The 56,989-nt window shown below is 57.4% G+C and carries 53 protein-coding genes and 6 pseudogenes (1 of these 59 cut by a window edge); 19 read left to right on the top strand and 40 right to left on the bottom strand.

The window, feature by feature from the left end:
• The 3 genes and pseudogenes from BM216_RS24735 to istB all read left to right on the top strand — a co-directional run.
• Positions 1-288: IS3 family transposase (locus tag BM216_RS24735; protein ID WP_143102854.1), on the top strand; the 288-nt coding region annotated here is incomplete at its 5' end.
• Positions 289-362: 74 nt separating this feature from the next.
• On the top strand, positions 363-1,649 hold the full coding sequence (gene istA, locus BM216_RS24740) for an IS21 family transposase (protein WP_093001906.1): 1,287 nt from the start codon (positions 363-365) through the stop codon (positions 1,647-1,649).
• Positions 1,649-2,449 (top strand): annotated as a pseudogene (gene istB / locus BM216_RS24745) (IS21-like element helper ATPase IstB). Before istA ends, istB begins: the two are co-directional and overlap by 1 nt.
• Before the next feature lie 740 nt (positions 2,450-3,189).
• On the opposite strand, the gene BM216_RS24755 reads toward istB, so the two are convergent.
• From BM216_RS24755 to BM216_RS24805, 11 genes and pseudogenes are all read right to left on the bottom strand, one after another.
• Positions 3,190-4,092 carry an alpha/beta hydrolase family protein gene (locus BM216_RS24755; protein ID WP_093001908.1) on the bottom strand — a complete coding sequence of 301 codons (903 nt, stop codon included), beginning with the start codon at positions 4,090-4,092 and terminating at the stop codon, positions 3,190-3,192.
• A gap of 543 nt (positions 4,093-4,635) precedes the next feature.
• Positions 4,636-4,922: pseudogene (locus BM216_RS24760) on the bottom strand (3-methyl-2-oxobutanoate hydroxymethyltransferase); the annotation flags it as partial.
• Positions 4,923-5,087: 165 nt separating this feature from the next.
• A complete protein-coding gene (locus BM216_RS24765) occupies positions 5,088-5,597 on the bottom strand; it encodes a GNAT family N-acetyltransferase (protein ID WP_093001909.1) in 510 nt (169 codons plus the stop codon).
• Between the two features lie 121 nt (positions 5,598-5,718).
• Positions 5,719-6,306 (bottom strand): hypothetical protein, encoded by a 588-nt coding sequence (locus BM216_RS24770; RefSeq protein ID WP_093001910.1) that lies wholly within the window; start codon positions 6,304-6,306, stop codon positions 5,719-5,721.
• Between the two features lie 48 nt (positions 6,307-6,354).
• The gene (locus BM216_RS24775; protein ID WP_093001911.1) at positions 6,355-6,684 is read right to left on the bottom strand and encodes a hypothetical protein; all 330 of its coding nucleotides are present in this window, start codon (positions 6,682-6,684) and stop codon (positions 6,355-6,357) included.
• A gap of 33 nt (positions 6,685-6,717) precedes the next feature.
• Complete coding sequence (locus BM216_RS24780) at positions 6,718-7,494, bottom strand: molybdopterin-binding protein (RefSeq protein ID WP_093001912.1); 777 nt, start codon at positions 7,492-7,494, stop codon at positions 6,718-6,720.
• Positions 7,491-8,345 (bottom strand): cytochrome b/b6 domain-containing protein, encoded by an 855-nt coding sequence (locus BM216_RS24785; RefSeq protein WP_093002030.1) that lies wholly within the window; start codon positions 8,343-8,345, stop codon positions 7,491-7,493. Before BM216_RS24785 ends, BM216_RS24780 begins: the two co-directional genes overlap by 4 nt.
• A 106-nt stretch (positions 8,346-8,451) precedes the next feature.
• Positions 8,452-9,078: a hypothetical protein gene (locus tag BM216_RS24790; protein ID WP_093001913.1), complete on the bottom strand. Its 627-nt coding sequence runs from the start codon at positions 9,076-9,078 to the stop codon at positions 8,452-8,454.
• 69 nt (positions 9,079-9,147) lie between these two features.
• Complete coding sequence (locus BM216_RS24795) at positions 9,148-9,738, bottom strand: TetR/AcrR family transcriptional regulator (protein WP_093001914.1); 591 nt, start codon at positions 9,736-9,738, stop codon at positions 9,148-9,150.
• Between the two features lie 244 nt (positions 9,739-9,982).
• On the bottom strand, positions 9,983-10,672 hold the full coding sequence (locus BM216_RS24800) for an amino acid racemase (protein ID WP_093002031.1): 690 nt from the start codon (positions 10,670-10,672) through the stop codon (positions 9,983-9,985).
• A gap of 426 nt (positions 10,673-11,098) precedes the next feature.
• Entirely contained in the window at positions 11,099-12,010 is a 912-nt protein-coding gene (locus tag BM216_RS24805) for an alpha/beta fold hydrolase (RefSeq protein WP_177230899.1), read from the bottom strand.
• Positions 12,011-12,090: 80 nt separating this feature from the next.
• Between BM216_RS24805 and BM216_RS24810 the strand changes: the two genes are divergently transcribed.
• Positions 12,091-12,687 (top strand): TetR/AcrR family transcriptional regulator, encoded by a 597-nt coding sequence (locus tag BM216_RS24810; protein ID WP_093001915.1) that lies wholly within the window; start codon positions 12,091-12,093, stop codon positions 12,685-12,687.
• A 324-nt stretch (positions 12,688-13,011) separates the two neighbouring features.
• On the opposite strand, the gene BM216_RS24815 is transcribed toward BM216_RS24810, so the two are convergent.
• The 3 genes from BM216_RS24815 to BM216_RS24825 form a co-directional block, all read right to left on the bottom strand.
• Positions 13,012-13,764 carry an alpha/beta fold hydrolase gene (locus BM216_RS24815; RefSeq protein ID WP_093002033.1) on the bottom strand — a complete coding sequence of 251 codons (753 nt, stop codon included), beginning with the start codon at positions 13,762-13,764 and terminating at the stop codon, positions 13,012-13,014.
• A gap of 253 nt (positions 13,765-14,017) precedes the next feature.
• Positions 14,018-14,968 (bottom strand): alpha/beta fold hydrolase, encoded by a 951-nt coding sequence (locus BM216_RS24820; RefSeq protein ID WP_093001916.1) that lies wholly within the window; start codon positions 14,966-14,968, stop codon positions 14,018-14,020.
• A 30-nt stretch (positions 14,969-14,998) separates the two neighbouring features.
• Positions 14,999-16,201, bottom strand: coding sequence for an MFS transporter (locus tag BM216_RS24825; protein ID WP_093001917.1), 1,203 nt, complete (start codon positions 16,199-16,201; stop codon positions 14,999-15,001).
• A 101-nt stretch (positions 16,202-16,302) separates the two neighbouring features.
• Between BM216_RS24825 and BM216_RS24830 the strand changes: the two genes are divergently transcribed.
• Positions 16,303-16,902, top strand: a complete 600-nt coding sequence (locus tag BM216_RS24830) for a TetR/AcrR family transcriptional regulator (RefSeq protein ID WP_093001918.1) — start codon at positions 16,303-16,305, stop codon at positions 16,900-16,902.
• 10 nt (positions 16,903-16,912) lie between these two features.
• Here the strand turns inward: BM216_RS24830 and BM216_RS24835 are convergent, their stop codons facing one another.
• The 6 genes from BM216_RS24835 to BM216_RS24860 form a co-directional block, all read right to left on the bottom strand.
• Positions 16,913-17,410 carry a (2Fe-2S)-binding protein gene (locus BM216_RS24835; RefSeq protein WP_093001919.1) on the bottom strand — a complete coding sequence of 166 codons (498 nt, stop codon included), beginning with the start codon at positions 17,408-17,410 and terminating at the stop codon, positions 16,913-16,915.
• On the bottom strand, positions 17,395-18,255 hold the full coding sequence (locus tag BM216_RS24840) for an FAD binding domain-containing protein (RefSeq protein ID WP_093001920.1): 861 nt from the start codon (positions 18,253-18,255) through the stop codon (positions 17,395-17,397). Before BM216_RS24840 ends, BM216_RS24835 begins: the two co-directional genes overlap by 16 nt.
• A complete protein-coding gene (locus BM216_RS24845) occupies positions 18,252-20,633 on the bottom strand; it encodes a xanthine dehydrogenase family protein molybdopterin-binding subunit (protein WP_093001921.1) in 2,382 nt (793 codons plus the stop codon). The genes BM216_RS24840 and BM216_RS24845 overlap by 4 nt, the downstream gene beginning before the upstream one ends.
• A gap of 112 nt (positions 20,634-20,745) precedes the next feature.
• Entirely contained in the window at positions 20,746-21,531 is a 786-nt protein-coding gene (locus BM216_RS24850) for an enoyl-CoA hydratase/isomerase family protein (protein WP_093001922.1), read from the bottom strand.
• 13 nt (positions 21,532-21,544) lie between these two features.
• Complete coding sequence (locus BM216_RS24855) at positions 21,545-22,315, bottom strand: cyclase family protein (protein ID WP_093001923.1); 771 nt, start codon at positions 22,313-22,315, stop codon at positions 21,545-21,547.
• A 23-nt stretch (positions 22,316-22,338) separates the two neighbouring features.
• On the bottom strand, positions 22,339-23,697 hold the full coding sequence (locus tag BM216_RS24860) for an MFS transporter (protein ID WP_348272015.1): 1,359 nt from the start codon (positions 23,695-23,697) through the stop codon (positions 22,339-22,341).
• 166 nt (positions 23,698-23,863) lie between these two features.
• On the opposite strand from BM216_RS24860, the gene BM216_RS24865 reads away from it, so the two are divergent.
• The gene (locus tag BM216_RS24865; protein WP_177230900.1) at positions 23,864-24,493 is read left to right on the top strand and encodes a TetR/AcrR family transcriptional regulator; all 630 of its coding nucleotides are present in this window, start codon (positions 23,864-23,866) and stop codon (positions 24,491-24,493) included.
• 15 nt (positions 24,494-24,508) lie between these two features.
• The gene (locus tag BM216_RS24870) at positions 24,509-25,048 is read left to right on the top strand and encodes a RidA family protein (RefSeq protein WP_244530313.1); all 540 of its coding nucleotides are present in this window, start codon (positions 24,509-24,511) and stop codon (positions 25,046-25,048) included.
• A gap of 158 nt (positions 25,049-25,206) precedes the next feature.
• Here BM216_RS24870 and BM216_RS34710 read toward each other — a convergent pair.
• Positions 25,207-25,494 (bottom strand): annotated as a pseudogene (locus BM216_RS34710) (type II toxin-antitoxin system ParD family antitoxin).
• Between the two features lie 132 nt (positions 25,495-25,626).
• Positions 25,627-26,514: a LysR family transcriptional regulator gene (locus tag BM216_RS24880; protein ID WP_093001926.1), complete on the bottom strand. Its 888-nt coding sequence runs from the start codon at positions 26,512-26,514 to the stop codon at positions 25,627-25,629.
• Between the two features lie 107 nt (positions 26,515-26,621).
• Here BM216_RS24880 and BM216_RS24885 point away from each other — a divergent pair, with 107 nt between their 5' ends.
• From BM216_RS24885 to BM216_RS24895, 3 genes are read left to right on the top strand one after another with little or no spacing between them, the layout of a single operon-like run.
• Positions 26,622-27,455, top strand: coding sequence for an enoyl-CoA hydratase/isomerase family protein (locus BM216_RS24885; RefSeq protein ID WP_093002034.1), 834 nt, complete (start codon positions 26,622-26,624; stop codon positions 27,453-27,455).
• 15 nt (positions 27,456-27,470) lie between these two features.
• Positions 27,471-27,866, top strand: coding sequence for a nuclear transport factor 2 family protein (locus BM216_RS24890; protein ID WP_093001927.1), 396 nt, complete (start codon positions 27,471-27,473; stop codon positions 27,864-27,866).
• Positions 27,867-27,878: 12 nt separating this feature from the next.
• Positions 27,879-28,280, top strand: a complete 402-nt coding sequence (locus tag BM216_RS24895; protein WP_093001928.1) for a carboxymuconolactone decarboxylase family protein — start codon at positions 27,879-27,881, stop codon at positions 28,278-28,280.
• A 206-nt stretch (positions 28,281-28,486) separates the two neighbouring features.
• Here BM216_RS24895 and BM216_RS24900 read toward each other — a convergent pair whose 3' ends face one another.
• A complete protein-coding gene (locus BM216_RS24900) occupies positions 28,487-29,587 on the bottom strand; it encodes an aldo/keto reductase (RefSeq protein ID WP_093001929.1) in 1,101 nt (366 codons plus the stop codon).
• 99 nt (positions 29,588-29,686) lie between these two features.
• On the opposite strand from BM216_RS24900, the pseudogene BM216_RS24905 reads away from it, so the two are divergent.
• Positions 29,687-30,602 (top strand): annotated as a pseudogene (locus tag BM216_RS24905) (LysR family transcriptional regulator).
• Positions 30,603-30,791: 189 nt separating this feature from the next.
• On the opposite strand, the gene BM216_RS24910 reads toward BM216_RS24905, so the two are convergent.
• The 10 genes and pseudogenes from BM216_RS24910 to BM216_RS24955 all read right to left on the bottom strand — a co-directional run bounded on the left by BM216_RS24910 (position 30,792) and on the right by BM216_RS24955 (position 40,806).
• Positions 30,792-31,223: a hypothetical protein gene (locus tag BM216_RS24910; protein ID WP_210217065.1), complete on the bottom strand. Its 432-nt coding sequence runs from the start codon at positions 31,221-31,223 to the stop codon at positions 30,792-30,794.
• Positions 31,224-31,408: 185 nt separating this feature from the next.
• A pseudogene (locus BM216_RS24915) lies at positions 31,409-31,576 on the bottom strand (plasmid stabilization protein); the annotation flags it as partial.
• Between the two features lie 149 nt (positions 31,577-31,725).
• Entirely contained in the window at positions 31,726-32,451 is a 726-nt protein-coding gene (locus tag BM216_RS24920) for an SDR family oxidoreductase (protein WP_093001930.1), read from the bottom strand.
• A 37-nt stretch (positions 32,452-32,488) separates the two neighbouring features.
• Positions 32,489-34,123, bottom strand: coding sequence for an FGGY-family carbohydrate kinase (locus BM216_RS24925; protein ID WP_093001931.1), 1,635 nt, complete (start codon positions 34,121-34,123; stop codon positions 32,489-32,491).
• A gap of 71 nt (positions 34,124-34,194) precedes the next feature.
• Positions 34,195-34,926 (bottom strand): SDR family oxidoreductase, encoded by a 732-nt coding sequence (locus BM216_RS24930; RefSeq protein WP_093001932.1) that lies wholly within the window; start codon positions 34,924-34,926, stop codon positions 34,195-34,197.
• Positions 34,927-34,966: 40 nt separating this feature from the next.
• A complete protein-coding gene (locus tag BM216_RS24935) occupies positions 34,967-35,953 on the bottom strand; it encodes an ABC transporter permease (protein ID WP_093001933.1) in 987 nt (328 codons plus the stop codon).
• Positions 35,943-37,445, bottom strand: a complete 1,503-nt coding sequence (locus BM216_RS24940) for a sugar ABC transporter ATP-binding protein (RefSeq protein ID WP_093001934.1) — start codon at positions 37,443-37,445, stop codon at positions 35,943-35,945. Before BM216_RS24940 ends, BM216_RS24935 begins: the two co-directional genes overlap by 11 nt.
• Positions 37,446-37,512: 67 nt before the next feature.
• Positions 37,513-38,424, bottom strand: coding sequence for an ABC transporter substrate-binding protein (locus BM216_RS24945; RefSeq protein WP_093001935.1), 912 nt, complete (start codon positions 38,422-38,424; stop codon positions 37,513-37,515).
• A gap of 105 nt (positions 38,425-38,529) precedes the next feature.
• Positions 38,530-39,414, bottom strand: coding sequence for a helix-turn-helix domain-containing protein (locus tag BM216_RS24950; RefSeq protein WP_093002035.1), 885 nt, complete (start codon positions 39,412-39,414; stop codon positions 38,530-38,532).
• A 345-nt stretch (positions 39,415-39,759) separates the two neighbouring features.
• Positions 39,760-40,806 (bottom strand): NAD(P)-dependent alcohol dehydrogenase, encoded by a 1,047-nt coding sequence (locus BM216_RS24955; protein ID WP_093002036.1) that lies wholly within the window; start codon positions 40,804-40,806, stop codon positions 39,760-39,762.
• Positions 40,807-41,200: 394 nt separating this feature from the next.
• Between BM216_RS24955 and BM216_RS24960 the strand changes: the two genes are divergently transcribed.
• From BM216_RS24960 to dhaL (BM216_RS24995), 8 genes are all read left to right on the top strand, one after another.
• Positions 41,201-42,679 (top strand): sugar ABC transporter ATP-binding protein, encoded by a 1,479-nt coding sequence (locus BM216_RS24960; protein WP_093002037.1) that lies wholly within the window; start codon positions 41,201-41,203, stop codon positions 42,677-42,679.
• 55 nt (positions 42,680-42,734) lie between these two features.
• Positions 42,735-43,739, top strand: a complete 1,005-nt coding sequence (locus BM216_RS24965; protein WP_093001936.1) for an ABC transporter permease — start codon at positions 42,735-42,737, stop codon at positions 43,737-43,739.
• Between the two features lie 84 nt (positions 43,740-43,823).
• A complete protein-coding gene (locus BM216_RS24970; RefSeq protein WP_093001937.1) occupies positions 43,824-44,810 on the top strand; it encodes a substrate-binding domain-containing protein in 987 nt (328 codons plus the stop codon).
• Positions 44,811-44,884: 74 nt separating this feature from the next.
• Positions 44,885-45,658 (top strand): SDR family oxidoreductase, encoded by a 774-nt coding sequence (locus BM216_RS24975; RefSeq protein ID WP_093001938.1) that lies wholly within the window; start codon positions 44,885-44,887, stop codon positions 45,656-45,658.
• A gap of 9 nt (positions 45,659-45,667) precedes the next feature.
• Positions 45,668-46,660, top strand: a complete 993-nt coding sequence (locus tag BM216_RS24980; protein WP_093001939.1) for a dihydroxyacetone kinase subunit DhaK — start codon at positions 45,668-45,670, stop codon at positions 46,658-46,660.
• A gap of 9 nt (positions 46,661-46,669) precedes the next feature.
• Positions 46,670-47,317 carry a dihydroxyacetone kinase subunit DhaL gene (gene dhaL, locus BM216_RS24985; protein ID WP_093001940.1) on the top strand — a complete coding sequence of 216 codons (648 nt, stop codon included), beginning with the start codon at positions 46,670-46,672 and terminating at the stop codon, positions 47,315-47,317.
• A gap of 231 nt (positions 47,318-47,548) precedes the next feature.
• The gene (locus BM216_RS24990) at positions 47,549-49,573 is read left to right on the top strand and encodes a bifunctional sugar-binding transcriptional regulator/dihydroxyacetone kinase subunit DhaK (RefSeq protein ID WP_093002038.1); all 2,025 of its coding nucleotides are present in this window, start codon (positions 47,549-47,551) and stop codon (positions 49,571-49,573) included.
• Positions 49,574-49,615: 42 nt separating this feature from the next.
• Positions 49,616-50,260: a dihydroxyacetone kinase subunit DhaL gene (gene dhaL / locus BM216_RS24995; RefSeq protein ID WP_093002039.1), complete on the top strand. Its 645-nt coding sequence runs from the start codon at positions 49,616-49,618 to the stop codon at positions 50,258-50,260.
• 170 nt (positions 50,261-50,430) lie between these two features.
• Here the strand turns inward: dhaL (BM216_RS24995) and BM216_RS25000 are convergent, their stop codons facing one another.
• From BM216_RS25000 to BM216_RS25030, 7 genes and pseudogenes are all read right to left on the bottom strand, one after another.
• On the bottom strand, positions 50,431-51,537 hold the full coding sequence (locus BM216_RS25000) for a Fic family protein (protein ID WP_093001941.1): 1,107 nt from the start codon (positions 51,535-51,537) through the stop codon (positions 50,431-50,433).
• 401 nt (positions 51,538-51,938) lie between these two features.
• Positions 51,939-52,750 (bottom strand): annotated as a pseudogene (locus tag BM216_RS25005) (HipA domain-containing protein); the annotation flags it as partial.
• Complete coding sequence (locus BM216_RS25010) at positions 52,743-53,039, bottom strand: helix-turn-helix domain-containing protein (protein ID WP_093001942.1); 297 nt, start codon at positions 53,037-53,039, stop codon at positions 52,743-52,745. The gene BM216_RS25010 and the pseudogene BM216_RS25005, both read right to left, overlap by 8 nt.
• Before the next feature lie 602 nt (positions 53,040-53,641).
• On the bottom strand, positions 53,642-53,920 hold the full coding sequence (locus BM216_RS25015; protein WP_093001943.1) for an NAD(P)-dependent oxidoreductase: 279 nt from the start codon (positions 53,918-53,920) through the stop codon (positions 53,642-53,644).
• 136 nt (positions 53,921-54,056) lie between these two features.
• Positions 54,057-54,731: an amino acid ABC transporter permease gene (locus BM216_RS25020; protein ID WP_093001944.1), complete on the bottom strand. Its 675-nt coding sequence runs from the start codon at positions 54,729-54,731 to the stop codon at positions 54,057-54,059.
• Positions 54,732-54,821: 90 nt separating this feature from the next.
• Positions 54,822-55,619 (bottom strand): ABC transporter substrate-binding protein, encoded by a 798-nt coding sequence (locus BM216_RS25025; RefSeq protein WP_093001945.1) that lies wholly within the window; start codon positions 55,617-55,619, stop codon positions 54,822-54,824.
• A gap of 142 nt (positions 55,620-55,761) precedes the next feature.
• A protein-coding gene (locus BM216_RS25030) for an aspartate aminotransferase family protein (RefSeq protein ID WP_348272013.1) crosses the window boundary here: on the bottom strand, positions 55,762-56,989 show its 3' portion. It continues 236 nt past the right edge of the window; 1,228 of the gene's 1,464 nt are visible here — the last part of the coding sequence; its start codon lies beyond the right edge, outside the window; the stop codon is at positions 55,762-55,764.

Raw genomic sequence — 56,989 nt, forward strand, 5'->3', positions numbered from 1 at the left:
GGTGCCCATTATCGCTGGCCCGGCTGGTTGTCCCGTATGCAACGAGCTCAACTGATCCGGTCTATGTCACGTAAAGGGTGCTCGCCGGACAACTCAGCCTGCGAGGGGTTCTTTGGGCGGCTAAAAAACGAGATGTTCTATAATCGTACTTGGATCAATACGACCGCCGACGACTTCATGCAACAGCTGCATTCCTACATCCAGTGGTACAATCAGCATCGCATAAAGCTCTCACTCGGCGGCTTTAGCCCCGCCGAATACCGCCAAAACCTCGGAACTGCAGCATAAGCAGTCCAAGAATTTGTCCGCACCTCCCCTGGCGACATCATGATCTGCCCCCTCTCGAATGAGAGGAAAGATGGATGGCAATTGAGATTTCGGTGCAACCTGCATTGTCGAGAACGGTGCAGGACGAGACGATGCTTCAGGCAGAAGAAGTGGCGGCCATGCTACGGCTCCATGCGAATGGTTGGGGTGCGAAGCGGATCGCAAAAGAATTCGGCTGCGCGCGCAATACGGTTCGCCGATATCTTCGGGAAGGCGGCATGGTTGCCTATCGTGGCTGCATACGTGCCTCCGCCCTGGATGGCCTTGATGATTGGTTGCGGGAACGGTTTTTCCGCCACGACGGCAATGCTGATGTTATCCGGCAGGAGCTGGCGCATGAGCATCGCATTGTACTAAGCTTACGTACGGTTGAGCGACGGGTTCAGGTTTGGAGGCGGGAATTGAAGGCACAGAAGCGGGCCACGGTGCGCTTCGAGACGCCGCCCGGCCGTCAGTTGCAGATCGACTTCGGCGATACCAAGGTGTCGATTGGCGGCCTTCGGGTCCGGATTTATGTGTTTGTTGCTACGCTTGGTTACTCACGACGCATATTTATTCGAGTGTCGCAACGACAGCGCCAAGCGGACTGGTTCGAAGGTATCGAAGGGGCCTTCCTCCGGTTTGGGGGGATTCCGGTGGAGGTGCTGCTCGATAACGCCAAGCCTCTTGTCGAGCACCATGATGCGGTGACGCGAGAGGTAAGGTTCAACACCAGGCTGCATGCTTTTGCCCAGTATTGGGGCTTCCGGCCGCTGGCATGCGCACCCTATCGAGCACGAACGAAAGGGAAAGACGAACGCGGAGTTGGGTACGTCAAGAAGAATGCCATCGCTGGCCGCCGTTTTGAGAGTTGGGCCGAATTCGAGGCTCATCTTGATCAATGGACACGCGAAGTCGCCGATCAGCGCGATCACGGCACCACTGGCGTCAAACCAGCAGAGCGCTTTGCTGCTGAGGCCGACGCGCTACGCCCTCTTTCCGGACGTGCGCCTTTTGGGCAGCTGCGGGACCTCATTCGTAAGGTCCAAGCTGATTGTGCCGTCGATCTCGACACGAACAGTTATTCTGTACCCTGGCGTCTGATCGGTGAGAGCGTGCAGGTTGTCGTTATAGGCGGCCGCGTCATTGTGCGCCATGCTGGTCAGGTGGTCGCGGACCATGCGCTATGTCTCGGCCGACGACAACGGATCGTGGATCGTGAGCATTTTGTTGGCGTTGCCGGTTTCGAGGGCGCTGTGCACGCTGAACGTATCGAGATCGAACCAGCTGTGCTGTTGCGCCCGCTTGCAGAGTATGAAGCTGTTGTTGGAGGAGGCTGGTAATGACGACAGTAGATCATGACCTCTTGATCGCAACGCTTGACCGGCTGAAGCTAACGGCAATCCGGGACCAGCTGGATACACTCCTCGATGAAGCCGCGCGTTCGAAGATGACGCTGCGCGAGGCTCTGGCTTTCCTGGTGTCGCGAGAGATTGCCCGTCGTGACGAACGGCGGATCTCAATGTCGAGCAAGATCGCTCAATTCCCCTTTGTGCGCGAATTGGACGGCTTTGACTTCGACGCGCAGCCATCATTGGACAAGCGGCAGATACGAGAACTCGCGGCTTGCCGGTGGATAGCTCACGGTGACACGGTCTTATTCCTGGGACCGCCGGGCACTGGGAAAACCCACTTGGCCGTGAGCCTTGGTCGCGAAGCAATCCGGCAGAACTATAATGTCCAGTTCATCACGGCCGCCACTTTGGTGGCGACACTGGCCAAGTCCCATAACGACGGCGTTTTGGACAAGCAGTTGACGCTGCTTTCCCGGCCAAAGCTGCTGATAATCGACGAACTGGGATATTTGCCGTTCGAGGCCAACGCCGCACATCTGTTCTTCCAGCTCGTGTCGCGGCGCTATGAAAAGGGCTCGATCCTCATCACGTCCAATAGAAGTGTGGGAGAATGGGGAAGTGTCTTTTGAGATCCTGTTGTCGCCACGGCCATATTGGACCGTCTACTTCACCACTCGACGGTGATCACTATCCGCGGAGATAGCTTCAGACTTCGTGAAAAGCGCCGCTCCGGCCTTCTGCAGAAGGCCGGAGCGGCGCTGGAACCCAGCGAAACGACCAACCAATGAGGGGGTCAATTCGTGATGTCGCCAAGGGGGTTAATTCCTCACGTCGCTTGACAGAACTATCAGCCCCCCAAAGGAATGACCGACCAACACGTAGGGCGGCTCTGCGCCTGCAGCAGAAAGTAGATGGCGCAGATCGGCAACCATTTCGTCCGAGGTACGTGGACGGGTGACCGGGTCGCTCTCGCCCCGTCCCAACCGATCGTACCAAAACACGGATGCACGATCGGCCAGAGAACCTTCCACCGCAGCCCATTCCCCGCTCTCTGCACCGAGACCGGTTTCGAGAACAACCGTAGGCCCCTCCGCGGCTGTCAGATTGTAACTAAGAGATCTTCCATTAATCGTTTGCTTAAACATGGATCACCTTGGATGTCTAATTACTCGGCCTTTCGAAGTCGATGATTGTAGCGTCATCGTCGGACATCTCGAAAAGCGCTACTGGTGGGTTTGGCAAGGCGCGTCTAACCCACCGGTGGGACTTGGAGCGAAACGCGAAGTCGCGAAACACGCTTCGACGAGGGTACCCTTGGCATTAGGCGAGGCCGCTACGCAGACATGCCGAGTGAGCACGGCCTAGACCGAGTTCCTGCCGCCGAAGATGTGAGTGCCCAAAGATCCAAAACCTACATTTTGTAACGGTCAGCCACGACCTTGCTCTCAGCGATGCGTCTAGGGCTGCGCGAAACCACGTGTAACCTCCGCGCGGGCGGGCATCTTAACTTTTGCACAGTGAACGAACATCAGAAATGGGCTACCAGCCAATCAATCGTTCGAGGTATCAGCACGTCCTCGATGACCTCCGCGGTTGCTCCAGCATTCCAAAAATGGTCTGCGTCAACAGCAAGTAACTCCTCTTCACCTTGGTGACTATCGAGCAGGCTCTGACCAGCTGCCGGTTGGGGAGAAACCAAATCATCATGGTCTCCGACAACGACCAGGAGAGGGCCCGGATAGCGTGCGACCGCGTCCAGTGGCGCAAAGTACGGGAGCTCATGAAAGAACGAACCTCTCAGTTTGGTTTCGCCGCCCCAAATCAAAGGAGCGGTGGTAAGCGCATCTTTTGGGCCGGAAATCGCATCTGTGACGGCCTCGTGGCCCATGATCTTGGTGTAGGTCGCAACCGGATCCACCACCGGGGCCCACAAGACAATCGAGGACGCCTCAGGTTTCGCGGCAGCCAAATGCGCGGCTATAAGGCCTCCTTGGCTGTAGCCAAGGACTGTCACTTTTGAACCATCCACGCTTTTCAAAGCCTGCAAGTAACCGAACGCAAGAGCAGCGTCGTAAAGCTGCCCGGTGAAAGTGGTGTCTTCCCATTTGCCTTTGCTTTCACCTGATCCGCTGAAGTCGAGCCGGAAACTAGCAACACCCGATTCCGCCAGCCGTTCAGCGGCAAGAGCGAATAGCCTTTCCTTGGTTGATGGTATTTCAAAACCATTCTTGTCGTTCGTAAAGCCGCTTAGCATCAGCACAACCGGCGGATTACCAACCCCTGCCGGCAAATTTAGGATCCCGATTAGCCCGCGCCCCTCTCCATCGACCTGAACTTTCTGCTCAGCGGCACTTGCGTATGCCGAGATGAATGAGATCCAGATGAATGCAACGATCGCCGGCCAGTACAGACAGATTTTTCGTATAGACATGAGTGTACTCTCGATATTATTTCGTAATAAAAAGGGGCGGATAACCGAATATGAAATTAGCCACTTGAACGTAGAGCTATGAGCTGGAAAATGTACGACCTTCCTCAGCGGGTGAGTGAGGTGATAGTCTCACAGAATTAACTTATCCGTGCTTCTCGCCTAGGCCTCGCAGCAGGCGGCGATTACTGTAGGTCTGGTATTTTGTGATGATAACGGTGACTTGCGCCACTTACTTCAAGGTAAGGTGAGACCGCGCCTGGTTGCCGGGTCGCTTGGAATTCATGTCCGATTGAATAGCGTGCGAGCCAGGTGTCAGGGAGGATCCAAGGCTTCAGCAGCAATCCTCTTTGTTTCCAACCGAACCGAAAAACGAAACGAGCGCAAGGGCCTATCTTCCTATCAAATTCGCAGGTCGTCTAACCGAGGAATGTTTCGCCACTGCTTCACTGTTCGATTTTCAGACTACGGCTGTAACCTCGCGAGGGTCGTTGCACTTCCCGCTAAAGAGCTCCCGAAATGAACGCAGCAACGTTGATCGATGCGCTATCCGCGACGTTGAAAGGTGTGTTCAGTGGACGGGAAGCTGTGAGAGCGAACGTCACTAGCGTGGGCTGTCACCGCACTGTCGATTCTCTTTTCCTTGTCCTCGTAGCGCTTCACGAAACGGGGGTGAAGTCGGAGAGGAGCCCAAGCATGTCGTCGGACACAAAAAACTGACCGTCGAAAGACAGGGACGCCCCAATTCCTATCGTGGGCGCGGCTAGCTGTGTCGTCACTTCTCGGGCGAGCGCTTCCACCGTTCTCTCAACAACGACTGCAAACGCGGCGGCTAATAGCTTGAATGAAAGAGTGAGATTCGTCGTCAGCGCTTCGCGGCACTCCGAATTGAAAGCCTGTCAGCTACAATCGGACGTCCCAAATAGCACTTCGAGCTTTTTGCTGACAAGGCACGAGTGATCGCCCGCGTCGACATACAGAGTTTTGTCATTTCCATGCTATCGTATTGAAGCGTGACGCATGACAAGTAGTTCCCTCCCCGGTCGGTGGCCGCGTTCACCCGTTGATCGGAAACCCAGCTTCTGTAGCAGTTTCCAGGAAGCCGCGTTTTCTAATCTGCATTCGGCAGTGATTTCCAACGTGCGGTACAAGCGCTTTAGTTCAGCTATCACCGCCGAGGCCGCTTCATATGCATACCCCTGCCCTTGGAAGCGGGTGCCAATCCAGTAGCCAATTTCCAGAAAATCTTCGCCGTGCAGGTGGATTCCAACGACCCCGATCAAGTCCTCATTACGCCATGCACCGAGAAAACAGTTGTTTTCGTTCTGCGTACCAAGAAGTTCCAGGGCATCACGCTCTGTGAACGGCGTGGGAAGGAAATGAACGACGTTCGTGATCGATGGATCGTTGGTTAAGCGCTGGAGTGCGGTTACGTCGAGCGTGAGCAAGCGCCTGATCCTAAGACGCTTGTCCGAAACCGGAGGAAAATCTAAAAGGTTCTTATGCATGGCTTGGCACTACCGCTTGAAGGTGAGGGTTGGTTGGCATCAGCGATAGTATCTCCGTCTCACAAGTGGTTCGGCCAGGTAATGTGCCCGCTGTAACCGCAAAAGATAACACGCAGAAACCTCAAATTTCTGCTTTGCGCATATTGCGACGCGAAATGGTTACGCTCAACCATATCGCGGAGAGAAGGAAATAGAATGCACCAAGCCCCGCGTAACCGACGACAGTTGAAATCGAAGGCTGCTGCGGCATTTGCGCTTGAAACAAGAAAAGCGTGCCCGCTACGGCCGATTGGCCTCCGCTCAAGACCATCGCCCACTGACCGCCATTAGTCTTCCAACGGCGAAGCGCAGTCCCAAGCTGCATCAGCCCAGAAAAGATCGCCCACAGGCCAAATGCTCCAAGAACCCAGTTCATGTTCATAGTCAACGCCACAGCGACAGCGATCGTCATAACTGAGCTCGCCACGACATTGATCGCCTGGCTTCGATTGTGTCCCCACCCACCGCTCCTCGCCGCGTCTACAGCGTTTGCAACCGCATCCCAAGCCGGGTAGATAATCAACAGGGCTGCGGCAACTGCGAACGTCTCCTGTCCGACAGTCAATGCGGCCGCGACCCAAATCACTGAAAAAGCTGCTCGGGTAAAGTAGTACCGCTTCAGCCACTGTTCATTGCTGTTCTCGGTAGCGATATTCTGTTCTTGCACCATTGTGCTCTTCCTTGCTCTTGAATGATAAATCTCTTCACTCGATTTGTGTCAGAGGAAGCCGACGTGCTCACCAAACGGAGTGTTCTCGTCCCACTCGGTTCGGCCGATACGGTCGCTCTCGCCCGACAGGGTCCCATCGGTCTTGTCTGAAATTCCGGAATCCTGCGGTTTATCGAGCACCGCTATCTCTGTCCTATCGACCAGATCGCTCTCAACCCGTACGCGGCTCTCAAAGCCATCGTTGATAGCCCCTTGGCGCTCGGCGACCCATCGGCCGTCTGGATCAGACAGAATCGAATTAGTTTGGCTGACCCCGACCGATCGTGAAGAGGCAACAGCTGAAATCGGCATCACCTTCTGAACTCTGCGTCTGCTCATAATGGGTCACCCTTCGTTCAGTAGTAGGTGGGCTCAGATACCTGCGTACCATTCGTACCCGCGGTCCTCCCAGAAGCCGCCATTACCACCCCAGAGGGCAGCGAAGCTGTCGACCAGCTCTATGCGCATGATGTATTTTGCCTGTTTGTAACCAAGCTGCCGTTCGACCCTGAGACGCAACGGGGCACCGTGCCCGACGCTCAGGTTCTGACCGTTCATCTGGTAGGCAAGTATGGTTTGGGGATGAACCGCGTCGATTAGATCGATGCTCTCATAGTAGCGACCGCTTCCGTCTAGAGTCTTCTCGAGTTCATCGGCACAGTGCAATACGACATAGCGTGCAGTAGGTTTGAGCCCTGTCAGTCGCAAAAGACTTGCAAGCGGCACGCCCGTCCATTTACCAATAGCGCTCCAGCCCTCCACGCAGTCATGGCGCGTGATTTGTGTACGAGCCGGTAGCGCCTTCAAGTCGGCGAGCGAAAACTCTCTAGGCTGGTCGACAAGACCATCGATCTTCAACCGCCATTCCGCAAATTGGGTTTCCACAAGTGCGGCATATTCGTCGCTGTCGGGAGCGCTCGTACCGTTGACCCGAAACGACGGCGAAATGTCCTTCTCATCGAATTCACGTGCTAGGGCGGAACGCCCCTGAAGCAATCTCTGTGCCTTCATCGTAAGCTGCTCTGCCGAACGAAGGACGGTAGCGATGTCCGCATTCTGGTCCAGCAAGTCACACCCAGAAAGGGTAAGCGCGCTCGCGCTCAGTGTGCTGCCAATTAGAAAACGGCGGCGGGTGAAGAGGTTGCTCATATTTGCGGCCCGTTTTGCTTGATCGCATAGCGACCAGTGATCATGGAGCGGATATTGTTCCAAGTGCCCGACAACACGACCATCACCACATGCACTATGACAAAGATCACAAGGGCCGACGCTGTAAGAAAGTGAATAGTACGCGCGGACTGACGTCCGCCAAAGATCTCGACCAGAATGGGAAGCGCGGAATCGACACCGGGTGACATGGTCAACCCTGTTAGGATCATCAGAGGGAGGAGAACGACGATGACGGCCAGATAGGTGAGCTTTTGAAGCGCATTGTAATGTCTGGCGTCTTCCCCTTCGGGAAAGCGTAGGCGGGCGTGATCGAGAACTTCGCGACCAAGATGCCTTGGTGAGAGCTCACGCGCTGTCGGGGCGAGATCGCGCCTGAAATGTCCGCTCAACACGCTGAAGCCTAGATAGAGAGTACCGTTGAGGACAAACAGCCAAGCAAAGAAAAAGTGCCAGCGACGTCCAGACGCAAGATCCTGAAACGAGGGTATCGTTGCCCAATATGGGAAAGCCCGCTCAGTCGGCTCTCCATTGACGTTGGAAACACCAAGGACCCCGGTTGTAGGCACCTGCAATCCTGCGACACGCACGAAACCGCTTGGCCCGCTTGCATCGTCGCTGGAGCCAATTGTCAGGACGGCTGGATCGCCATTTGCGCCGTAGTGGCCCCAATAGAGTTCAGGGTGAGCATTGAATATCTGCAGGCCGCTCAGAAGAAGGAAGCTCAGGCAGAGCACATTCAGCCAATGCGTGAGCCGTGTCACGACAGAATGGCGGCGGATATACACCATTCTAGGATAGCGAACGTTGTCATTGGAGGCTGTCTCGTTCATCTCAGCGTCTCTCGTCTGCGACATCTCACGGCTGCAGCTGAAGCAGCATCGACTTGGTTACTGGCCGGAGCAGTGGGGTGGTTGCTCCGGCCAGCAAAGGCGCGGTTTACATGGGGGGAACCACGCCATTCTTGCCAACGACCACCTGATGAGCGATTGGGCCGGCTGCAGACTTTTCGGCAGTGATGAAGACGACGGCACCGGAAATAAGGTCGTCCTTGGTCGCCGCAGCGATGGTTACGACGGGCGTCCCATCTGGAATGGCAATCCGCTTTTCCTTGCCATGATAGGTAACGGTGACAGTCCGACCATCTACGCCTTTAACTGCGTCGGCGACCGTTGCATTCGTCATGCTGCTGTCGGGTTTGAGATCCCACCCGTAGCTGCCCTCGCCTGTGCCTTTCATAGCTGGCGGGAAGATCAGAACTTCGAGCGCGCCGTCGCCGCCATCGGCCTTCGGCAAGGATGCAATACCGACGAAATCACCAGGCTTGATGTCCGTAACCTTGGCATCTGCAACGCTTGCCAGCTTCCAGTCGTCTGCCAAAGCGACATCTACGGTTTCGCCTTCGCGGGTCTTCACTGTAAGCGTCGATCCACCGAAATTGACGATGCTACCGCGAACATGGATCGGAGCGGCCTTCTTATCTTCGGCATGCACGGGAACCGTAACGCTTGTTACAGAAAGTATGCTGGTCAGCCCAAAAACCAGAGCGGGCAAGACGTTCTTCATATTGGCTTCCTACTAGTTGGTAGTTTTACAAGACATAATTACACCTTGGTAGCGCTAAGCGACGAAGGACTAGTGAGCGGCGTTGGGGGTCAGTCGGGAGAGTGTCGGAGCCAATATGGTTCCGAAAACTTTCGGACTCCCGTAAGCCCTTGCCGAAAGCATCGCACCATATACCGTCGCGAGAAAAGCTTCCGCTTCGACGTCAGGTTCACTGGAGAGGGTTAAGGTTCCCTCCTTGGAGCCACGTTCCATTACGGAGCCCAGCCACGACGAGATAAAGCGAAAGAATGCAGTGACCTCAGCCGCGACTTCAGGCGGAAGAGATGGCAATTCACTGGCAAGCAAAGCACACACACAGTACGGCCTGCTCGCGTCCTCGATGCATTTCGACCAGTGGGTCGAATAGACTTTGAGGATGTCCAACGCATTTGGGACATTTTGCTCGAGAGCAGCGACGCCCGCTTGACCATCTTCCCGATACCGTTTGACCAGCTCGCGCACCAAATCCACCTTGCTGGGGAAGTGATGATGAATACTGGCCTTACGGATCCCAACCACCTCCGAGATGTCTGCATAGCTGAAACCATTGTACCCTCCATTTATGATGAGGGTGCGGGCTACAGCCAGTATGTCTTCAGCGGTGGTTGAAAGATTGCTCATGCCCCAACCTACCTTCTGATAGGGAGGGCGTCAAGTGCAAATGCTGTACGACTTGTTCTGACGGAATTGGTGAACTAAATCATAGTCCTATATCCCCTAAACCTATTACCAACGCGGGGAGCATTCTTCTTGGCCAAGCCAGCTCTGAGCTTTTTTGTCGGTTTGCAAGCAACCATTTGCAATCAGTCAGAAAGGCATGGCGTTTACAAATTCCGCCATGAGGATGTGATGCTACGAAACTCCGTCACGCGAGGGCGGCTTCCAGAGCGGCATTGCAATGGATCAACGTGGTATCGAAAACGGGTACGCCGACATTGTCTTGGTTCAAAAGCATCCCAACTTCGGTGCAGCCGAGAATTAAGCAATCGCAGCCTTGGTCAACTAGCCGCTGCGCAATCGCTTCATATGTCAAACGGCTTTTGACATCGATAACATCGCGGCAGAGCTCGTCGTAAATGATGCGATGCGTTTCTGCCCGATCATCACCTTCAGGAATGATTGGCGATATGCCACGTGCTTTTAGGCGGTCGGTATAAAATTTCTGCTCCATCGTGAAAGCCGTTGCCATTAGTCCTGGCCTGCTTAGACCTCGGTCCAGGATTGCGGTCGCGGTTGCATCCGCTATGTGTAAAAACGGTATCGACAATCGGTCAACGATCCTGTCGGCGACCTTGTGCATCGTGTTCGTAGCAAGGATGAGGAGGTCCGCCCCCCCGCGCTCCAAGCAGACAGCGTGTTTATTCAGTACACTCCCCGCTGTCTCCCATTCCGAACTGGCCTGTAGCCTTTCTATCCCATCGAAGTCGACAGATCGTATGAGGAGCTCGGGTGAATGAAGCCCGCCCAGCTTCTCGCGCGTGAGCCTGCAAAGTTCGCGATAATAAATCTGGGTCGAAGCCGCAGACATTCCACCAAGTATGCCGATTGTTTTCAATCTGATCATCCATTTCAGCGTAAACCAAGTGCGTCGGAAATCCGCCTCTCAGAGATCAGCGTTGTCCGATCTCTAACGCGCGCTTTTTTGACCGATCATAGCAAGGACAGATCTCAAGTCAGCTGCATTCGCTATGCTTTGCTATGATTGCCTTACGAGCTGTCTCAAGGTTTGAGCTCCATTCTCGCCACTGCGACCATCATCGGGATCGAGAGCCATACCCTTTCTCCGTGCTTCCCCCCGCGACGACCGCTTCACCATCCGTATAATTCATACCGTGGCCCTGTTGGATCACATCGGAGCGCTAGCCACGGCGGAGCTCATGAACTTGTGGGAGATCGTCGAGCTCTCAACCGCTCTCCCACATCGCTGATCATCGGCCCGAGTAGGACTGCCATCCTTCAGTGCTTCTCATCACACCTCTAGTCACCGAGCGAGGAATCTTGCGATTGCGTCAGCAGTTTCCTCCGGCGCTTCTTCTGGATTGAAATGCCCACCAGAAACCTCTGCGCCCTCAATTTCGGGAGCAAAAGTTCGCTTCCAGACTGCAATAGGCTTTTCGCCCGCCAACCCAAGAAAGTCGCGTCCCCAGATAACGAGCGATGGGATCGTAATCCTTCTTCCTTCAGCAAAATCGGCTCGATCAAGCTCGACATCGGGGCCTGCGCCAGCGCGATAGTCTTCGCAAAAGGCATGAATGCGCGCAGGATCTTGCCAAGAACGGCGATAGTGATGCATGGCCTGCGGGGAAAACGCATTAAGCGAACGACTTGGCACATGATCGCGCATAAGTTCTTCCAACCATTCTGCCGTGAGCAAATCCTCCCCATCTGGCCCCGCAATGGCTCTCCAATGAGGAATAAACGTCGGGTCGGTCGCTATGCGGTCCCACAACACAAAGGTTGGAAGATTATCCAGGAGAATGAGACGTTCGATCCTATCCGAATTTAACGCGAGCCGCATCGCAACGAGAGCACCACGGTCGTGACCGGCGACATCGAAACGCTCGATGCCTAGATCACTCATGACCTCTAGGCAGTCAGCCGCCATTTCCAACTTGGAGTAACGAAGATGATTTAAGCCGCCTGCTGGTGCATCCGATAGCCCGTAGCCGACAAGATCCATGCAAATGACATCGCGGGCACTGCTCAATCGCGGTGCTACCTCGTTCCAACACTCTGAAGATTGCGGAAACCCATGCAACAGCAATAGAGGTGTTCCGCCTTCACCGTATCGCCTTATGTGAAAGGTTCCTCTCGACGTCTTTACAAATGCCTTGGAGAAGCCCTCAGAAACCCTGGTGATGGCCTGCGCAGATCGATTGCTCGTATCAGACATCTCTTGCTCCATTTTTGATTCCGCAATATGTTTAGCGAACACTACACATATAGAGTTTAATCGAACAAGCGAATTATGTAATGTCGGATAAACAAATTCAGCATGGTCGGGGGCGGCCTCGAACCTTTGATATTGAGAAAGCATGCTTGATTGGGGAACGTCTGTTTCGAGAGAATGGGTATGACCGTGTCGGCGTAGCTGCTCTCACGGAGGCCATGGGCATCAAGCCTCCTAGCTTTTATGCCGCCTTCGGCAGTAAGGCCGAGTTTTTTGAGCGCGTCCTCGAAAACTATGCAGCGACAAACCTTCCGGTTGAAAGCATCCTGCAAGAAGGCCGTACGCCAGCAGAGGCGGTACGCGAAGTGCTGCTTTTCGCAGCACGGCAATACACAGAAGCGCCCCAAGCACCCGGGTGCCTTGCAATCGAAACTGCTCGATCATCATTGGATCCGCAGGCTTCGCAGTGTGCGCGTCAAGCTATAAACGCGAAATTCGATAGCATGCGGGCATTCATAGCTCTCACTCATCCGCTTAAAGCATCAGCAGTCACCGATTTCGTCGAGGTTAGCCTGTTGGGACTTTCAGCTTGCGCCCGTGACGGCTGGGATACCTCTCGCGTCGTTGAGGCTGCACAAGTTGCTGCCTCTGCCGCCGCATCTGTGTTGCGTTATGAGTAACCGCGGATCCGTCGTTGACGTCGGTCGAAAAAATGGCAGCGAAGTCTCCAAGGAAAAGCTCCAATCGCGAGACCTAGATACTAATTGGCACAAGGTTGTTGGACAGGCAGCCCGCGTTTCAAAAAGGTAAGCTTCCAACCCCTACTCACTAAGGATGCTCCAGGCGGCCGCGCGTAACCAGTTGGAAACCGCGACAACGAGCGTCAGTGTGATCTCAGATATGCTTAGACTGAGCGAGAAGCACGCTACCTCTCACCACAGTATGAGGTAACGCGCTTCAAGAGTCGATCCGATGTCAGATCATGTCAGCGACATATCCTTGATTCACTCGACAGTCGTCGCGGCTTTCTCGATAAGGTCCGCAACAGCCTTTGGCTGCGATACGTAGACCGCATGGCTGCCTTTGATTTCGACAGTCTCGCTGCCAGCTCTCTTTGCCATGAACCGCTCGAAATCTGGATTGATTTTATGGTCTTCGGTCGCCACAGCATACCAGCTGGGCTTGGAATGCCAGGCCGCCTCGGAGACAGTGGCCGCAACAGCCTTCTCATTAATGGGAACTTGCGAGATTGCCATGAAGGCTGCATCTGCTTCTGGAAGATCGGCGGCAAAGTCGTCGTGGAAAGTTGCTTGGTTGAGGGTTAGAAATCCATCACCGCTCTTGATTACGTTGTTTGTTGCGGGTGGAAACTCGCTACGCGTTTTTCCGATGTTCTCACCAGCATCGGGTGCCAGCGCGGCAACGTAGACCAGTCCACGTACTTCCGGGATATTCCCGGCCTGCGTGATAACGATCCCACCATAGCTGTGCCCAACAAGTATCACGGGACCACCAGCCTGCTTTATTGCCCGGTTTGTCGCCGCGACATCATCGGTCAGCGAGGTTTCTGGCTCTTGTACGACGGTCATCTTATACCCGTCCGTTTGAAGGATCTCGGCAACTCCGCGCCAGCCAGAGCCGTCGGCGTAAGCCCCGTGGACCAGAACGATGTTCTTGATCGGCTCTGCAGCGCCAGCCTGAGCCGCCATGCCGGTGAAGATGCCGAGTGCGGCGGCGAGCGGTAGAAATTGCTTCATAACCATTCCTTTCGATGGAGCAAAGGGCGATACCTGTAGGAGAGGATGTCGCCTCAGGTCGCGCTTAGTTTACGTAGGGTAGTTCGCTTCCGTAGTTCGCAACGTTACGCCGTCACGAGTAAGTGAACTCAAGTCGGTTTTGTGGTGGTCGAGAGGTGTATTCGCCAACGCTCGTCGCAATCACAAAGAAAAAAAGCGGCGCTATTAATCAAAGCAGTAAGCCACCACCCGGTGTTCTCGAGAAACCGCCGGACTATTTCGTCAAGAATTTAATCACGGCTACATTGAGAGCGGCACTGCATTCTTCTGGCAGCCAGTGACCGCAATCGGGGATGACAACCCCTTCGACATTCGTCCCGTATTCCCGAAGCTGGTCTACTTGCAACTGCCCCATACCGCCGTGGCCACCTCCTCCGATCGCAAGGGCTGGCATGCGCAGCTTGGTCTCAGCCAGGGGTTTATTTCGTTCTGTCGTCTCGTTCAGTGAACGGTAATATTCGAAAGACGCATTGAGAGTTTGGGGCTTCGCATATGACGCCGCATAAAGGTCGAGAAGTTCGTCGGAAAAGGCATCTCGGTTGGTTGCGTGTTCCTTGATGAAGTGTTCGAGGAACATCCGTTCGTGCCCGGTCACGAGCGTTTCCGCCAGGTTTCCGGCCGCTGCGAAGAAGCTGAAGTGCCAAACAAGCGATTCACCCTCCGGCGTGAACGCTGGAAACGCATAGATGCGATCGTCCGGGATCGGTGCTTCCATGAAGACAAGTTTGCGAATGTCATCTTGATGGGTGACAGCCATCGGATAGGTGTTCCAGATGCCGATATCATGGGCGACAAGATCGAATGGTGCAGTCGGGCTGAACTGTTTGGCGAGCTTATGGAGGATAGGCGCTACGTCCTGCCCTGCATAGGACTTTGGCGGAGTCGACTGACCAAGGCCCGGCAGGTCTACCGCAACCACGGTGTGCGTCTTTGCGAGTTCAGGCATGAGCTGATGCCATTCGTACCAGCTTTGACCAAAGCCGTGCACAAGGAACGCCAGAGGCCCTGAACCGCCTTTGACATAGTGGAGCTTTACCGAGTCGATCTCGGAGTAAGCGCTCTCGAAACCAGCGGGGACAGGGAATTCTGTCTTCGGACCTGCGTAAGCCGGACCGACCATGACAGCAGCCGCCAGGGCCACCGCTGAAAGCAGTTGCTTCATCATTCTATAGTTTCCTCGGTTGGTTTTGATGTTTTAGTGACGCCGATTGCCGGGCGGAAAACCATCGTTCTGCGCCGCGTATGCGATGGAAAAGGCTACAAGTGCCAGAACGAATACAGCGGGCGGGAATGTCGCCACGCCGCCGGTGTCGAGAAGAATACCGCCGAGGATGCTGCCGCCGGCAATGGCGGTATTCCAGACAACCACGTTCATTGAGAGTGCGATATCCGCTTCTTTGCCGGCGGTGTCTGCCAAAGCAGTCTGGAGCTGCGTCGCCGCGCCACCGAAGGTGATGCCCCAGACAGCGGTTGCGAAGAGAAGAATAAAGGGATTTGTGCCTAACAGCGCAAGGAGTAGAGCAATCAGGATGAATGCGAACAGCGCGATCAACACAGATGCCCGCAATGCCCGATCAACCACACGTCCAGTGATCCAGATTCCGACCAACGCCGCCAATCCGAAGGTCAGCAGAATGAGATCGACACGCTCGGACATGTCGGCGCGCGCAGCGAAGGGAGCAATGTAGGTGTAGAGGATGTTGTGGGCGAGCATCCAGAACAGCACGACGGATAACACGGCGCGAACACCCGGCATTGCAGCTGCCCGGCCGAGACTGACCTCGTTGCCTCCTTTTTGTCCCGGATAGTTGGGGACGGCGATGACGATCCAAACGATCAACAGGAGCGTCATGGCAGACATGACTCCGAACGCCATACGCCAGCCTGTTACGGTTCCGAGCCATGTGCCGAGCGGCACGCCTACAGAGAGTGCAATCGGTGTTCCGACCATGGCGAGCGCCATGGCACGGCCCTGCTGCTGCGGCTCGACCATGCGACGCGCGTAACCCGCCAAAAGGCTCCATGCCAGACCCGCGGCCGCACCTGCAAGAAAACGCGCTATGAGTGTCAACGAGTAACTGTTCGAAACCGCAGTCAGGGAATTGAACGCCAGAAATCCGACGACGGTCAGCAACAGCACATTCCTGCGAGACCATGTCTGAGTGAGGAGGGTCAGCGGTATCGCGGCTACAAGCGAACCGAGAGCGTAGGCAGCAACCGATTGTCCAGCAAGCGACTGCGAGACGCCGAGGCCGTTTGCCATTTGAGGCAACAACCCTGCGGGAAGCGTTTCCGTGGCAATACAGATGAAGCCGGTCATCGCCAATGCCAAAAGAGCGGCTACAGGTAACGGCTTGGCACCGAGGGCTTGTCCCGGCCGTGCTAGGTCGTGGGCCATGAGTACTCCTACTTATGTATCGATTGATACGGAAGTACGAGCCATTCAAACGCTTGTCAATGACTTATGTATCGACTATTTCATAAGTAGGAGATCGACGGATGGCACGAACTGGACGACCACGCGAATTCGACAGGCAAGCGGCGCTGGAGGCAGCGCTCACACTTTTTTGGAAGCAGGGTTATGAACCGACCTCTCTGAGTCAACTCAAAGAGGTGATGGGGGGAATTTCTCCAACAAGCTTCTACGCAGCCTTCGGCTCAAAGGAGCAGCTTTTTGAAGAGGTGGTGGAACTGTATCGGTCTACCGAGGGAAGGGTCGCCGACGTTCTGTTCGATGAGGAAACCTCGCCGCGTTCGGCCATCGAGCGATGCTTGAGACAATCAGCGAAGATGCAGACGGACCCGTCCCATCCGCTCGGTTGCCTTATCGTATCAGGAGCTAGCAACTGCGGCAGCACGGCCGATCAGGTCGTCGAGCTACTGCGGACCGTCCGCAAAAAGAACCATGAGGCGCTTAGGGGCCAGATCCGGCGGGCGGTTGCAATCGGCGACTTACCTGACAACACTGATATTGACGGGCTGACCGAGATGTTCGGCACGTTTCTAGTAGGCATATCGACCGCGGCACGCGACGGCGCAAAGAGTTCCGACTTGGACCGGTCAGTCGATCATATCATGAGGTTCTGGGTTGAGGCGTAACCTATCAGTTTTAGGACATCGGTTTCGATCCAGTTTCAAGCACCCTAACGTCTTCCACTCGCCGTGCTACCGAACTAATTGATCGAACGATAGCGTCGTACCCCGTGCACCGGCAAAGGTTGCCGCTGATTGCCTTACGTATCTCTGCCTCTGTTGGATTTGGATTGTCACGAAGGAGCTCCGCGGCCGTTAAGACCATTCCAGTCGTGCAAAAACCGCACTGAAAGCCATTCAGCTCGACGAACGCCTCTTGTATGTGCGCTATGTCGGTCCGCCCCTCGATAGTTGTAACCTCCCTGTCTTCGGCGGAAAGCGCGAGAACCATGCACGACTTAGTTACACTTCCGTCGATGTCGACCGTACAAGCCCCGCAATCTCCGGTCAGACACCCTACCCGAGTTCCCTTTAGGCTCAGGACATCGCGGATGAACTCAACAAGAAGAAGACGGGTGTCTATTGCTTGGCGCACGGCTCTACCGTTCAAACGGCAGTTTATTTCTGCTTCCATGGATTTCCCTCCAGGATTCGCTTCAAAACTCGGACAGTGACAGGCTTGGCGGCTTTCATGCGATAGGACCCATCAGCCAGTTCATCCGTCCACCCCACGGACACTTGCGCCAATGCCTCGGAAGCCAAGAATTCCGCATCCTTTTCATCAAAGGGTACATCAAGTGTCCACGCCGCAAATACCGGGCGAGCAGCTAATCCACCGACGCCAAGCGAAACGTGCTCTTTGCCATCAGAGAAGCTGCGCTGACACGCTCCCGTTACCATCGGCCAAGAGCTGGCCGAATGCTTGAGTTTGGAATAAGCGACGGCAATCACCGTCTCACACGGCACCTGAATGTGGGTCAGCATCTCATCGGGCGCGCGATCGGTCACGAAAGCGCCGCGGAAGAAGTCTGCGGCACTGACGACCCGTTTTCCCCTGATTGACTGCAGGTGAAATTGCGCCCGAAGTGCCATTAGACAGGCTGGAGCATCGGAGGCAGGGTTAGCATAGCAACATGATCCTCCGACTGTTGCCAAATTCCAAAGTCCAGGTCCGCCCGTCACCTCGCCAACCATTGCGTGCAGCAATGGCACTCGTGTGCGGATCGTTTCGCTGCGCAACAGCGCTGCGTACGTCGCCCGCGCTCCGAAGGTGACGCTATGACCGTCCTCGTCAATGCGGTTCAAATCCAAACGCACGGGATCGATTACGACTTTCGGCGATTCCCAGCCCGCAGACATGGCACTGACAAGTATAGATCCTCCACCCAATACGCGTCCGTCGGGTCCACTGTCCGCGAGGATTTGTAACGCGTCGTCGAGCGATCGCGGCATCTCGAAACGAATTGAACTCCTAATCATACCGACCTCGCCAGCGGAATAAGATCTAGAAGCCGGGGCGGAGTGGCGGGGACAATTGTCTTGGTGGAAGCATCGCTATGGAGTGCATCCGCTACAGCGTTTGTAACGGCAGCGAGGGCACCACCGAGGCCGGATTCACCAGCTCCTTTAAGCCCGAGTGGATGAAAGGGGCTCGGGGTGGACATGTGCCCGACCTTGATCGGCGGCAGGTCCGTAGCACGGGGCAGCAGATAACTCTTGAACCGATCGGTCGTAATCCGCCCGGCCTCGTCGGTCTTGAGCTCCTCCCACAGTCCCGCTCCGATCCCCATGACAATTGCCCCTTTCAACTGCTCCGTGACCAAAGCCGGATTGATCATGACCCCGCAATCGTGAACGGTTGCGATGTCGAGCACACGGACGTGCCCTGTTCCTGTATCAAGTTCGATCGCGACAGCATGTGCCGAGTAGGGGAAAGAGGAATAGGTCGCAATTCTCCCGTTGGCATCCGGCGAAACGCGTACATTGCTTGGCTGAAAACTACGGGTAGCTTCCAGCGGAAGCTGCACCCCTTTTGCTACAGTAAAGGGCTTAGTGTGCGCACCGAACGTCAAGTCCGCGAGGCTAACTCGCTCGCCAGAAGGCGCGATGGCGAAACCATTTTCAAATAGAATCTCATCGGCATTTGCACCAAGTAGATTGCTTGCACATAGAGCAAGCTTTCCCCGCAAATCCATTGCTGCAAGATGAGCGGCTGGGCCTCCGTAAAGAATGGCGCGGCTACTGGCGTTGCCTGTCCCTACAGGAACGGCATCCGTATCGCCCTGCTTGATACGCACAGACCCCGGCGTCAGTCCCAACACATCCGCAACGATTTGTGCGAGCGCAGTTTCGTTGCCGCTACCAGGCGAAGTTACACCGATGGCGAGCTCAACAATTCCCGTCGGCGACATACGAATTGACGCAGTTTCAAAGCCGCTAGGGAATGCACCTGGGCGGGCCCCACCCTCTGGGGTCAACTCAATCCCGATCCCTATACCGACCCGCAGATCAGAACCGCGTGTTGCGTCTCGGCGAGAACTCCACTCATCATAGCCAAACAAGGACTTGAGCTGAGTGATCGCGGCAGGATAGTCACCGCTGTCGACGTTTAATCCCGAAGGCAATGGCCGTGGAAGCGCCTCCGTGTGATGAACATTGCGCAGTCTCAATTCTATGGGATCGACGCCGAGTCTGGACGCAAGCATATCTATTGCCCTTTCCATGACGAGGTTGGCGATCTCCTTCCCGTAGCCCCGAATTGGTCGCCAGGGCGCCTTGTTGGTTGCCACCACAGTTCCCCGAACAGCAACATTGGCAATGTCGTAGACAGTGGGAAAGACGGTTCCTGTCACAAGTGGCATCGTCCACCCGTTACAGGGGCCAACTACACCAACGTCTGCAATGTATTCATCTTCAAAGGCAGTGATGCACCCGTCGTATGTGCTCGCAATCTTGAACCTGTGGGTTTGCTCCCGACAGTGTCCGGCGAAGGTGTCCCGCCTGTTTTCGACGTAAGCGATAGGTCTGCGAAGCATCTTGCTGAGGGCCGCGATCATCACCTCCTCCGGATGGCCTGCCATCTTGAAACCGAAACCACCCCCCATTGCCGGAGCAATGACGCGAACGTCAGTCTCCTCCAATCGGAGAGCGCTCGAGATTTGCCAACGGCTCGTATGTGGGTTCTGGAATGTTCCAGTGACGGTGAGATGCTGATGTTGCAAATCCCATGACGCCAAAAAGCAGATAGGCTCCATTGGTGCAGCGGTAGAGGGTTTGAACTCGATTTCGCCTTCCACGATCACGTCGGCACGTGAAAAAGCGGCCTGGGCGTCCCCTGCAAATATCCGATCTTCGCCGACGATGTTTGATGACCATCCGTCATGAACAATTGCGGCAGATTGCAGCAGCGCCTCTCGCCCATTCGAGACACCATCTAGTTCTTCGTAATCAACAACCACGCGGTCTGCTGCGGCTTCCGCGGCGTGTTGACTTTCAGCGACGACAGCAGCCACCGCTTGCCCAACGTATTGCACGGCCTCGACGGTTAAGCACCGACCCGATATCGGCCTGCCCGTGTAGGGTGGGGGAAAGGGGAATGCCGGTGGCGTTGGATCGGTGACTGCCTCGATCTGTCTGCCATCAATCACTGCAACAACACCTTCTACCGCCAGCGCCGCATCGACAGCGATGGACTTAATAACGCCTCGCCTGATCGGACTACGGACAAGGGCAACGTACAGCGAACCAGGAGGGATGAGGTCAGCGCTATAACGCACTTGCCCGTTTGTGTATTTGATCCCGTTGAGGCGCGATGGCGATCGTCCGATCCACGAGGTCGCCGTATGGTCCGATGTCATATCCGAATTATCTCACGACAACGGCGCAATGCCTGAACGGCTGACCGTTGATCCTCTTCATGTCGCGACCCGAACATTTTCGGTTCGCAGCGATGTTAATATTTATAAGGCCTTAGGATTTCATACGCGCCATGCCCTCGAGCGCGAGACCATAACCAAGAAGGCCTTGCATGCGGCTCCTGATCTCTTCCGTTAGGGCGACACGTGTATATCTGCGAACCAGTTTGGGTTGCAGCATTAGTTGTCGCGCCAATTCTCGTGCGCGCTCTAGGAGTTGGTCAGCTGGCAGGACTTCGTTGACCAAGCCGATGTTCTTCGCTTCCTCGGCGGAGATCTTCTGGCCGGTAAGCAGGAAGTAGCGACCACGATTAAGTCCCATCAATAAAGGCATGACAATATGCATTCCGTCGCCAGGCACCATGCCACCGGGAAAATGGGCTGTGTCTTGGAAATATGTCGTATCCGCTGCAAGGACGATATCTCCCAGCAGGGGTATTTCCGCATGTCGAACCGCGGGACCGTTAATGACTGAAATTACCGGGGCTTCGATCATCAGCAGGTTCGGAAGAAGCTGTCGGCTTTCCCAAAAAATCGGATCATAAGTCTCTGGCGTCATGATCTTGCGGTTCGGGTGCTGGCCAGGCGCAATTGCCGGACCGCAAAATTCATCACCGGTACCGGTCAGGATAATCACATCATTTGACCGATCGCGGCCAATTTCAAGAAAGGCATCTTCAAGTTCATTGTGCGCAAGAAGGCTCCAGCGCAGCGGACCACCGTCGGTGTGAAGGTGGACTTCCAGTATCCCTTCCTCACGGGTGAGCCGGATACTTTTGTACCGGTCCTTATATGTCCCGAAGGTAGTTTCTGGGCGATCAAGGTGGGTCATGGTGTCCATGAGGAGTTCTTCCTTATTGATCGAGGATAGCGACCGCTCTCGTCCAACCGGCCGAGGCTGCGTGAATCTTGACTGGGAAGCAGGATACCTTGAACCCGTGCGACGGCAGTTGTTCAAGATGTCTGAGCTTCTCGATCTGGCAATATTCCGTTTCTAGACCTGCCTTGTGCCCTTCCCAAATGATCGAAGCATCGTGATCCTTGGCATATCGCTCAGCGACATAGCGGAATGGAGCGTCCCAACTCCAGGCATCTGTTCCAACGACCTTGATACCCATTGAGGTCAAATGAAGCGTGGCGTCGCGCCCCATCCCGCAGCCACTTTGAGCGTAGTCTACTGAGCCAAATTTGGCTCCTGCTGAGGTGTTAATTACGACGATGTCGAATGGACTAGGGCGATAACCGATACGGGAGAGCTCGCTGTCAATATCGTTCGGAGAGACGATGTAGCCGTCCGGAAAGTGCCGAAAATCAAGTTTGAATGCTGGCCGGAAAAACCAGTCGAGCGGCATGTGTTCGATCGTTCTCGGAGGTCGCCCATCCGACATGACCGAGCCGTAGTGCCACGGCGCATCGACATGCGTGCCGTTATGCGTCGAAAGGGTAACCTTCTCAAGGGCGAAGGCCTCCCCTCCAACCAAGTCTTCCCCATGAAGACCCGGGTACCGCCGCTGCAACATGGGGACGGTGTCCGAATGGGCAATATAGTCGATATCGAATTCGTATCCTGGCGGATCCGACGGTACGCCATTCTCTAAGGTCATAGATATGTCAATGATCTGCATCTTATCTCGCTCCCAGTTTTTCTTCAGACACACTCCCGTGGACGAACCGCAAGCAGGATCAGCACGCCACCGAGAACCATGCCCGATCCCACGAGCCAGTTCCCCATGTCCAAGCTGCCGGTCGATGTCTTGATCCAGCCAAGCGCGAACGGGCTTGCGAAGCCTCCAATTAGGCCAAGGCTATTTACGAACGCGATGCCGCCAGCTGCCGCCGTCCCCTTGAGATATTCGCTTAGGATCGCCCAGAACTGTGGGACCGTGGTGACGATGCCTAGCGAGGCGAGCGATAGAAGAACGAACGATAGGTAGACATTCCCGTGAACAAAAATGAGACCTATAAGAGCGGCTCCGGCAATGCCTGCGGGCAAGGCGCAATGCCAACGACGTTCTAGTCGCCGATCCGAATGCATGCCGATTAAGATTGTCCCTACTGTCGCGACCGTAAAAGGAATCGCCGTTAGAAACCCGACGTGAAGAGGATTCGAAACGCCCATCTCTTTCACGATTGTCGGCAGCCAGAAGCTCATCATGTAAATCCCGCACACGAAGAAGAACCAGCTGAGCGAAAGAACGTAGATCTTAGGGTCGCGCATTGCGATCAAATAGGATGACAAGCCGTGCTTCGAGGGACCGCTCGCATTTTCAGCGTCGATCTCACCCTGAACAAACTTCTTTTCATCATCGGACAGCCAAGTCGCCGCAGTGGGCTTATCATCGAGGAAGAAGAAAACCACGATTCCGAGTAGGCAGGTCGGCAAGCCTTCAATGATGAACATCCAGCGCCAGCCTTCCAGTCCCCAGTAACCCGCCATGTCATTCATGATCCAACCGGACAGTGGGCCGCCGACAACCCCGGCCACCGCGAACGCGCTGCTAAATACGGCAATCACCCGCGCTCGATAGCGCGCGGGGTACCAATATGTCAGGTAAAGGATAATGCCAGGAAAGAAGCCTGCCTCGAAGATCCCGAGAAGAAATCGCAGCAGATAGAACGACCATGGGGCATGCACGAGCGACATGCCCATCGAGATCAGACCCCACATCACCATGATGCGTGTGATCGTCTTCCGTGCACCTATCTTCTGGAGCAGAAGATTGCTGGGTACTTCAAATAAAAAGTAACCAACGAAGAAAATCCCGGCCCCGAGTCCGTAGACCGCGTCGCTAAACGCGAGATCAGACTTCATCTGCAATTGTGCGAAGCCGACGTTTATCCGATCGAGATAGGCTAGCACATAACACGCAAACAGGAGTGGCAAGAGACGCACGTAATCCTCGCGTATATTGCAGATCCGTCTTCGGCACGCCCATCGGCGAACGTTGGAATTGTTACCCCGCTTTGGCTCATGTCTCACCCTCCTCCAAGTGCTCGACAACATCATGCCCAAACAATAGACTGATCGATCAGTCAGTCAAGCGCGTTTTTTCAATGGTCACTTGCCGCCCTTTTATTCGGACGGCAAAAGTGATGTAGTTCCACCACTGAGGACGATGTGACTTGCTGATTAGAGAAGGCGGAGGGCTGTCGCGACTGACATGTCAAATTCAATGAAAGCGAAGCTCGCAGCGGAGGATGCGCAGGTGGGGTCGACAATCGCGATCCTCGATGCTGCCGAAGAGGTTTTCGGCACTCATGGTTTCGATGGCGGAAGCATGAGGGAGATTGCGTCAATTGCAGGCATCGCGCAGTCACTCCTGCATTACCATTACAACAACAAGGGCAGACTGTATGAGGCCGTCTTCGAACGGAGAGCTCACGTAATTTTAGACGTCCGCACGCGTCAGTTGCAGGAAGTAATTGCACGGAGCGGAACTCTAGAAGACGTTTTGCACATCCTTTTTCAGCCACTTCACAAGCTGCTGAAGGAGAAGCGGGGGAGGCTCAAATTCTACGTGCAAATGCTCGCTAGCGTCACGATGTCTACGGATGATCGATCGCTCCACATTGTGAAGAAATTCTACGACCCATCCGCCGAGCACTTCATACGAGCTCTGAAGGCTGTTCATCCAAGCCTAGGCGAGGATGAAGCTATATGGGCTTACCTCTTCGCAATAGGAGCCCGCATGCAGGCACATTCTCCAACCGGTCGGGCAAAGCGCTTAGGCGCTTCAGACGATCAAGAAAAGCCCTACGAGCTCCTTGTAAACTTCGTCGCTGGCGGAATTCGGAACCTCTAGCAGGGGCTCTAGAGAGTGAACTCCGCTTTTGATCTGAGTTGCGAATGTGTGGGCGTGATGCCGACAATCGAGGTTCAGGACTACATATCCACCATGCCCGTGCGGGACGACTTGCCGGACAGTCGTGCCCCCGTATCTCAAGTAGGAACTGCCGAACAAATGAACCGTGAAATCATCATTCCCGACGAAATGCGTGAAATCGTCTCCCGGGCCGGATATGCACCGGCCGTAAAAGTCGGCGAGACCATCTATGTGGTCGGACAGGTTGGCCGCACGCTGGATCTCGAAGTCATTGAAGATCCGAGAGAGCAGTTCAGGGCCATGTGGGAAAACCTACGCATCGTACTCAACGCAGCAGGTTGTACCTTTGACGATGTCGTTGAGATGACCAGCTATCACGTTGCCATGTCGAAGCACATGAATGTTTTTCGGGAGGCCAAGAACGATGTCTTTCCGAAAGGAACCTACGCCTGGACCCGTATCGGGGTTTCAGAGCTGGCTCACCCAGGCCTACTTGCGGAAGTGAAGTGCGTCGCCGTGAAGCGACAGCACTGAACCCCGGCAGAAGGTGATTTAACCAAAGCTAGCAATACGCGTGGCTCTGCCAGAATTAGCTATTTGGACGGGCGAAAGGAAGCGGAAGCGTCGAGAGCTCTCCCTCCTCGGTGTCCGCGGCCATAATCGTCGGACGGCGGCGACAAGCAGCAAAGCCTTCATCCACCCACCAGCGTCTTGTGCCCGCGTTGCTTAGGCACGTTGCGGCTGCTATCGACTCGCGCGGTTGCTGCAGCAAACAAATCACCCGCTGAGCGGCTCCCAACACCACTTGCGATGCCGTCGTCGACAAATCGCTGCATCTCGGCAATCCTGTCCGTGCGGGTCCGGTCTCTGGGGATCAAATCTCTGACGTAATCGCTCACGTTTTAATATCGACCCGTCTTGGCTTGTGCTTCGACCCAGTCCTTCATCGGATCCGGCAGTGATACATTCATAGTTGCCATGAGTGTCTCCTTGATGCCTCAGAATACGCAAACGGTGGCAAAGTTTGTCTATCGGGCTGTGATCCAGTCATTAAGCCCTTGATGGGGAACGAACCTCTAGCCTATCGATGCTGCCTCCGCTACCTCTCTACATTATCTGCGAATTGCATCCAGAAACGCCTTGGCCGCGGAACTCATGTGGCGATTGCGATAGTAATAGAGATAGAAGCCCGGATAGGATGGTGACCAGTCCTCCAGCATCGGAAGCAACTCCCCAGCATCGATCATCGGGCGCAGCCTATGCTCCGCCCATAGCGCGATGCCCATGCCTTTGCGCGCCGCTTCCACCGCCATCTCACGGTCATTGATGATAAGGCCACCGGAAACCGTAATCGTCATCGGCACTCCGTCCCTGGCGAATTCCCACGCATAGACCTCATCAACCTCACCTTGCCGCCAGTTGATGCATTTATGGCGCAGCAGATCGCTCGGCTCCAACGGCCGTCCGTACCGCTCGATATAGGCGGGCGATGCAACAGGGATCTGCCGCAGGGAAGGTCCGATCGGGACCGCAACCGTATCCGGATGAATATATTCGCCAAGCCGAACGCCAAAATCATATCCCCCCGCCGAAATCTCCTCAAAACTGTCATCGAGCCGAACGTCGATGGTCACGTCTGGGAAAGCGTCGGTGAATGAAGGCAGGATCAGCGCGATATGGTCCACGTAGGCGATGCGCGGCGCCAGTATGCGCACCATCCCCATCGGTCTTTCCCGGCGATCATCCAGTTCGTGCGCCGCAGTCTCCAGCTCGGAAAAAGCCGATTGCAATCGCACGAGCAGGCGCGCGCCAGCATCGGTGAGCGATACCGATCGCGTCGTCCGATGGATCAACTGAACACCAACCTCACCTTCGAGCCGCCGGACAATCTGGCTCATCGCAGACGCACTGACACCGAAGGCAGCGGCCCCAATTCTGAAGCTGCCTGCCTCGGCCACGGCAACAAAGGCTTCATAGTCCTTCAAACGAGTGGATCGCACGCATTATCCATCCTGCACGACATAATCCATGAAGAATATACTCGATTGTTTACGCAGTCTACGGAGCCTAGTTTCAGGTCATCCACTGAGAGATGAGGTTTTTCACTGTGACCGAGACTAATTACTCGACGTTCAAGATCGACGCCGATGTCGGCGTTGCGACTATCACATTCAACAACCCTCCGATCAATCTCGTCTCGCCGGCGATGATCAGCGAACTGACCCGCCTTTTTGACGAGATGAAAGGCAACAAGGAGATCCGGGTTCTGGTCTTCCAGAGCGCCAATCCCGACTTTTTCATCGGCCATGCCGACCTTAACCTTTTCCTCGGCGCGCGAAACTCGGTTCCGGCCAAGTCAACTGCGCTCAATCCGCTACAGACCCTGCTTGAGACCCTGCGCACGCTGCCCCAGGCGACCATCGGCATGCTCGACGGCCGCGCGGTGGGCATCGGACCGGAATTCCTGACCTCCTGCGACATGGCATTCGCATCGGAGCGTTCGGTCATGATGCAGTTCGAGGTCGCCATGGGAGTTCTTCCCGGGGCAACCGGATCTCAGCGGCTGCCGCGACTCCTGGGCCGCATGCGTGCCCTCGAGGTCATCCTCGGATGCGATGAGATCACGGCCGATGTCGCCGAGCGTTACGGCATGATCAATCGGGTCGTGCCGCAGGCTGAACTGGCCGAGTTCGTTAGCCGTCTCGCGCGTCGCATCGCGTCCTTCCCAGGCTACGCGATCACGCTCAACAAGGTGGCCGTCGATGCCGCCGATCATCTCCCGATCCACGAGGGCCTTCTCGAAGAAACCCATACGCTGAACCAGACGCTGGTCAGCGGCGAGGCACAGCGTCGGATGAAAGCCTTCCTCGATATGGGCGCTCAGACAATCGAGTTCGAAAAGCGCCACTTCGCCGCAGCGCTCGACAAGCTGCAGGCATAAAGCGAGGAGAGAAACATGACCGATAAACTTAAACCAAGGCAGGCGATGCAGAAGCTGGCAGACGATATCTCGGCCGGCAGATGGCAAGACCTGCATATGATCTATTCGGAAGACACCGAAGTGCGCCACCCGCAGGCACGCGACCAGAGCGCACTGCTCAACGGGCGCGACGGCCTGAAGGCGCATTTCGAACGCTTCTTCTCGACAGGTGTGTCGCTTAAAGCCACACCGATCCATTTCCACGACACGACCGACCCGGAGGTCGTCATAGGCCAGTTCACTTATCACGGCCGCAACGGGTTCGGCATGGATCGCTTCGATCTCGAAGCCTGCTTTATCTGGCGCGTCCGCGACGGCCTTGTCATCGATACGACGGACTTCCTCAGCCAGCCGCTGGCGCCTCGCAATTAATCGGAGATCACTATGAGCAACACCATCAATCCTGATCAGACGACCGCCGAGCGCCGCAAGCGTGGCGACGAGATCGTCAGTCACCTGACCGACGGCGCGCCGCGTCCAGCATCGCTCGATGCGCTCGAGCGCGACTACCCTTTCCTCTCCAACGCGGTTTCCGCATTCGCCGTCGGCGAGATCTTCGATCGAACGGTGCTCGACATCCGCACCCGCCAGTTGGCACTTTGTGCCGCCTTCGCCGCCCTCGGACTTACGGACTTTCTCAAGATCCATGCCGGCTATGCCCTCAACCATGGCGCGACGGAAGACGAGCTGAAGGAGATCGTCAACCTGACCATCATTCCAGGCGGCTTCCCACGCGCAATCATGGCGTCGCAGGCGCTGTCGCAAGTCTTTACATCGCGATCCTGACTGGGATGTGCCCGAACGCATCAAAAGTGGCGACATCGACCAGATTGAGTTTTCCGGCGGCATACTCGGTGGCCTGGGAATATGGGCGGTTTATCCAGACGCCAGCACCTTCCAGGACGATTGCTGGCGCTTCTCGATATCTTGAAAGACCGTGTTACCGACCCACCGCGCGGAGGCTCCTGCAAATAGTGCAGGTGTGAGACGTTTCAGGGCCTCTTGAAGCGCGACACCTTCATCCCGCCAAACAGCATTTCGCTCGGCAAATTGAAAATGAAGTAAGGGTTCAATGGGGCCAGTGCGCTTACCGTATCGAGTCGATCGCGCTGTTGCTCGCTCATTTGCAGAGAAAGGGCGGTGAGATTGCTTGTCACCTGTTCCGGCCTAGTGGCGCCGAGGAGGAGCGAACTCATTCCCGGCTGGCGCAGGACCCAGTTCAACGCGACCTGAACCATTGACACACCAAGGTCTTCCGCGATGTCGCGCACCACGTCGACGATGTCGAAATTCCTTTCGGTGAACAGCATGCCGCCATAGGGATTGGCGCCGTTTAACCGCTCCTTATCCTCGTTCGTTGTTTCATCGGACCTGTTGGGCACGGTCGCTTCCCGGGCGGCCTCGCTGATCTTGTCGCGACCGTATTTTCCGGTCAGAAGCCCGCCCCCGAGCGGGCTCCAGGGCATCACGCCAAGCTCGAGCTCGTGGGCCATGGGAAGCAAATCCAGCTCGACGCCGCGTTCGACCAGTGACCACGCATATTGCAGTCCGATCGGACCCGGCAGCCCATGGGCGGCCGCCAGAGTGGCGATCTTCGCAACATACCAGGAAGGTTTATTGGAAAAGCCGTAGTAGAGGATCTTGCCCTGCGAGACCGCGTTCGAGAGCGTGTGCAGCACCTCTTCGGCAGGCGTTGTCTGGTCCCAGACATGCACCCAATAGAGGTCGATCCGGTCGGTGCCGAGCCGTTTCAACGAGCCTTCGATCCCCGCCCGAATGTTGAAGGCACCATTGCCCCCGTGCATGGGATGTCCCTCCGAACGCGAAAACCCGGACTTGGTGGAGACGACGATCCGGTCACGCAAACCGCTTTCAGCGAGAAACCGACCGAGCATCTTCTCGCTCTCGCCGCCGCTATAGACATCGGCCGTGTCGACCACGTTGCCGCCCGCCTCGACATAGCGGTCGAAGATCTCTCGTGCCGTCTTCTCCTCGGCACCCCAGCGCCCTGCCCCGAATGTCATCGTACCCAGCGCCAGCGGGCTGACGATTAACCCAGAGCGGCCAAAGCTGCGGTAATCGGTCATCTGCATGCGTCATCTCCTGCATTGTGTTTCAGCAGGAATTTAGTTCGTGGCGTCTATGTGGATTAGGGGCTGGTCGAGCGATGAGCTCTTGAGTAAATTTCATAAATGATCAGACAGTCACTCAACGATCTCGCTGCCTTTGCTGTCATCGCAAGAACCCGCAGCTTTACGGCCGCGGCTGCGGAACTGGGGGTGTCCACTTCGGCACTCAGCCACGCCATGCGTGGCCTGGAAGAGCGTCTCGGCGTGCGTCTTCTGGCCCGGTCCACCCGCGCTGTCGCTGCTACCGAAGCGGGAGAAGCGCTGCTGGTACGGCTTGGCCCGGCACTGGAAGAGATCGATGCGGGCGTATCCGCGCTTGCCGACTGGCGCGATGAGCCCGAGGGCGTGCTTCGCCTGACAACCTTCCACTGGGTCGCGTCGACCTTCCTGGCGGAACGGCTTCCTGCCTTCCTTGCTGCACATCCCCGCATCACGGTGCAGGTGACAGTGGACGATGGTTTTCAGAATATCGTTTCGGGCGGCTTCGACGCCGGCCTACGTTTCGGGGATGACGTCGAGAAGGATATGATTGCAATCCGGGTTGGCCCGCCACTCCGCCATATCGTCATTGCCACGCCTGCCTACTGGGAAAGACATGGTCGTCCGCAGCATCCTCGAACTCGGCGAGCATCGCTGCGTGGCATACCACAATCTCAGCGATGGAACGGTCAGTCCCTGGGAGTTCGAAAAGAATGGTAAGGAGCTACGCCATCGCGTGAACGGCCAGCTGATCTGCAATTCGTCAGATCTCGCACTCGCCGTTGTTCGTCGCGGCGAATGCGTCAGCCTTCACATGGAAGAGGATGTCAGGGAAGATCTAGCGTCCGGTTTGCTTGAGCAGGTGCTGGAAGACTGGTGCCCGCCTTTCGCCGGGATGCATCTCTACCATTCCAGCAGGCGTCAGATGCGGCCGCCGCTGCGGGCTCTGATTGACTTCCTGAAACGCGATGGGACGAGGAACGGAACAGTGCGGTCTTGAAAGGACTCGACCCGTGGACCCTGTCGCTTGGCCGATGCGTTCTCGCCGGCTTTCCGTGTGCGGGCAATCATTTGCTTTGGGAACGGCTGAAATCGGCGGCAGCGGTCCGTCCGCCTCTGGGACGCAGCGCATTGAAGCGCTGCGACGCCAGCGCCACGCACCGCGCTTCGGAAACGGAGATCTCCACCTTCAGGAGCGCGCTCCCAATACCGTCGCGATAAAGGCGCGCAGGTCAGCCAGCATCAGTTCCGGCTCTTCCAGCGCGGCGAAATGCCCGCCCCGCAGCATATCTGTCCAATGCACGATGTTAAAGGTCTTCTCCGCGAACGAGCGCGGCGGCGGCAAGAACACCGGATCGGGGAAGGCCGCAAAACCAGTCGGCACCTGGATGCGGGTGCCGGCCGGAAGCGTCAGCGAATCCTCAAACCGGGTGCCGTAGTAGATCCAGGTTCCAGTTACGAACGATGTCGGCGCGATGTAGAGCATGATGGTGGTGAGGAGTTCCTCCTCGGAAAACTTGCTCCAGATGTCGGGGGCGCCATCGGCGGTTGTCGGAAGGTCGGCCCACTTGCCGAACTTTTCGAGTATCCAGCCCGCCGCTCCGATCGGGCTGTCGGCCATCGCGACGCCAAGCGTCTGCGGACGGGTTGCCTGCTCGTGAAAATAGGCGCTCTCCCAATCGGCGATCGCGGCCCACTTGGCGGCGAAAAGACTTCTCCTCGTCGGTCGTCGGAGCGGCATCCCTCGCACACACGGTCATCATGTTGATATGGATGCCGAGCAGAGCGTCCGGTCGATCATGCGCTGCCAATGGCCGCGAGCAATGATCCGAGTTTCACGCGTCCAACTGGACGAACAGCGGCTTCAAGAATGTCGCGAATTTCGGCTTCGGTACTACGGCCGTGGTGAGCTGCTCTTGCGCGTAACGCCCGATGCGTTTCATCAGAGATGTTTCGAATGGTGACCGCTGCCATGGACATTCTCGTATCTACCGTCTTGGCGCGATATCAATATAAATAAAATGATATGACTCTTCAGGTCGTGCTCGGAAGGAAGGAAGAAACCTCCTTCTAAGCTCTTGAACGGATCCGGATCGCTGATCTTTTGGTCGCAAGCAACCGGTTCAAACAGCGAGAAATCCCCCATCGACGGCGAGAACAGCACCATTGACCATCGCCATGTCAGATGACAAAAGCGCGATAATCGCAAGGGCAACGTCACCCACCTCCGCGAAGCGTCCGATCGGGTGGCGCACCATCATCGGCTCGGACTTTGCCGGATCACTCCATGCGACAAGCGCAAGTTCCGTCAAGGTGATCGTCGGCGCGACCGCATTGACCCGAATTCCATGCGGCCCGAATTCTTTCGCGAGAACACGAGTAGCGCCTTCCAGCCCTGCCTTGGAGGCGGCATAGCAAAGGTGTTCAGTAAAACCGCGATGACCGGCGATCGAGGTGATATTGACGATCGCGCCACCCCCGCCGGCTGCCACGCGGGCGCGACCAAATTCCTGGCATGTAATAAGGGCTGCGCGCAGGTTGATGCCCATCACGGCTTCGTAACCGGCCTCGGTCATGTCGAAGCTCGATTCCAGCACATTAGTACCGGCGCTGTTGATGAGGAAATCGGCGGTACCGGCTTCTGCCATCGCCCGACGTGTCGCGGCCGGGTCAGAGAGATCGACTGCGACGGAGCGCCCACCGATTTCCTCACGCAGACTTTCGAGATCGGCCGCGGTGCGGCTTAGTGCGATGACTTCCGCCCCTTTTGCAGCCATGCTTTTTGCACAGGCCCGGCCGATACCCTTGCCGGCGCCGGTGATAATGACGGATTTTCCCGAGAACTGCATGAATGTCTCCTCCTGTTATCTGTAGAGCGGCCCTGGCTCAGGCTGAACCTGTGGCTAGCAAGGGCTGGATGTCGCCGCGGATCTCGCGGGCAAGTTTCTGCGTGGCGAGAAATGCCTTATAGCGGGCCTCGTGAAGCGCGTGGACGACTTCTCCAGCAGGCTCACTGCGCCCTGCAACCGAAGACATGGCCGGCATCGCGGTGCGCAGATCGGGATAGATCCCCGCCGCGACAGCCGCAAGCATCGCCGAACCGAGAAGCACCGGTTCGGGGCAGGCTGTCACTTCGACCGGGATGCGGGTTGCATCCGCAAGGATCTGGCGCGTCAGCGGATGCGTGCCGGCCCCTCCGGACACCGAGATGGACGAGATCGATACCCCGCTTGCCGCCTGGGTGTCGATGATCTGGCGCAAGCCGTAGCCGAGGCCGCAAAGTCCGGCGACATAGAGCGCCACGAGACTGTCCATGCCGTTTTCCATGCCAAGGCCCATAATGACCGCCCGCGATGACGGATCGGCAAAGGGCGCACGATTGCCGAGGAATTCCGGCACGACCTGTATCTGGCCCGCCAGATGCACGGCATTCGACGCGTTACCGGCAGCGTCAAGGGCATGCCTCGCCAGCCATTGCGGCAGGCCAAGGCCTTGTGCCCTCGCCTCTTCCAGCGCCCTTGCAGCATGGGGATGCAGGCTCAGCAACTGATCGATCGCTGCCCCGGCTGCAGACTGCCCGCCCTCGTTCAGCCACATGCCGGGTACCATTGCGGAATAGTAGGGGCCCCAGACGCCGGGGACGAAGCTCGGTTCAGCCGTTGTCGTCATGGTGCAGGAGGACGTGCCGAAGACATAGCCCAGACAGGAAGACGCATCCTCAGAGCCGCCACGCGCTGCCACGGTGCCGATCCCACCGGCATGGGCGTCTATCAGCCCGGCAGCAACCGCGATGCCGGGGCGCAAGCCCATCACCTCAGCAGCCTCTCGGGCGAGGCCGCTACCGAGCGGCGTGCCGGGATGGACGATCCTCTGGCCGATACGACGAAAACCCTCGTCGGCCAGATCTCCGAGACCGATCGTGCGAAAATAGCTTTCGTCCCAGCGGTCTTCATGGGCGAGATAGGTCCATTTGCAGGTGACGGTGCAGGATGATCGCTCAAAGGCGCCCGTCGACTTCCAGGTCAGGAAGTCCGTCAGGTCGAAGAAGTGCTGCGCATCTGCATAAACCTGTGGTCGGTTCTCCTTCAGCCACAGGAGTTTCGGTGTTTCCATTTCCGGCGAGATGACGCCGCCGACATAGGAGAGGACCGAGTGCCCAGTGGCGTTGATCCGCCGCGCCTGTTCAATCGAACGGTGGTCCATCCACACGATGATGTCGCGCTCGGGATGATCGGCATCACCGACACCGGCCGAGGCACCCTGGACAACCAGAGAGCAGGTCGCATCGAAGCCGAGGCCGGCGACGAATGCCGGGTCGATGGCGGCCATGGCGATGGCATCGCGAATAGAAGCGCATACCGCTTCCCATATCTGTGTGCTTGATTGCTCCACGTGGCCGTGGTCATCGCGGAAGATGGTGATGTCGTGCTTGGCCGAGGCCAGCATTGTGCCTTTTGCGTCGAACACACCTGCCCGCGCCGAACCCGTGCCAACATCGACGCCGATAAAATAGCTGTCCATACCATCCTCCATTCGACTGCAGTCGCCGCGCCAGCCATCCAGTTGGCGCGACGGTCATTTTCAAGGCGGCCTTAGACGCGATCGAAATTGGTCGGCAGCACCAGCATGTCGCGGATCGTCACGTTGCGATTGCGGGTCAACATGTATTCCACCGCGTCAGCGACTTCGCCAGGCTCGATAATGCTGCCGGATTCCTTCGCCTTGCGCAGGTTTTCCTCTGGCCAATCGGCCAGCAGCGCCGAGAGCACGGGACCGGGCGATACCTGACCGACGCGCACGCCATGCGGGATCATCTGCCGGCGCATGGTCTGTACGAAGCAGGTCACTGCCCATTTCGAGCCCGCATAGACGGGTTCCCAATAGGTGGGAAAATGGCCGGCAATGGAACTGGTGACGATGATGTCGCCGGTCTTACGCTCGATCATGTGCGGGGCGACGGCATGGACGTTCTTCATCACGGCATTGATGTTGAGATTGAGCATGCGGTCGATTTCCTCGGCCGTCGTCTCGGTCAGGTCGCCGCCGATATAGGTGCCGGCATTGCAATAGAGAATGTCGATATGATCGACCTTCTGCAGAATTTCAGGGACCATCGCGGCGCAGCTTTCGGCATCGAGCAGGTTGGTGACCTGCGCGATAGCCTTGTCACCGAGCTTGGCCACCAGATCGTTCAGTGCCTTCTCGTTCCAGTCGACCATGACGACCGTGCAGCCGTTGGCCAAAAGTTTTTCCGTGGTCGCAAGGCCTATGCCCGAGGCGGCGCCGGTAATGACGGCAATCTTGCCTTCGAGTGATTGAGCCATGTCTTTCTCCTGTGGGTTTGAAAATGGATAGAGGGATAGGTCAGCGCCATTCGCGGGCGATGTAGATGGCAAGCAGAATGATGAAGCCGCGGATGATGTCCTGGAGGTAGGGGTTGATGCCCATCAGGTTCAGGCCGTTGTTGAGGATGCCGAGCAGGATGGCGCCGATCAGCGTACCGAGGATGAGGCCGCGGCCGCCCGCGATCGCCGTCCCGCCAAGCACGACGGCGGCAATGGCATCCAGTTCAAACCCGACGCCTGCATTCGGCTGGCCCGACATCAGCCGGCCGGTCAGGATGATGGCCGCAAGACCCGCCGTGAGGCCGGAAATGACATAGACGGCGATTTTGATGCGGCCGGTCTTAATGCCGGAGAGCTTTGCAGCCGTCTCGTTGCCCCCGATCGCATAGACATGGCGACCGAAGGCTGTTCGCTCGAGAAGTATCCAGGCGAGCGCATAGATGATCACCATGGCGATGACGGGAACCGGAATGATGCCGATGCGACCAACGCCGAACCAGGAAATCCAGGAAGGCAGGCCCGAGATAGGATAGCCGCCAGAATAGATGAGGCCGGCGCCACGGGCGATCCCCATCGTGGCGAGCGTCACGATGATGGCCGGCATGCGGCCGAAGGCCACCAGCAGCCCGTTAAACAAGCCAAGCCCGATGGCGATGCCGACGCCGGCAAGAAGAGCCGCCCAGCCCGGCAGGCCGAGGTTAACCATGAACCCGGCAGCCATTGTCCCCGCCAGAGCCATCAGCGCCCCGACTGAAAGATCGATGCCGCCGGTCAGAATGACGAAGGTCATGCCAACGGCGAGGATGGCGACGATCGAGACCTGTCTGAGGACATTGAGGATGTTCGAGACGGAAAAGAAATTGTCCGACGCGAAACCCATCAGGATCGAGACGACGATCAGGCCGGCCAATGGCAGCGCCAGAGGCGAGTGGATGAGCGATTTCCAGAACGGTGCGGCTGTTGGCTCCGCCTTGCCGCCGGTGATGGCGTCCGCATCATGCGACATGTTGTGTCCTCCCGGTTGTTGCATGGGTCATGATCTGTTCGGAGGTGATCGCATCGCCTTCTACGGTTGCGACGATGCCTCCTGAGCGGAACACGCAGACCCGGTCGGACATGCCGATGACTTCCGGCAATTCCGACGAAATCATGATGATGGAATAGCCCTGGGCAGTGAAATCGCGCATCAGCTGGTAGATCTCCGCCTTGGCGCCGACATCGATACCACGGGTCGGTTCGTCGAAGATGAGCACTTTCATGCTATGGTTGATCCAGCGGGCGATCACGACCTTTTGCTGATTGCCGCCTGACAGCGTATCGACCCGCGCATGTGGGCTGGGCGCCTTGACGCGTACCTGCTGCATCGCCTTCCTGGTGTCTTCAAGCTCGCGGGCGCGGTTAATGAAGAAATGGCCGAGAAGATATTTGCCATAATTGTTGAGCGAAACATTCTGCAGGATGGGGAAGCTTGTGATCAGCCCCTGTTCCTTACGGCTTTCCGGAAGGAGGCCAATGCCGGCGGCCAGCGCTTCGGCCGGGTCGGCAAACCTTATCTCAATGCCGTTCATCCGTAGCTTGCAGCGCGTGGCGGGGTAGGCGCCCAGCATGGCGAGTGCCGTTTCCGTGCGGCCAGAGCCAACCAGGCCTGCAAAGCCGAGGATTTCGCCGGCACGCAGAGTGAAGCTCGACACTGGACCGCCCTTGGCGAGCTGCACCTCTTCGACGTCGAGCACCGTCGCTGCTTCGGCAGATATGAGTGGCTTGGCCGGAAAGCTGCTCTCGATCCGCCGACCGACCATCATTTCAACGAGCCGTGCCTGATCGACTTCGCTGACGGCACAGGAGGCGACATATTCGCCGTCGCGCAGGATGGTGATCCGGTCGCAGATCTCGAAGATCTCCTCCAGGTGATGAGAGATGAAGATGATCGCCACGCCCTGGGCGCGCAGACCGCGCATGACGTGGAACAGGTGCTCGACTTCCGCCGGTGTCAGCGTCGCTGTCGGTTCGTCGAGCACGAGAATACGGGCATCGAGTGCTAGCGCCTTGGCGATCTCGACGAATTGCTGTTCGGCGACGGAAAGCACTCTGATCGGCACGTCTAGCCGTATCGATACGCCGAGCTGCCGCATGATTTCGGCAGCGCGCTTGCGCATGACGGATCGCTTCATGAAGCCGAGGCCGTTGCTCAACTCGCGTGCGAGGAACATGTTCTCGACGGCATTGAGATATGGAACGAGCGAAAATTCCTGGAAAACGACACCGACGCCCGCTTCAATCGCCTCGTTATAGTCGTTGAAATTGCGGACCTTTCCGTCGATCCGGACCTCACCTTCGCTCGGCTTTATCAGCCCGCAGAGAATTTTCATCAACGTCGATTTGCCGGCGCCGTTCTCTCCGAGAAGCGCGTGGACCTCGCCTGCGTTGACGGTGAAATCCACGCCATGCAGAACCTCAATTTGGCCGAAGCTTTTCCTGATGCCTTTTAGCTCGAGCATTCATCCCTCCCGTTGTTGATCTGGAAAGTCACCCCCGCCCTTTCGGGCGAGGGCGCTCGGGAGGCGCTTACCAACTGAAGTCGGCAGCGTTTTCGGCGGTTACGGGGCGAACATCGATCGGCACTTCCTTCGGCACGACACGGGCGCCCCATTTCTGGGCGAGCGCCATAGCAAGCCCGACGCGCACCTGGTCACGCGGGAACTGCGCGGTGGTCTGGATGAAAGGCGTGCCGTCGGCGATTGCCTTGACGGCTTCTGGTGCACCATCGACCGATGTCAGCTTCACATCGCGACCGGAACCCTGGATGGCGGCGAGCGCACCCATGGCACCACCGTCATTGACCGAGAAGATACCTTTCAGGTTCGGGCGCGACTGAAGCATGTTTTCCACGACGCCGAGCGCGATCGAGCGATCCTGGCGACCGTTCTGCGTATCGACAAGCTTGATGCCGGAGAACTCGGCAAGCGCTTCCTTGCAGCCTTCGACACGCTGCAGGATCGGAACCACCGGAATGCCGTCGAGGATCGCGACCTCGCCTTCCCCCTTCAGCGCCTCGCCCAACGCCTTGCACGACTGGTAACCGGCATCCTTGTTCTTCGATCCAACGAACGTGTCGACCGGACCATTGGCATTGGCATCCACGGCGACGACGATGACATCCTGAGCCTTGGCAGCGTTGACCGCGGCCTCCACGCCGGCGGAATCCGTCGGGTTGAGAAGCAGAATGTCGATATTCTGCTGCAGCATGTCCTCGACGTCGGAGATCTGCTTGGCGACGTCATGGGCGGCATCGGTGACGATCACTTCCGCGCCAAGAGACTTGGCCGCCTCGTCGAGCGCTTCCTTCATCGAAACGAAATACGGATTGTTCATTTCCTGGAACGTCATGCCGATCTTCAGCTTGCCTTCCTGCGCCAAGGCAGAGCTTGCGGTCAGCGCGGCGACGGCGATCGACAATGCAGTCAATGTCTTCTTCATCTCAGTCTTCCTCCCTGTGGACGGCGACAGGCAAAGCCTGCCCGTTTCCGGAAAGCACCATGCTTTCCGAATTGTTTTCCCTAAGCGGGTCTTCGATTATCTCGTCTATTCGGCGGCTTTGAAGGCTCCGTTCGCCGCGAAAGTCGCACGGAATTGCGAGGGCGACATTCCCTTTAGTTTTTGGAAGTGCCGGTTGAAATTGGAGAGGTTGGAAAAGCCGGTCTCGTAGCAGATCTCGGCTATCTTGACCTCGGGCCGGGTGGTCAGCGCTAGGCAGGCAAGATCGACCCGAAGCTGGTTCTTGTAGCGAACGAGGGTCGTGCCCGTATGGCGCTTGAAGGCGCGAGAAAATGAACTGGGGCTGTGGCCGACAAGGCCTGCCAGATTGCGCTCATCGATATCGTCGGTCAGATGCTCACGAAGATGGGCGATGGCGCGGTTGATGCCGCTCTCGTTGATATTCGTCAGATCAAGCTCGTAGCTGAGGCTGGCCAGAACCTCGGGATCCGGGGCGGTCGCCAGAACATCCAGTATTTCCCAGAACAGCGACAGACGTTTCAATCCGCGCGCCTCGATCAGTTGCTGGATCAATGGTCGCACCGCATCGCTGGTCGCCATATCGAAGAGCAGGCCGCGATGACTGCGCTCAAGCAAAGGAGCAATGGCCTCCATCTCGGCCATTGCGGCCACGCTGTCGGCAATGAACTCTTGGGAAAACTGTATGACCAGCGAGCGTGCCGGGACGACCTCGTCCGGTTCGATTTCGGAGATCCAGTTTTGCGGCAGGTTGGGGCCGGTCATGATCAACTGGCCGGGTTCAAAACGGCCGATGTGGTCGCCGATATAAAAACGCCCTGAAGTCGCTACGACGAGATGGATTTCAAATTCCGGATGATAGTGCCACCGCACGGTCCGGAACGGATAGCCATGGGTCCATGCAGCGAAGGACTCGCCCTTGCGGATATGGACCAGTTCCAGGTCGGGTTGCACAGCGTCTCCTCCTCCGAGCGCATGATCCGCGGCAAAAATCTGCAAACCTCCCATTTTGCAAATTTCATCGCTACGGCTTTAGATAAGCACTGATTTTTGGGAGTTTCCACATCACGGTATCACTTAAACTGATACTTTTTTGACGCCTTCAGGGTGCCGCGTGCCGCTGCTTGAGTGGCATCGGACAATGCGCACCAATCTTTGGGTGATCAGACGCAGCAGCCGGATTGGTGGTGCCATGCGGTAGTCTTCACAGAAGATCGCAAAAAAAGCGGCCGGGGACGCATGATCTCGACTGTCGATCACATCCATCCCCGGCCGCTTTTGCGAACTGGCCAGACTTCCCTAAGCCTCGGCGTTACCCATAAGGATCTGCAGCTTGACGTCCGACGGGTTGCCGGCAGCGGCCCTTTCGAAGGCCTCGATGCTTTTGGCGAAATCGAAGGTCTCGGTAATCAGCGGGTTCAGGTCCACCTTGCCGGATGCAATCAGCTGCAGCGCGCGGTCGAAGATGTTGGCATAGCGGAAGACCGTCTCGATGCGGATTTCCTTAGCAATCGCGCCGGCCACATCGAATGATACCTTTTCCACCGGCAGACCAACCATGACGATCGCCCCACCCGGGCGGACGAGGTCAAATATCCCGTCATAGGCTTTTGGGCTGCCGCTGGCTTCGAACACGACGTCTGCCCCCCAGCCTTCGGTTTCCCGGGCGATCACTTCGGCGAAGCTCTCGTTCCCGATATTGACCGGCGTGATCCCGGGATACTGGGCGGCAATCGCGAGTTTCGGTGCGCTGAAATCGGAGATGAAGACGCGGCTGCAGCCACCGGCGAGTGCTGCGAGCGCCACCATGATACCAATCGGGCCGCTTCCGATTACTGCCGCGACATCACCGGGAGCAATGCGGGCGCGTGCGGCTGCCTGCATGCCGATGGCGAAAGGCTCAACCATCGCGCCTTCCGCGAAGGAAACGTTATCAGGAAGTTTGTAGGTGAATGCGGCGGGATGAACGACATAGGGCGTAAGGACGCCATGAATCGGGGGCGTCGCCCAGAAGCGGACGCTGGGGTCGACGTTATAGATGCCAAGCTTGGACGCGCGCGACGAAAGGTCCGGTATGCCCGGCTCCATGCAGACCCTGTCGCCGACCTTGAAACCCGAAACGGCCGAGCCGACTTCTACCACGGTTCCCGCAGCCTCGTGGCCAAGAACCATCGGTTCGCGCAACACATAAGGCCCGATTGCGCCATGCGTGTAGTAATGCACGTCGCTGCCGCAGACGCCAACCGTATGAATTTCGATCTTGAGTTGCGAGGGGCCGACCTCGAGCGGGAGCTCGATCTCTCTGAGGGCAAGAACGCCTTTTTCTTCAAGTACCAGGGCCTTCATAGGATGTTCCTCCTGCTCGATGGGCGCCGTTTTGCCGCGCCGCGGTGACGCCAGATCCAGCGCCTCAATCGTCGTAGGAATAACGACCGAATTGAAAAAGAAAAGTGCTCTGCAGCAATATTTGCAGCGCGGGAATGCTTCTTTCAGGTCCTTCCGCCACAATTGCGGAGGTCTCCAATAAGAGTCAATAATTGCATTATATGTCTGATATTTAATAATAAAATCGAACTATCTCCCAATCGTGATGAACGATATATCCGGCAGTCGGATGTTGTGTTGACATTTGTCGAAAACTGCCTGACAGTTGTCACATGAACATCACTGGAGGGCGATGGTTGTCGAAGTGGCCGATCAATTGTCCATCCGGACAGTCCGGTCGTCGGAGGAAATTTACGTGGAATATCTGCTCGAGGTGGAAGGTCTGAAGAAGACCTTCGGCGGCGTTGCCGCATTGCGCGAAGGGCGCTTCAAATTGGCGCCCGGCTCCGTGCATGCGTTGTGCGGCGGCAATGGCGCCGGCAAGTCGACCTTTCTCAAAATCCTGATGGGCATTCATCAGCGCGATGCCGGTTCCATTCGCCGGCGCGGTCAGGAAGTAGAGTTCTCCAGGCCCGCGGACGCGCTTGGCTCGGGCATAGCCATCATCGAGCAGGAATTGAGCCCGGTCCCGCACATGACCGCGGCGGAAAATATCTATCTCGGGCGCGAACCGTCCGGCCGTTTCGGCGGCGTCGATTTCAAAACGATGAACCAGAATGCACAGAAGCTTCTGGACCAGCTGGAGTTCGGCATCCGTCCCAACCAGTTCATGATGAACCTCTCGGTAGCTCAGATGCAGCTGGTCGAGATCGCCAAGGCGCTCAGCCATGATGCAGAGGTGATCTTCATGGACGAGCCGACTTCGGCGATCGGCGAGAAGGAAGCGCAGCAGCTCTTCAAGACCATTGAACGCCTCAAGGCGGCGGGCAAAGGCATCGTCTATGTTTCCCATCGCTTGTCGGAGATCTTCCAGATCGCTGACGCTTATACGGTGTTCCGCGACGGTTCTTATGTCGGCAGCGGCAATCTCGCCGATATCGATCGGCCCAGCCTGATCAAGATGATCGTCGGCCGGGAACTCGGCGAGGAATACATAAAGACCAACACTCCGACGGAAACCGAAGGCTTGGAAGTCAGCGGATTGACCTCCGCCGGCAAGATCGACGACATCTCGTTTTCGGCCCGCAAAGGCGAAATATTCGGTATCTATGGCCTGATGGGTTCCGGCCGCTCGGAGATTTTCAACTGCATTTTCGGCCTCGACCGCTTGGATCGCGGCGAGATCAGAATCGACGGCAAACAGATCAAGGTGCGCAAGCCGGCGGATGCCATGGAAGAAGGGCTCGCCTTCGTCACCGAGGACCGCAAGCTGACAGGCCTCAATCTCTCCGACAGCGTCAGAGGAAATATCGCGCTCGCCAGCCTGCCGGAACTCAGCCCGAACCTGATCATGAGCCGCCGCGGCGAGCAGGCTGCCAGCAAGCAGATGATCGAGAGATTCGCCATCAAGGCTGCGCGCGACACGATGTCGGTCTCCGGCCTTTCGGGCGGCAATCAGCAGAAGGTCGTGCTGGGCAAGTGGTTCCTGCGCAAGCCCAAGGTGCTGTTGCTCGACGAGCCCACGCGCGGTGTCGATGTCGGCGCCAAGCGGGAAATCTACCGCATCATCTGCGAATTCGCCGAGGCCGGTGGAACCGTGGTGATGATTTCATCGGAAATCGACGAGGTCCTCGGCATGTCCGATCGCATCCTCGTCATGCGCAATGGCCGTTCAACGGGCATTTATCCGCGCTCTGAAACCGACGCACAAGCGCTCGTGCATCTTTCGACATGATCGGATTTGACGCCCGTTTTTCTACACGAGATCGGCATGGGAAGAGGTAAGAACAGTGTCCGCCACAGAAAATAAGCCGGCAACCGCCTGGTTCGGTTCGGATAACCGCAGATTGCTCATTCAGGAATACGGCATCTTTCTCGCCTTCCTGCTGCTGGCATTTATCCTCTCGGTATCGAACGAATACTTCCTGACCGCCGGCAACATTTCGAACGTCCTGCTGCAGACCTCCATCAACGGAGTGTTGGCGATCGGCATGACCTTCGTCATCCTGACGCGCGGCATCGATCTTTCGGTCGGCTCCGTGGTGGCACTTGCAGGCATCGTCAGCGCCAGCCTCGCAACGACATCGGCGACCGCCGGTGTCGCAGGCGGCCCCTACCCTGCCGTGATCGCATTCGCGACCGGAATTCTCGTCGGTCTTGCCTGCGGCATCGTCGTCGGCCTGATCGTCTCGCGCTTCTCCGTTCCAGCCTTCGTTGCCACGCTCGGCATGCTGTCGGCGGCGCGTGGCCTGACGCTGATCTACGGCGGGGGCAGGCCGGTTCCGGCACTCATTCCGGACTTCCGCTGGCTCGGTACCGGCAACATTCTCGGCGTGCCGATGCCGGTCGTGGTGCTCGCAATCGTGTTCGCCGTCTCCTGGTGGGTGCTCAATCGCACGCGCTTCGGCCGCTACATTTATGCCGTCGGCGGTAATCCGCATGCAGCCGTGACTTCAGGCATCAACGTCACCCGTATCAAGTTCCTCGTTTACTGCATCTCCGGAGCGCTCGCAGGACTTGCCGGCATGATCCTCGCCGCGCGCACGGGCTCCGGCCTGCCACAGGCCGGCGTGGCTTACGAGCTCGATGCCATCGCAGCTGTCGTCATCGGTGGCACCAGCCTCTCGGGCGGCGTTGGACGCGTCACGGGAACGCTGATCGGTGCCCTGATCATCGGCGTCATGAATAACGGCCTCGATCTGCTCGGCATCGAATCCTACTACCAGCAGGTCCTGAAAGGCGCCCTGATCGTCGGCGCCGTCATGCTGGACCAGAAACGCAATCAGGGTCTCTGACCCGAAATCCATTCGGATCACTGATCGGTCCGACATGTACCGCGCGTCAAAACGGCGACCGGACATCCCGAGGAGGAGAAGATAATGAAGAAACTTTTGCTTGCTCTCGTTGCCACTGCGGCGATGATTTCTGCGCCGGCCATGGCCCAGGAAAAGAAATTGAAGATCGGTGCCACGACCTATGGTCTCAATGCCGAGTTCATGCAGATCTGGTCTGCCGCGCTGAAGCAGCATCCGGCCGTCAAGAGCGGTAAGGTTGACGTCACCGTATTCGACGGTCGTTACGACGCGCTGGTCCAGCAGGAACAGTTCAACACGATGATCACGCAGAAGTTCGACGCGATCATTTTCGTACCGATGGACATCGAAGCCGGCGCGACTGCCGTTCAGATGGCACATGACGCCGGCATCCCGGTCGTCGGCTCCAATGCCCGCGTCAACTCCGACCTCCTGACATCCTATGTCGGCTCGAACGACGTGGAAGCCGGCCAGCTCGAAGCCAAGGCCGTTCTGGACAAAATGGGCTGCAAGGGCAATGTCGTCATTATTGAAGGTCCGATCGGCCAGTCCGGCCAGATTCAGCGTCTCGAAGGCAACGAGAAGGCGCTGGAAGCATGCCCGGACGTCAAGGTTCTGGAAAAGCAGACCGGCAACTGGTCGCGCGCCGAAGCTCAGACACTGATGGAAAACTGGCTGACAGCGCATCCGGGCCAGATCAACGGGATCATCGGTCAGAACGACGAAATGGCCCTCGGCGCGATTGAGGCCATCAAGGCTGCCGGTCTCAAGGTCGAAGACTTCGCGATTGCCGGCGTCGACGGCGTGACCGATGCGATCAACGCGGTCAAGCGTGGCGAAATGGCTTCGATCCTTCAAGATGCCAATGCACAGGCGCAGGGCGCTCTCGATGTCGCCATCAAGGCCGCCAACAAGGACTATCAGCCTGAATCGGACATTTGGACCCAGTATCCGGACATGAAGTGGGCCGATGGCGCCGAGAAGGACTATCTCGTGCCGTGGACCCCGGTCTCTGCCGAAAACGCCGACAAGCTTCTTGAATCCCGCAAGTAATTCACTCTGCTTCCGATCCAAGGAAGGGGCGGTCATCGCCGCCCTTTCCGCCTCCGTCGCAAAGGCTTGAAGACATGACTGATACTGCCCCCCAGATCGACCTCAACTTCCCCCTCACCGGCAAGATTGCCGTCGTCACGGGCGCTGCTTCCGGCATCGGTGCTGCAATCTGCGACGCGCTGACCGAAAAGGGCGCGACCGTCGCGGTGCTCGACCTTAACCCCGAACTGGCACAGGCCAAGGCTGCGGCGCTCGGAGGGACGGCGAAATCCTTCGTCTGCGACGTCTCGCAGCCGGCCTCGGTCAACAAGGCGATCGCCGATGTCATCGCCGCCTTCGGCCGGATCGACATCGCGGTCAACAGCGCGGGCGTCGTTTTCCTCGCTCCTGCCGAAGACCTGCCGCTCGACTACTGGGACAAGACGATCGATATCAACCTCAAGGGCACCTTCCTCGTCACCCAGGCGGTCGGTAAGGCGATGATCGCGGCCGGCAACGGCGGCAAGATCATCAATCTCGGCTCGCAGGCGGGAACCGTCGCCATCGAGGAGCACGTCGCCTATTGCGCGTCGAAATTCGGCGTTATCGGCATGTCGAAGACATTCGCGGCCGAATGGGGCAAGCACGGCATTTGCGTCAACACCATTTCGCCGACCGTCGTGCTGACGGAACTCGGCAAGAAGGCCTGGGCCGGTGAGAAGGGCGAGAACGCCAAGAAGCGTATCCCGACCGGCCGCTTCGCCTACCCGCAGGAAATCGCAGCCGCAGCCGTATTCCTGGCGTCCAGCGGCGCGGACATGATCAACGGCGCCGATCTTCTGATCGACGGCGGCTACACCATTCTCTGAGGACATCCCATGCAGCGGTTCGTCAATAATCCTGATCTCGTCGTCGAAGATACGGTCAAAGGGTTTGTCAAAGCCCATTCCGATATCGTCCGGCTTGCAGAAAATCCCCGCGTCGTCGTCGCGAAGAATGCGCCCATCAACGGCAAGGTCGGCATTGTGACAGGTGGCGGTTCGGGCCATGAGCCGGGCTTCATGGGCTATACCGGCAAGAACATGCTGGATGCCGTGGCGGTCGGCGAACTGTTCTCCTCGCCGACGGCCAAGAGCTTTCATGACGCGTTTCGCGAAGCCAATGCGGGCGCAGGCGTCGTATGCCTCTACGGCAACTATGCCGGCGACAATATGAATGTGAAGATGGCGATCAAGCTCGCCGCCAAGGAAGGGATCGAAGTTGCGACCGTTGTCGCCAACGATGACGTCTGCTCCGCACCCTTGTCCGAGCGCGAAAAGCGCCGTGGCGTGGCGGGCGAGATCTTCATGTGGAAGATCGGCAGTGCCAAGGCGACGCAGGGCGGAACACTCGAAGAGGTGCGCGTCGTCGCGCAGAAGGCGATCGACAACTGCCGCTCGATCGGCGTCGGCCTCGGCCCCTGCACCCTGCCGGCGGTGGGACATCCGAACTTCCAGATCGAACCCGGCACGATGGAAGTCGGCATCGGCCATCACGGCGAGCCCGGCGTGCGCGTGGAGCCGCTGAAGACGGCGGAAGAGGTCGCACGCGACATGGTGAAGATCGTCCTCGACGATCACGACCTGCCGAGCGGCACGGAGGTGGCCGTCCTTGTATCCGGTCTCGGCGCGACGCCGCTCAACGAACTTTATATTCTGAACGACACGATCGAGACCGAGATCACGAAACGCGGTCTGAAGGTCTATAGGACCTATGTCGGCAACTACTTCACATCGCTGGAAATGGTCGGGGCAACCCTGACCGTCATGGCGCTCGACGACGAAACCAAGCCGCTTCTCGATCTCGAGACGCGTTGCACCATGCTGCTGTGAGGAGCCGCGATGCAGACTTTCAACAACGCTTCCGCCGGAGATATCGTCTTCTCGCTTGCCGAACGCATCATCGAGAACCGCGCCTATCTGAGTGAAATCGACGGCAAGATCGGCGACGGCGACCACGGCGTCAACATGGCCAAAGGCTTCGGCATGGCGGCCGAACGGCTGAAGGGCAAGGACGTGTCTCTGGCGAAGGCCTTTGATACGCTTGGTACGCTGCTGATGACCGAGATCGGCGGTTCGATGGGACCTCTTTACGGTGTGATGTTCACCGAATTTGCCGAAACCCTCGAGGGCAAGGATGTCATCGATGCGGCCCTCTTTTCGAAGATGCTGCGTGCGGGTCTGTCCGGCATACAGTCGATCGGCTCGGCCAAGGTAGGGGACAAGACGCTGATCGACGCATTCGTTCCGGCAACGGAAGCGTTCGATGAAGCGACAGCCGGTGGCAAGCCTTTCGCTGAGGCTCTTGCCGCCATGACCGACGCTGCCGAAAAGGGGCGCGATTCGACCATCGACCTCGTCGCCAGGATCGGCCGGGCCAGCCGCCTTGGCGAACGCTCGCTTGGTGTTCTCGATGCCGGTGCAACGTCCTGCGCCTTGATTCTCAAACAAATTGCGACAGGCGTGAGCGGCAAGCTGCAGGCGGCCTGACTGAACCGAACTTCTCCCAGGGCAACGCGGCCTGTCCATATGGGCAGGCCGCGGACCGCGTGCTTGAAATATGTAGCCAATGGCGACATCTTTCCGGGACATCCGGAAAGCTTGAATACCTCGGCCCGGAATTGACAGTCGGGAGCTCGTTTCGGATTGGCACCAATGAAAACCCAGCCGCTCGGTAAGGCCAATGCCGGCAAGAGTGATGTCGAGCATGCGCCCGAAGGCATGCCTCTGCGTTACGGCGACGATGCTCTCGTCTGGGCCTGTTGGCTCTATTACGAGGACGGTCTGACACAGGGCGATATAGCGTCTGCCATGGGCGTTTCCCGCGCCACAGTTAACAGCTATCTCGCCGAAGCCCGCGAACGCGGCATCGTCAACATCGCCATAGAGCCCGCAAGGCTTGCATCGCTGACCATCGCGCAGGAATTGAAGCGGCATTTCGGGCTGGTCGACTGTCTCGTCGTTCCCAGTGAGGAAACAGGAAAACCGCTGATCGACCGGATCGGTGCGGCCGGCGCCCAAGCGCTACACAGGCTTATAAAGTCAGGCGATACGGTGGCCGTTTCCTGGGGACGTACGATGCTGTCCATTGGCGAGGCTGCAAGCGTTTCGGGCCTGCAGGACGTGACCGTCATTCAGGCGGCGGGGGGCACGCGTGCGAGCTTCACCTACACGCCGGAGCTTTGCGCGGCGGCCGTCGCCGGAGCCGTCGGCGGCAGGCTTGTCAATATATCCGCGCCCGCGATCGTATCTTCCCGCATGGTGCGAGACGCATTGCTTGAGGAGCCATTGATCGCTGATCAGTTGGCCGTGCTCTCCGGTGCCAACAAGGCGCTGTTTGGCATTTCTTCGCTGCGTCCCAACTCGACGATCCATACGAGTGGTTTCTTTGAGGAAGTGTCGCTGCAGGACTATCTCGCAAAGGGAGCCGTCGGCGCAGTATCCGGTCGGTTCATCGACGGCCAAGGGCGCCCTGTTGCCGGCCCCTTGGACGAACGGATCATCGCCATGTCCCTCGACATGCTGAAGTCCGTAGATTTGCGCATCGCGGCCGCAGGCGGCTTCGACAAGGTGCCGGCGATTCTCGCCGCTTTGCGCGGCGGCTTCGTCAACGTGCTTATCACGGATGCAGCGACCGGACGCGGCATTCTGAACGCAGATGGCGTGACCGTGGTCGACCAGAAGCTGGCGCAACGTCCTCGGTCGGAGAATATGAGGTTCGAAGGAACGCGCTCTCGCAGTCGGGTGAAGAAATTTCTCAACGACCCCGATCATGTGGTCGAGGAGATGCTCGATGGGGTCGTAAGGGCGCACCACAAGTATCTCGCGCCTGTCGGTAAATCCAATCGGGCATTGATTGCGAAGGATGGCCCAAGGCCAGGCAAAGTCGGTCTCGTTATCGGCGGCGGTTCCGGCCATGAGCCCTGCTTTCTCGGCTATGTCGGTAAGGGGCTCGCAGACGCGGCTGCCGTCGGCAATATTTTCTCCTCCCCTCCTCCCATGCCGATTCTGCAATGTGCGAGGGCGGCTTCGGGAGACGCCGGCGTCCTTTTCGTCTACGGAAACTATGCGGGCGACGTGATGAATTTTGAGATGGCTGCCGAGATGGCAGAGGCAGAGGGTATAGCCGTACGCACGGTGTTGACGACCGATGATGTCGCCTCGTCATCGGCAGAAGACCGCGACGGGCGGCGCGGTGTCGCCGGCAACTTCTTCACATTCAAGATCGCCGGTGCAGCCTGTGATCGCGGCCTTTCCCTCGATGCGTGCGAGGCACTGACGCGCAAGGCCAATGCCCGCACCTTTACGCTCGGCGTGGCACTCGAAGCCGGCTCCATGCCGCAGACGCGTCGCCCGAGCTTCGAGATAGGTGAGGACGAAATGGAATTCGGCATGGGCATCCATGGCGAACGTGGCGTCAGCCGCGAAAGGATTGTGAGTGCAGACGCGATCGCCGACAAGATTCTCGACCGCATCTTCCATGAAATGGGTGCTACGTCAGGCAGTCAGGTTGCCGTTTTGGTAAACTCCTTCGGCGCAACTCCGTTGATGGAACTCTATATCCTCTTCAGACGCGTCGAGCAGAGGTTGAACTCAAAGAAAATCGAGATCGAGGCGAACTGGATAGGTCACTACTGCACCTCTTTGGACATGGTCGGCGCCTCGATCTCCATCATGCATCTGGATGATGAACTGACCGAACTTCTCCATCATCGCTGCGATACTGCGGCCTTGAAAATTGGGTAAGGCAGTTTGTCACTTTGAGGGTGCGACAGTGGGAGGGGAATGGTGCAAGACAATGAAGCTCGCTTGCTCAGCCGAATGTTCAACAAGATTTCCGAGGCGATGGCGAAGGAGAAGGATTACCTGACCGAGCTCGATGAGGCGATCGGAGACGCCGATCACGGCATCACGATGTCTCTTGGCTTCAGCGCTGTTGCAAGCGAACTGTCGCGCAGCGATCTCGACAGCATGAGTGCTGCGGAGGTAATGGCCGCCGCCGCGGCTACATTTCTTGATGCTGTGGGCGCGTCCACGGGTCCTCTTTACGCGACCGGCTTCGTCAACGCGGCCGATAAGATGGGTGTGGAACGACCTCTTGATGCGGCCGGTCAGGTGGCAATGCTAAGAGCCATCACCTTCGGTATTCAGCAGCGTGGCAAAGGACTGCGCGGCGACAAGACCATGCTGGATGCATGGATGCCGGCGGCCGACGCAGCAGAGGCGAAAGCGGGTGAGCCCGGCCAGATATGGTCCGCCGCCTGCGAAGCGGGCGAACTGGGCGCGAGAGCAACGCAATCGATGATCGCGCTGCGCGGTCGCGCTGCAAGATTGGGCGAGCGTTCGCTTGGGCATATCGACCCGGGCGCTGCTTCAGCAGTCGTTATCCTCAAGGCGATGCGGGACACTTTCGACGAGAAGGCAGCTGATTAGCCACTCACGCATCAGATTATCCACCAACATGTATGAAATTGGTGGGGTCAAGCGATACGTCAACGGAAAAGAAGCATCGATGATATTGCAGCCCGACCAAGGCCCTTGAAAGGGTTCGAACGGTCGTTCGGCGGGATACCGACTTTGATCACGATCACACTTAGCAGAACTCACTTTTGTAGTCGCAGCGCGTAGCGTGTATGCCGACGTTCACCGGTGCGCGCAAGTGCACCGATTTCTACGAGCTGCTGAAGGTCGCGGGTGGCCGTAGCGCGGGATGCGGCTGTGATCGAGATGTAGTTCTCCGCACTGAGGCCTCCCTTAAAGCCCGCTATGCCCGCCTTTAAAAGGCGCGCGATCACCTTTTCTTGTCGCTCGTTCAAGTGACCACGAACGCGGTCGTAGAACTTGGCTTTTTGAATGAAGAAATCTATGCGCTCAAGTGTCGCCTGTTGGGCAGCAAGGATCGTTTCCGAGAAAAAGATGACCCAGCCGGTGATATCAAGCGTGCGTTGGTGTCGCTCAAGTTCGGAGTAGTAGGTCTTCCGGCTCTTCTCGATCGTGAAAGCGAGTGAAATGAGGCTTGGTTGCCCAATGTTTTGCGCCAGAGATTTCTCGGCGAGCGCGCGCCCAATTCGGCCATTCCCATCCTCAAATGGATGAATACTTTCAAAGTAAAGATGACCTACTGCAGCGCGCGTCAAAGCTTGAAGCGGCGTTGGGCCGGCTGGCCCGGATTGATTGAACCATGTGATGAAGTTCTTCATCTCAGCTTTAACCTGGCGAGATGGGGGAGCCTCAAAATGGATTGTGGGCTTATCCAGTCGACCTGACACGATCTGCATGGCGTCTTCATGCTCGCGGTAATCACCAATCGTCTCAATGTATCGATTTCCGGCCATCAGCATTGAATGCCAATGCGATAATCCCTCATGCTGCAGCGGCGCATGCCAGTTGCGATAGACATCTGCCATCATTTCTGCAATTCCGCGCTCTTGGGGGCGGATCTGCCTATCGTCAGTGTTGAGCCCGAACTGCCGGCGGAGTGAGGATTGAACACTCGCGCGATCCAGAAACTCCCCCTCGATCTCCGAGGTCTTGATCGCTTCGTCGCTCAGCAACTCAATGCGAAGTTGGTTGCTGTCATCGTCATTGAAATGTCGAACGGCACCTATCACTTCGCCGGCGGACTGCAGAAATCTCTGCTCCATTGAAGCCAAGCTTGCGGTGTCATACCTGAAACTCGGCCAATCGGCGTTCTGCCAGTTCCATTGCATGAGTTATAGCTTTCCTCTCTATGCCTCACAATTATCTGCATTTATGAGCTATGGCAAGATTGCCTATGGCTCAGCGGCACAGCCTCGCGTGCTGCATCCGAACAGCGGCGCCCTGCAGGAAGCTGCCGCCACGCCAAACATACTTTGCTGCGTGTGCCCCGATGTGTTGCCAGTTTCGATATCCTCCGCAGGATCAAGCAGCGCTATCGACTTTCGGAAGGATATTTCAAAAATAAGCTGCCGTCGTCATCTTTGCTTAAAATTTGATCGAATAGCGATGGCCCTCTTTCAGGAAAGTTCGGTTAGTTCGCACTCCACGCAGATCATCTTGCGTGAGCTGCATGATGTTCTGGCTTGTCGGCGGGATACCTAAGGTTAGCCAAATGCATCCGCAGATCTTCAGCAATGTCGTGATATGCGGCTCCTTCATACTTCCGGGAAGGATAAACGCCGAAAACCTGGGCGAAGTCCTCGATATGGATCCGCTCACCAGTGGTGCCACGATCGAAGCGTTTGACGAGCAGGACTTTTCCATCGGACAGCGTTTCGAACTCTTTTGGTATGCCCTCAAACGCCGATTGCTCGACGAGTTCCCGTTCCGGCACCTCCATGCCGATCGCTTCCGCCAATACAAGATTGGCATACTCGTTTTCCGAGACGCCAGGGAAAGAGGTCGACGGAAACTCGGCGATATACGAACCCTGCTCGTCGCCCAGTGGCAGGGTCAGCCGCCGCCCTTTCCCGTGTTCTTGATGCCCGAGAGCTTCATCTGCACACCGGCAAGCGAGAATCGGGCTTTCGGCTTGGGAGCGGAAATATTCTCCTGCCGAGCGAATGCTCCGTCACCCGGCACGACGCGGACGGCACCCGGCAGGTCCGCGCCGAGTGCGACAAGGAGATCAAAATCATTCCCGGCCCGAACACTACCGGCGTGGTACTTTTCCATTGCCTCGCGCAATTTGTCCTCTGGGAGAAGATTGGCGAAGAACGATGGTAAGGCTCTGGCAACTGGCTTCGGGTCTTTGCGCAAGCCGCCGCCGACTGCGCGAAAAGACAGGCTGAGTACAGGAAGTCCGCCTGTCGCACGATAGCTATCTTCGAAGCTGAACGCGTTGAAATCGCCGGGCGTCCGTACGATCGTGCCGACCTTCAAGTCGTTCAGCAGCACGTCAAGCGACGAGACTGACCTCGGATTGGGGAAAGCCTCAGTCACCACGTTCACCGTCTGGATTTGCAACGAATGCGGGAAGATCATCGAAATCGTCGTTCGGCCGCAGCGATGCATCGACGGCCGGCACCATCGCCTGCGGGATGAGCATCAGCTCGAGCCCAATAGCACGTGCGATGTTGATCAAGGTCGTCGTGCGCGCGGCGCTGCTTCCGGCTTCGATCTCGCGATAGCGGGGACGCGATATCCCCGCCATATCGGCGACTTGCTCGTGGGTCAATCGCTTGGCCTTGCGCGTTGCCTTCATCAATGCATCTGACTCGGAGCGTGCCATCATCCTTTTCCGTCCGGTCTTCATAGGACTGGTGAAAGAACTAGCAAAATCATCGCGGAGTCAAAATAAAAGATACATCTACGGACCATTTTAAGAAATATGATCCGTTCACAGATCATTCGCGGGGTTTGCATACACGAGGCGAGGCTCCACACCATACATGCTTCGTTAAACACCGCCGCTTATTTCCGCTCGCCCTCGGCCCTGGTGCCGCCTGGTGCCGCCTGGTGCCGCCTGGTGCCGAAGTGAAATGGAATGAGCATGCCCAAACACGATCTTTCATCACGTCTTTTTTAACGAAAAATTTCGGAATTCTGCGAGGTGCGTATTGCACCGATATCTGCAAAGCGGGCGCTGGAGAATGTCCGCCCCTACCTGATCAGCCTGATCATTTACCGAAAAAGGTCTCCGATCATGAACGGCCGCCGCGACTGGGCCGAGATCGGCGAGGCCCGCGGAATCGCAGACCCAATGACGGCTAACCTAAAGAAGCAAATGCGACCAGCACTGGATGCAACTATGCGATGGCTGAAGGTGCCGCCTATCTTAGACGACATGTTGCCGGCAAAGAGTAAGCCTTCCGACCTCGGCAAACTGCTATCTCAAAGAATGCGGATCGGCGCTCCGTCGAGCCAGGCGAGGATGTTTTCTACGGTATCGCTGTAGAACACCCGATAAGAGTTTTCGGTCACAAAGCCAATGTGGGGTGTTGCGACGATGTTCGGCAATGAAACAGCAGGATGTTCTGCGGCCACCGGTTCTCTGTTAAACACATCCAAGGCGGCTCCAGCGATGATGCCGGCTTTCAGAGCCTCAATGAGAGCAACCTCATCGACGAGAGGAACGCGCTCAAGCGCGGTGAAAAACGCATGACGTACTATAGCCGGCCCTTTTTAAGCTGTTGATGGGATGTGAACGAGAGGCGTGCTTAGGCAAATCAAACAACTTATTCCAAATGTTGGTCCCTCTTCGGGCTGCTGAGGTCTCATCATCAAACGCACGCGTTAGATGTTAACCTCACCGACCATCTCGCAGCTTGCCACGCCGCTCGACGTAATTAACCAGACGGACCATTGGCCAGAGAAACGCGAGATAGATCAGAGCCGCGCCGATCAGAGGTGTGGGACTGGCGAAGAACGCCTGGGCATCATTGGCTTCCTTCAGCAGTTCCGGCAGGGCGACCGAGGAGGCGAGCGATGTATCCTTGAACATCGACACGCAATTGCTGGTGGTCGGTGGGATGACCAGCTTGATCGCCTGGGGCAGAACAACCTTCCGCAGCGTCGTGACGAAGGAGAGGCCAAGCGCATGCGCGGCCTCGAACTGTCCCCTGGGTATGCTCTCGATGCCGCTGCGGAAGACCTCCGCCGAATAGGCCGACATGACGAGGGTGAAGGCGAGCGTCGCCGAAACCCATGCCGACAGGCGTAGACCGACGAACGGCAACGCATAGTAGATGAGGATCAGGACAACCAGCAACGGCACCGCACGGAAAATGTCGATGAAGCCGATGGTGAGCCAGCGGACCGGACGGGGAGCGTAGAGCCGCAGGAGACTGATGAACATGCCCATTGGAATGCCGAGGCATATGGCCAGGACCCCGAGCAGCAGGGTGTTGATGACGCCACGAAGGAGCGCAGGAAAGGCATCGACGAAGACGTCGATATTGAAGAAGGTATCGATGAGGGTCATGGGCGTCCGGGGAGAATCGTGAACTCGAGTTCAAGCCGGCGGAACCATCTCCCACCGGCCCGATCGACGTTGGGCTCGTGCTTGCCTGTGTCAGCCCTTCGGCACTTCCGCTTCCAGCACCGTGGATGACTGCTCCGGCGCATCGGTGCCAAACCACTTCTTGTGGATGGCCTGCATGGTGCCGTCCTTCTTCATCGCGGTCAGCGCCTCGTTGATCCTGTCGAGATAGGGAGAGCTCTTGCCCATCATCATGCCGTATTGCTCGCCCGACTTGATACGCTCCACCACGCGCATGCCCTTCATCTTGGTGAAGGCGTATTCCATGTTCGGAACGTCGCTGGTGATTGCATCGACGCGTCCGGCAGAGAGGTCCAGCAACGCGTCCTGCGGACTGTTGTAGCTCTTCACCTCGGCAAAGCCGTACTTGTCCATGTTCTCCACCAACCACTTATGGCTGGTCGAACCGGAGTGCGAGCCGACGACCTTGTCCTTGAGGTCCGCGAGGCTGTTGATGGTGTCGCCGTTCCTCGCCGCAATCCCCATGGCGGAGTCGTAATAGGGCTGGGTGAAGGCCTGCGAGGCGAGGCGTTCCTTGGTGATGGTGATCGACGAGATCGCGACGTCGATACGGCCGGAACTTGTGGCCGGGAAGAGCGGCTGGAAGTCATAGCCTAGGATATCGACCGTCATGCCGATGCGTTTTGCCGCCTCGGTGACGATATCGACCTCGAAGCCTTCAAAAACGCCGCTGACGTTCTTGGCTTCGAATGGAGGATTGTTTGGGTAGGAGCCGACATTGAGCACGCCGTCGGCGTTAGCCATGACGGGCATCGCGAAGATGCCGGCGACAGCCGATACAATGAGAATGCTGCGACGTTTGAAGTTCATTTTGTTTCCCTCTGGTTGGTCCGGCCCGGCTCCTCCCTTCCCACCGGTTCTGTCTTCCGCCAGTCCTCCCAAACGGGCGTCATTGCTTCATTCCAGATGCCCTCGATCCCGCGGACAATCGTGGATCATGGGTAATCGCGCATCAGTTCCTGAGCGCTTCGACAACCCTCCCGATTGCCGTGTCGAGTACATTCAGTCCGAAGTCGATCTCGTCTTCAGTTGATGTGATAGGTGGTGCCAGGCGCAGGACGCCGGATGTGTAGGCACCGGTGATATTGGCCGAGAGGCCGAGATCCAGCGCGATCTGCGTGACCTTTTGGGAAATCGCTGTGCCTGTCTGTCCCGCCTGGGGAAGAAATTCCACGCCGAGCAGCAGCCCACGGCCGCGAACGTCGCCGATGCATTCGTGATGCTGCATCAGGTTCTGCAGACCTTTTTTCAGGCGGGTTCCGAGCATCGCTGCACGCTCGACCAGGCTATCGCGCTCGATGATCTGAAGCACTTTGAGGGCGACGGAAGCCGGCAGTGGATCGTTGACATGGGTCGTCGCAAACATGAAACCGCGTCTATTGGCGATCTCTGCGATCTCATCGGACGTGGAGACCGACGACATCGCCATGCCCGCGCCGAGCGTTTTCGACAACAGGAGAATGTCCGGCACCATCTTGTCACGCTCGAAGGCAAACATCTCGCCTGTGCGCCCGAGGCTCGTCTGGGCCTCGTCGACGATCAGCAGCATGCCGCGACGCTGACAATGAGCCTTCAGGGCAGCAAGGTAACCGACAGGAAGGTCGAGGACGCCGCCTGTGCTCAGGATCGGCTCGGCGACGAAAGCTGCAAGGTTTCCGGTCGATTGGCGATCAAGCAGCTCTAAGCTGTCGTCGAGCTCCTGCTGCCATGTCACACCGGGAAAGCGTGGGCGGAACTGATTGGGTGCGGGGATAGCGAACGCGCCAGGCATCAGTGGCCCATGGCCACGTCTTCCAATCGAATAGGTGGCTGACGCCGCCGCACCGGTCGATCCGTGATAGGATTGGGCGAAGCCCACGACCTCCCATTTGCCGGTTACCACCTTGGCCAGACGGATGGCCGCCTCGACGGATTCGCCGCCGGTCGAAAGGAACATCGAGCGTGGAAGGTCTGGTACGCGTTCAGCCAGTGCTTCGGCCAAATCCACAACTGGCTTCGACAGCATCATGCTGAGGAGGTGGTCGAGCCGACCTGAAGCCTCGTGAACGGTTGCGACGAGCTCCGGATGAGCATGGCCAAGCACGGAACTCATCTGTCCGGAGGTGAAGTCGAGGACACGGCGGCCCGAAGCGTCATATAGCCAAGAACCCTCGGCGCGTTCGGGAATGAAGGGCGTGAAA

The organism is Rhizobium sp. NFR07, from assembly GCF_900111905.1.
Taxonomy (GTDB): domain Bacteria; phylum Pseudomonadota; class Alphaproteobacteria; order Rhizobiales; family Rhizobiaceae; genus Neorhizobium.

What these genes read in the sequence shown, in the direction of transcription:
- istA (WP_093001906.1), top strand. Translation starts at nt 363, where the DNA reads ATGGCAATTGAGATTTCGGTGCAACCTGCATTGTCGAGAACGGTGCAG.
- BM216_RS24755 (WP_093001908.1), bottom strand. Translation starts at nt 4,092, where the DNA reads ATGTCTATACGAAAAATCTGTCTGTACTGGCCGGCGATCGTTGCATTC.
- BM216_RS24765 (WP_093001909.1), bottom strand. Translation starts at nt 5,597, where the DNA reads ATGCATAAGAACCTTTTAGATTTTCCTCCGGTTTCGGACAAGCGTCTT.
- BM216_RS24770 (WP_093001910.1), bottom strand. Translation starts at nt 6,306, where the DNA reads ATGGTGCAAGAACAGAATATCGCTACCGAGAACAGCAATGAACAGTGG.
- BM216_RS24775 (WP_093001911.1), bottom strand. Translation starts at nt 6,684, where the DNA reads ATGAGCAGACGCAGAGTTCAGAAGGTGATGCCGATTTCAGCTGTTGCC.
- BM216_RS24780 (WP_093001912.1), bottom strand. Translation starts at nt 7,494, where the DNA reads ATGAGCAACCTCTTCACCCGCCGCCGTTTTCTAATTGGCAGCACACTG.
- BM216_RS24785 (WP_093002030.1), bottom strand. Translation starts at nt 8,345, where the DNA reads ATGAACGAGACAGCCTCCAATGACAACGTTCGCTATCCTAGAATGGTG.
- BM216_RS24790 (WP_093001913.1), bottom strand. Translation starts at nt 9,078, where the DNA reads ATGAAGAACGTCTTGCCCGCTCTGGTTTTTGGGCTGACCAGCATACTT.
- BM216_RS24795 (WP_093001914.1), bottom strand. Translation starts at nt 9,738, where the DNA reads ATGAGCAATCTTTCAACCACCGCTGAAGACATACTGGCTGTAGCCCGC.
- BM216_RS24805 (WP_177230899.1), bottom strand. Translation starts at nt 12,010, where the DNA reads ATGTCTGATACGAGCAATCGATCTGCGCAGGCCATCACCAGGGTTTCT.
- BM216_RS24810 (WP_093001915.1), top strand. Translation starts at nt 12,091, where the DNA reads ATGTCGGATAAACAAATTCAGCATGGTCGGGGGCGGCCTCGAACCTTT.
- BM216_RS24815 (WP_093002033.1), bottom strand. Translation starts at nt 13,764, where the DNA reads ATGAAGCAATTTCTACCGCTCGCCGCCGCACTCGGCATCTTCACCGGC.
- BM216_RS24820 (WP_093001916.1), bottom strand. Translation starts at nt 14,968, where the DNA reads ATGATGAAGCAACTGCTTTCAGCGGTGGCCCTGGCGGCTGCTGTCATG.
- BM216_RS24825 (WP_093001917.1), bottom strand. Translation starts at nt 16,201, where the DNA reads ATGGCCCACGACCTAGCACGGCCGGGACAAGCCCTCGGTGCCAAGCCG.
- BM216_RS24830 (WP_093001918.1), top strand. Translation starts at nt 16,303, where the DNA reads ATGGCACGAACTGGACGACCACGCGAATTCGACAGGCAAGCGGCGCTG.
- BM216_RS24835 (WP_093001919.1), bottom strand. Translation starts at nt 17,410, where the DNA reads ATGGAAGCAGAAATAAACTGCCGTTTGAACGGTAGAGCCGTGCGCCAA.
- BM216_RS24840 (WP_093001920.1), bottom strand. Translation starts at nt 18,255, where the DNA reads ATGATTAGGAGTTCAATTCGTTTCGAGATGCCGCGATCGCTCGACGAC.
- BM216_RS24845 (WP_093001921.1), bottom strand. Translation starts at nt 20,633, where the DNA reads ATGACATCGGACCATACGGCGACCTCGTGGATCGGACGATCGCCATCG.
- BM216_RS24850 (WP_093001922.1), bottom strand. Translation starts at nt 21,531, where the DNA reads ATGGACACCATGACCCACCTTGATCGCCCAGAAACTACCTTCGGGACA.
- BM216_RS24855 (WP_093001923.1), bottom strand. Translation starts at nt 22,315, where the DNA reads ATGCAGATCATTGACATATCTATGACCTTAGAGAATGGCGTACCGTCG.
- BM216_RS24860 (WP_348272015.1), bottom strand. Translation starts at nt 23,697, where the DNA reads ATGATGTTGTCGAGCACTTGGAGGAGGGTGAGACATGAGCCAAAGCGG.
- BM216_RS24865 (WP_177230900.1), top strand. Translation starts at nt 23,864, where the DNA reads ATGAAAGCGAAGCTCGCAGCGGAGGATGCGCAGGTGGGGTCGACAATC.
- BM216_RS24890 (WP_093001927.1), top strand. Translation starts at nt 27,471, where the DNA reads ATGACCGATAAACTTAAACCAAGGCAGGCGATGCAGAAGCTGGCAGAC.
- BM216_RS24895 (WP_093001928.1), top strand. Translation starts at nt 27,879, where the DNA reads ATGAGCAACACCATCAATCCTGATCAGACGACCGCCGAGCGCCGCAAG.
- BM216_RS24900 (WP_093001929.1), bottom strand. Translation starts at nt 29,587, where the DNA reads ATGCAGATGACCGATTACCGCAGCTTTGGCCGCTCTGGGTTAATCGTC.
- BM216_RS24910 (WP_210217065.1), bottom strand. Translation starts at nt 31,223, where the DNA reads ATGGCCGACAGCCCGATCGGAGCGGCGGGCTGGATACTCGAAAAGTTC.
- BM216_RS24920 (WP_093001930.1), bottom strand. Translation starts at nt 32,451, where the DNA reads ATGCAGTTCTCGGGAAAATCCGTCATTATCACCGGCGCCGGCAAGGGT.
- BM216_RS24925 (WP_093001931.1), bottom strand. Translation starts at nt 34,123, where the DNA reads ATGGACAGCTATTTTATCGGCGTCGATGTTGGCACGGGTTCGGCGCGG.
- BM216_RS24930 (WP_093001932.1), bottom strand. Translation starts at nt 34,926, where the DNA reads ATGGCTCAATCACTCGAAGGCAAGATTGCCGTCATTACCGGCGCCGCC.
- BM216_RS24935 (WP_093001933.1), bottom strand. Translation starts at nt 35,953, where the DNA reads ATGTCGCATGATGCGGACGCCATCACCGGCGGCAAGGCGGAGCCAACA.
- BM216_RS24940 (WP_093001934.1), bottom strand. Translation starts at nt 37,445, where the DNA reads ATGCTCGAGCTAAAAGGCATCAGGAAAAGCTTCGGCCAAATTGAGGTT.
- BM216_RS24945 (WP_093001935.1), bottom strand. Translation starts at nt 38,424, where the DNA reads ATGAAGAAGACATTGACTGCATTGTCGATCGCCGTCGCCGCGCTGACC.
- BM216_RS24955 (WP_093002036.1), bottom strand. Translation starts at nt 40,806, where the DNA reads ATGAAGGCCCTGGTACTTGAAGAAAAAGGCGTTCTTGCCCTCAGAGAG.
- BM216_RS24970 (WP_093001937.1), top strand. Translation starts at nt 43,824, where the DNA reads ATGAAGAAACTTTTGCTTGCTCTCGTTGCCACTGCGGCGATGATTTCT.
- BM216_RS24975 (WP_093001938.1), top strand. Translation starts at nt 44,885, where the DNA reads ATGACTGATACTGCCCCCCAGATCGACCTCAACTTCCCCCTCACCGGC.
- BM216_RS24980 (WP_093001939.1), top strand. Translation starts at nt 45,668, where the DNA reads ATGCAGCGGTTCGTCAATAATCCTGATCTCGTCGTCGAAGATACGGTC.
- dhaL (WP_093001940.1), top strand. Translation starts at nt 46,670, where the DNA reads ATGCAGACTTTCAACAACGCTTCCGCCGGAGATATCGTCTTCTCGCTT.
- BM216_RS24990 (WP_093002038.1), top strand. Translation starts at nt 47,549, where the DNA reads ATGCCTCTGCGTTACGGCGACGATGCTCTCGTCTGGGCCTGTTGGCTC.
- BM216_RS25000 (WP_093001941.1), bottom strand. Translation starts at nt 51,537, where the DNA reads ATGCAATGGAACTGGCAGAACGCCGATTGGCCGAGTTTCAGGTATGAC.
- BM216_RS25010 (WP_093001942.1), bottom strand. Translation starts at nt 53,039, where the DNA reads ATGGCACGCTCCGAGTCAGATGCATTGATGAAGGCAACGCGCAAGGCC.
- BM216_RS25020 (WP_093001944.1), bottom strand. Translation starts at nt 54,731, where the DNA reads ATGACCCTCATCGATACCTTCTTCAATATCGACGTCTTCGTCGATGCC.
- BM216_RS25025 (WP_093001945.1), bottom strand. Translation starts at nt 55,619, where the DNA reads ATGAACTTCAAACGTCGCAGCATTCTCATTGTATCGGCTGTCGCCGGC.